Source organism: Macrococcus lamae (genome assembly GCF_004359545.1).
GTDB lineage: Bacteria > Bacillota > Bacilli > Staphylococcales > Staphylococcaceae > Macrococcus > Macrococcus lamae.
In genome coordinates this window covers 57,672-115,342 of the sequence record NZ_SCWB01000005.1, presented here as the reverse complement: position 1 = coordinate 115,342, position 57,671 = coordinate 57,672, and the positions used below count along the sequence as shown (strand labels likewise).

Annotated in this window: 58 protein-coding genes, 1 riboswitch and 1 other annotated feature (2 of these 60 cut by a window edge); of the genes, 42 read left to right on the top strand and 16 right to left on the bottom strand. The window is 39.5% G+C overall.

Going from position 1 to position 57,671, the window contains the following annotated elements:
* Positions 1-186: the 3' end of a nucleoside hydrolase gene (locus ERX29_RS04335; RefSeq protein WP_133443467.1), read on the top strand. 750 nt of this gene lie to the left of the window's left edge; the window shows 186 of its 936 coding nt (coding positions 751-936); its start codon lies off the left edge, out of view; its stop codon occupies positions 184-186.
* 45 nt (positions 187-231) lie between these two features.
* Positions 232-1,041, top strand: a complete 810-nt coding sequence (locus ERX29_RS04330) for a Cof-type HAD-IIB family hydrolase (RefSeq protein ID WP_165981066.1) — start codon at positions 232-234, stop codon at positions 1,039-1,041.
* A gap of 31 nt (positions 1,042-1,072) precedes the next feature.
* On the opposite strand, the gene ERX29_RS04325 is transcribed toward ERX29_RS04330, so the two are convergent.
* The 3 genes from ERX29_RS04325 to ERX29_RS04315 all read right to left on the bottom strand — a co-directional run bounded on the left by ERX29_RS04325 (position 1,073) and on the right by ERX29_RS04315 (position 4,371).
* Positions 1,073-1,492 carry a hypothetical protein gene (locus ERX29_RS04325; RefSeq protein ID WP_133443465.1) on the bottom strand — a complete coding sequence of 140 codons (420 nt, stop codon included), beginning with the start codon at positions 1,490-1,492 and terminating at the stop codon, positions 1,073-1,075.
* 51 nt (positions 1,493-1,543) lie between these two features.
* Positions 1,544-3,190, bottom strand: a complete 1,647-nt coding sequence (locus ERX29_RS04320) for a peptide ABC transporter substrate-binding protein (RefSeq protein WP_133443464.1) — start codon at positions 3,188-3,190, stop codon at positions 1,544-1,546.
* Positions 3,191-3,354: 164 nt separating this feature from the next.
* Positions 3,355-4,371, bottom strand: a complete 1,017-nt coding sequence (locus tag ERX29_RS04315; RefSeq protein WP_133443463.1) for a GTPase — start codon at positions 4,369-4,371, stop codon at positions 3,355-3,357.
* A gap of 205 nt (positions 4,372-4,576) precedes the next feature.
* On the opposite strand from ERX29_RS04315, the gene ERX29_RS04310 reads away from it, so the two are divergent.
* From ERX29_RS04310 to ERX29_RS04295, 4 genes are all read left to right on the top strand, one after another.
* A complete protein-coding gene (locus ERX29_RS04310) occupies positions 4,577-4,891 on the top strand; it encodes a hypothetical protein (protein ID WP_165981065.1) in 315 nt (104 codons plus the stop codon).
* A 127-nt stretch (positions 4,892-5,018) separates the two neighbouring features.
* Positions 5,019-6,062 (top strand): hypothetical protein, encoded by a 1,044-nt coding sequence (locus tag ERX29_RS04305; RefSeq protein ID WP_133443461.1) that lies wholly within the window; start codon positions 5,019-5,021, stop codon positions 6,060-6,062.
* Between the two features lie 31 nt (positions 6,063-6,093).
* Entirely contained in the window at positions 6,094-6,582 is a 489-nt protein-coding gene (locus ERX29_RS04300) for a DUF805 domain-containing protein (RefSeq protein WP_133443460.1), read from the top strand.
* 183 nt (positions 6,583-6,765) lie between these two features.
* Positions 6,766-7,269 (top strand): DUF805 domain-containing protein, encoded by a 504-nt coding sequence (locus ERX29_RS04295; protein ID WP_133443459.1) that lies wholly within the window; start codon positions 6,766-6,768, stop codon positions 7,267-7,269.
* 51 nt (positions 7,270-7,320) lie between these two features.
* Here ERX29_RS04295 and ERX29_RS04290 read toward each other — a convergent pair whose 3' ends face one another.
* Entirely contained in the window at positions 7,321-8,472 is a 1,152-nt protein-coding gene (locus ERX29_RS04290) for a glycosyltransferase family A protein (protein ID WP_133443458.1), read from the bottom strand.
* A gap of 36 nt (positions 8,473-8,508) precedes the next feature.
* Complete coding sequence (locus tag ERX29_RS04285) at positions 8,509-9,147, bottom strand: hypothetical protein (RefSeq protein WP_133443457.1); 639 nt, start codon at positions 9,145-9,147, stop codon at positions 8,509-8,511.
* A gap of 521 nt (positions 9,148-9,668) precedes the next feature.
* Between ERX29_RS04285 and ERX29_RS04280 the strand changes: the two genes are divergently transcribed.
* From ERX29_RS04280 to ERX29_RS04260, 5 genes are all read left to right on the top strand, one after another.
* Entirely contained in the window at positions 9,669-13,772 is a 4,104-nt protein-coding gene (locus tag ERX29_RS04280) for a SpaA isopeptide-forming pilin-related protein (protein ID WP_165981064.1), read from the top strand.
* Between the two features lie 62 nt (positions 13,773-13,834).
* A complete protein-coding gene (locus ERX29_RS04275) occupies positions 13,835-15,328 on the top strand; it encodes a SpaH/EbpB family LPXTG-anchored major pilin (protein WP_133443455.1) in 1,494 nt (497 codons plus the stop codon).
* A gap of 64 nt (positions 15,329-15,392) precedes the next feature.
* Entirely contained in the window at positions 15,393-16,265 is an 873-nt protein-coding gene (locus ERX29_RS04270; protein ID WP_243719969.1) for a class C sortase, read from the top strand.
* Positions 16,262-17,089 carry a class C sortase gene (locus ERX29_RS04265; RefSeq protein WP_133443454.1) on the top strand — a complete coding sequence of 276 codons (828 nt, stop codon included), beginning with the start codon at positions 16,262-16,264 and terminating at the stop codon, positions 17,087-17,089. The genes ERX29_RS04270 and ERX29_RS04265 overlap by 4 nt, the downstream gene beginning before the upstream one ends.
* 135 nt (positions 17,090-17,224) lie before the next feature.
* A complete protein-coding gene (locus tag ERX29_RS04260) occupies positions 17,225-18,742 on the top strand; it encodes a malate:quinone oxidoreductase (protein ID WP_133443453.1) in 1,518 nt (505 codons plus the stop codon).
* Positions 18,743-18,791: 49 nt separating this feature from the next.
* On the opposite strand, the gene ERX29_RS04255 is transcribed toward ERX29_RS04260, so the two are convergent.
* Positions 18,792-19,073, bottom strand: a complete 282-nt coding sequence (locus ERX29_RS04255) for a hypothetical protein (protein WP_133443452.1) — start codon at positions 19,071-19,073, stop codon at positions 18,792-18,794.
* Positions 19,074-19,319: 246 nt separating this feature from the next.
* Here ERX29_RS04255 and ERX29_RS04250 point away from each other — a divergent pair, with 246 nt between their 5' ends.
* A complete protein-coding gene (locus ERX29_RS04250; protein ID WP_133443451.1) occupies positions 19,320-20,372 on the top strand; it encodes a family 20 glycosylhydrolase in 1,053 nt (350 codons plus the stop codon).
* 16 nt (positions 20,373-20,388) lie between these two features.
* Here the strand turns inward: ERX29_RS04250 and ERX29_RS04245 are convergent, their stop codons facing one another.
* Positions 20,389-20,868, bottom strand: coding sequence for a DUF805 domain-containing protein (locus ERX29_RS04245; protein WP_133443450.1), 480 nt, complete (start codon positions 20,866-20,868; stop codon positions 20,389-20,391).
* 177 nt (positions 20,869-21,045) lie between these two features.
* On the opposite strand from ERX29_RS04245, the gene ERX29_RS04240 reads away from it, so the two are divergent.
* A complete protein-coding gene (locus ERX29_RS04240; RefSeq protein WP_133443449.1) occupies positions 21,046-22,485 on the top strand; it encodes an NAD(P)H-binding protein in 1,440 nt (479 codons plus the stop codon).
* A gap of 82 nt (positions 22,486-22,567) precedes the next feature.
* Here ERX29_RS04240 and ERX29_RS04235 read toward each other — a convergent pair whose 3' ends face one another.
* Positions 22,568-23,017, bottom strand: a complete 450-nt coding sequence (locus ERX29_RS04235; protein WP_133443448.1) for a DUF4385 domain-containing protein — start codon at positions 23,015-23,017, stop codon at positions 22,568-22,570.
* 316 nt (positions 23,018-23,333) lie between these two features.
* Between ERX29_RS04235 and ERX29_RS04230 the strand changes: the two genes are divergently transcribed.
* Both ERX29_RS04230 and ERX29_RS04225 read left to right on the top strand, forming a co-directional pair.
* Positions 23,334-23,789, top strand: a complete 456-nt coding sequence (locus tag ERX29_RS04230; protein WP_279433907.1) for a C40 family peptidase — start codon at positions 23,334-23,336, stop codon at positions 23,787-23,789.
* A 345-nt stretch (positions 23,790-24,134) separates the two neighbouring features.
* Positions 24,135-24,764 carry a C40 family peptidase gene (locus ERX29_RS04225; protein ID WP_243719968.1) on the top strand — a complete coding sequence of 210 codons (630 nt, stop codon included), beginning with the start codon at positions 24,135-24,137 and terminating at the stop codon, positions 24,762-24,764.
* A gap of 51 nt (positions 24,765-24,815) precedes the next feature.
* Here ERX29_RS04225 and ERX29_RS04220 read toward each other — a convergent pair whose 3' ends face one another.
* Positions 24,816-25,499 (bottom strand): type 1 glutamine amidotransferase domain-containing protein, encoded by a 684-nt coding sequence (locus ERX29_RS04220; protein ID WP_207999156.1) that lies wholly within the window; start codon positions 25,497-25,499, stop codon positions 24,816-24,818.
* 121 nt (positions 25,500-25,620) lie between these two features.
* Here ERX29_RS04220 and ERX29_RS04215 point away from each other — a divergent pair, with 121 nt between their 5' ends.
* The 4 genes from ERX29_RS04215 to ERX29_RS04200 are packed head-to-tail and all read left to right on the top strand — an operon-like array spanning position 25,621 to position 28,089.
* Entirely contained in the window at positions 25,621-26,073 is a 453-nt protein-coding gene (locus tag ERX29_RS04215) for a GNAT family N-acetyltransferase (protein WP_133443446.1), read from the top strand.
* Between the two features lie 10 nt (positions 26,074-26,083).
* The gene (locus ERX29_RS04210) at positions 26,084-26,590 is read left to right on the top strand and encodes a methylated-DNA--[protein]-cysteine S-methyltransferase (RefSeq protein WP_207999154.1); all 507 of its coding nucleotides are present in this window, start codon (positions 26,084-26,086) and stop codon (positions 26,588-26,590) included.
* Positions 26,583-26,915: a CHY zinc finger protein gene (locus ERX29_RS04205; RefSeq protein WP_133443445.1), complete on the top strand. Its 333-nt coding sequence runs from the start codon at positions 26,583-26,585 to the stop codon at positions 26,913-26,915. The genes ERX29_RS04210 and ERX29_RS04205 overlap by 8 nt, the downstream gene beginning before the upstream one ends.
* Positions 26,916-26,946: 31 nt before the next feature.
* Complete coding sequence (locus tag ERX29_RS04200; protein ID WP_133443444.1) at positions 26,947-28,089, top strand: DUF418 domain-containing protein; 1,143 nt, start codon at positions 26,947-26,949, stop codon at positions 28,087-28,089.
* 54 nt (positions 28,090-28,143) lie between these two features.
* Here ERX29_RS04200 and ERX29_RS04195 read toward each other — a convergent pair whose 3' ends face one another.
* Positions 28,144-29,091, bottom strand: coding sequence for a metallophosphoesterase (locus ERX29_RS04195; RefSeq protein ID WP_133443443.1), 948 nt, complete (start codon positions 29,089-29,091; stop codon positions 28,144-28,146).
* 197 nt (positions 29,092-29,288) lie between these two features.
* Here ERX29_RS04195 and ERX29_RS04190 point away from each other — a divergent pair, with 197 nt between their 5' ends.
* Positions 29,289-29,786 (top strand): hypothetical protein, encoded by a 498-nt coding sequence (locus ERX29_RS04190; protein WP_133443442.1) that lies wholly within the window; start codon positions 29,289-29,291, stop codon positions 29,784-29,786.
* 26 nt (positions 29,787-29,812) lie between these two features.
* Here ERX29_RS04190 and ERX29_RS04185 read toward each other — a convergent pair whose 3' ends face one another.
* Positions 29,813-30,187 (bottom strand): hypothetical protein, encoded by a 375-nt coding sequence (locus ERX29_RS04185; protein WP_133443441.1) that lies wholly within the window; start codon positions 30,185-30,187, stop codon positions 29,813-29,815.
* A 192-nt stretch (positions 30,188-30,379) separates the two neighbouring features.
* Between ERX29_RS04185 and ERX29_RS04180 the strand changes: the two genes are divergently transcribed.
* The 15 genes from ERX29_RS04180 (at position 30,380) to ERX29_RS04110 (ending at position 44,006) form a co-directional block, all read left to right on the top strand.
* Positions 30,380-31,453 carry a YkvI family membrane protein gene (locus ERX29_RS04180; RefSeq protein ID WP_133443440.1) on the top strand — a complete coding sequence of 358 codons (1,074 nt, stop codon included), beginning with the start codon at positions 30,380-30,382 and terminating at the stop codon, positions 31,451-31,453.
* Between the two features lie 26 nt (positions 31,454-31,479).
* The gene (locus tag ERX29_RS04175) at positions 31,480-32,469 is read left to right on the top strand and encodes an alpha/beta hydrolase (RefSeq protein ID WP_133443439.1); all 990 of its coding nucleotides are present in this window, start codon (positions 31,480-31,482) and stop codon (positions 32,467-32,469) included.
* Positions 32,470-32,581: 112 nt separating this feature from the next.
* Entirely contained in the window at positions 32,582-33,499 is a 918-nt protein-coding gene (locus ERX29_RS04170) for an NAD-dependent epimerase/dehydratase family protein (RefSeq protein ID WP_133443438.1), read from the top strand.
* A 248-nt stretch (positions 33,500-33,747) separates the two neighbouring features.
* Positions 33,748-34,365 (top strand): DUF47 domain-containing protein, encoded by a 618-nt coding sequence (locus tag ERX29_RS04165; protein ID WP_133443437.1) that lies wholly within the window; start codon positions 33,748-33,750, stop codon positions 34,363-34,365.
* 12 nt (positions 34,366-34,377) lie between these two features.
* Positions 34,378-35,376: an inorganic phosphate transporter gene (locus ERX29_RS04160; RefSeq protein ID WP_133443436.1), complete on the top strand. Its 999-nt coding sequence runs from the start codon at positions 34,378-34,380 to the stop codon at positions 35,374-35,376.
* Between the two features lie 77 nt (positions 35,377-35,453).
* On the top strand, positions 35,454-37,016 hold the full coding sequence (gene gntK / locus ERX29_RS04155) for a gluconokinase (protein ID WP_133443435.1): 1,563 nt from the start codon (positions 35,454-35,456) through the stop codon (positions 37,014-37,016).
* Between the two features lie 97 nt (positions 37,017-37,113).
* The gene (locus ERX29_RS04150) at positions 37,114-37,746 is read left to right on the top strand and encodes a Bax inhibitor-1/YccA family protein (protein WP_133443434.1); all 633 of its coding nucleotides are present in this window, start codon (positions 37,114-37,116) and stop codon (positions 37,744-37,746) included.
* A gap of 103 nt (positions 37,747-37,849) precedes the next feature.
* On the top strand, positions 37,850-38,569 hold the full coding sequence (locus tag ERX29_RS04145) for a YebC/PmpR family DNA-binding transcriptional regulator (protein ID WP_133443433.1): 720 nt from the start codon (positions 37,850-37,852) through the stop codon (positions 38,567-38,569).
* A gap of 48 nt (positions 38,570-38,617) precedes the next feature.
* Positions 38,618-39,088, top strand: a complete 471-nt coding sequence (locus tag ERX29_RS04140; protein ID WP_133443432.1) for a cupin domain-containing protein — start codon at positions 38,618-38,620, stop codon at positions 39,086-39,088.
* 62 nt (positions 39,089-39,150) lie between these two features.
* Entirely contained in the window at positions 39,151-39,564 is a 414-nt protein-coding gene (locus tag ERX29_RS04135) for a VOC family protein (protein ID WP_133443431.1), read from the top strand.
* 1 nt (position 39,565) lies between these two features.
* Positions 39,566-39,943 carry a GNAT family N-acetyltransferase gene (locus ERX29_RS04130; protein WP_133443430.1) on the top strand — a complete coding sequence of 126 codons (378 nt, stop codon included), beginning with the start codon at positions 39,566-39,568 and terminating at the stop codon, positions 39,941-39,943.
* 47 nt (positions 39,944-39,990) lie between these two features.
* The gene (locus ERX29_RS04125) at positions 39,991-40,770 is read left to right on the top strand and encodes an SDR family NAD(P)-dependent oxidoreductase (protein WP_133443429.1); all 780 of its coding nucleotides are present in this window, start codon (positions 39,991-39,993) and stop codon (positions 40,768-40,770) included.
* Between the two features lie 111 nt (positions 40,771-40,881).
* Positions 40,882-41,277: a GntR family transcriptional regulator gene (locus ERX29_RS04120; RefSeq protein ID WP_133443428.1), complete on the top strand. Its 396-nt coding sequence runs from the start codon at positions 40,882-40,884 to the stop codon at positions 41,275-41,277.
* Positions 41,252-42,154, top strand: a complete 903-nt coding sequence (locus ERX29_RS04115; RefSeq protein WP_165981062.1) for an ABC transporter ATP-binding protein — start codon at positions 41,252-41,254, stop codon at positions 42,152-42,154. The genes ERX29_RS04120 and ERX29_RS04115 overlap by 26 nt, the downstream gene beginning before the upstream one ends.
* Entirely contained in the window at positions 42,126-44,006 is a 1,881-nt protein-coding gene (locus tag ERX29_RS04110) for a hypothetical protein (RefSeq protein ID WP_133443427.1), read from the top strand. Before ERX29_RS04115 ends, ERX29_RS04110 begins: the two co-directional genes overlap by 29 nt.
* A gap of 87 nt (positions 44,007-44,093) precedes the next feature.
* On the opposite strand, the gene ERX29_RS04105 is transcribed toward ERX29_RS04110, so the two are convergent.
* Positions 44,094-45,188, bottom strand: a complete 1,095-nt coding sequence (locus ERX29_RS04105) for a 5-methyltetrahydropteroyltriglutamate--homocysteine S-methyltransferase (RefSeq protein WP_133443426.1) — start codon at positions 45,186-45,188, stop codon at positions 44,094-44,096.
* Positions 45,189-45,233: 45 nt separating this feature from the next.
* Positions 45,234-45,441, bottom strand: a binding site (T-box leader).
* Positions 45,442-45,529: 88 nt separating this feature from the next.
* Here ERX29_RS04105 and ERX29_RS04100 point away from each other — a divergent pair.
* The 5 genes from ERX29_RS04100 (at position 45,530) to ERX29_RS04080 (ending at position 51,192) form a co-directional block, all read left to right on the top strand.
* Positions 45,530-47,089: a phospholipase D family protein gene (locus tag ERX29_RS04100; RefSeq protein WP_133443425.1), complete on the top strand. Its 1,560-nt coding sequence runs from the start codon at positions 45,530-45,532 to the stop codon at positions 47,087-47,089.
* A 55-nt stretch (positions 47,090-47,144) separates the two neighbouring features.
* Positions 47,145-47,250, top strand: a riboswitch (SAM riboswitch).
* 67 nt (positions 47,251-47,317) lie between these two features.
* Entirely contained in the window at positions 47,318-48,334 is a 1,017-nt protein-coding gene (locus tag ERX29_RS04095; protein WP_133443470.1) for a methionine ABC transporter ATP-binding protein, read from the top strand.
* The gene (locus ERX29_RS04090) at positions 48,324-48,989 is read left to right on the top strand and encodes a methionine ABC transporter permease (RefSeq protein ID WP_133443424.1); all 666 of its coding nucleotides are present in this window, start codon (positions 48,324-48,326) and stop codon (positions 48,987-48,989) included. Before ERX29_RS04095 ends, ERX29_RS04090 begins: the two co-directional genes overlap by 11 nt.
* Positions 48,990-49,002: 13 nt before the next feature.
* Positions 49,003-49,845, top strand: coding sequence for a MetQ/NlpA family ABC transporter substrate-binding protein (locus ERX29_RS04085; protein WP_133443423.1), 843 nt, complete (start codon positions 49,003-49,005; stop codon positions 49,843-49,845).
* Between the two features lie 117 nt (positions 49,846-49,962).
* Positions 49,963-51,192, top strand: a complete 1,230-nt coding sequence (locus ERX29_RS04080) for an aminopeptidase (protein WP_133443422.1) — start codon at positions 49,963-49,965, stop codon at positions 51,190-51,192.
* 163 nt (positions 51,193-51,355) lie between these two features.
* On the opposite strand, the gene ERX29_RS04075 is transcribed toward ERX29_RS04080, so the two are convergent.
* From ERX29_RS04075 to ERX29_RS04060, 4 genes are all read right to left on the bottom strand, one after another.
* The gene (locus tag ERX29_RS04075; RefSeq protein WP_133443421.1) at positions 51,356-52,261 is read right to left on the bottom strand and encodes a nuclease-related domain-containing protein; all 906 of its coding nucleotides are present in this window, start codon (positions 52,259-52,261) and stop codon (positions 51,356-51,358) included.
* A gap of 34 nt (positions 52,262-52,295) precedes the next feature.
* Complete coding sequence (locus ERX29_RS04070; RefSeq protein WP_133443420.1) at positions 52,296-53,108, bottom strand: alpha/beta fold hydrolase; 813 nt, start codon at positions 53,106-53,108, stop codon at positions 52,296-52,298.
* 165 nt (positions 53,109-53,273) lie between these two features.
* A complete protein-coding gene (locus ERX29_RS04065; protein WP_133443419.1) occupies positions 53,274-54,641 on the bottom strand; it encodes a glucosaminidase domain-containing protein in 1,368 nt (455 codons plus the stop codon).
* A gap of 78 nt (positions 54,642-54,719) precedes the next feature.
* On the bottom strand, positions 54,720-55,268 hold the full coding sequence (locus tag ERX29_RS04060) for a TetR/AcrR family transcriptional regulator (RefSeq protein ID WP_133443418.1): 549 nt from the start codon (positions 55,266-55,268) through the stop codon (positions 54,720-54,722).
* A gap of 147 nt (positions 55,269-55,415) precedes the next feature.
* On the opposite strand from ERX29_RS04060, the gene ERX29_RS04055 reads away from it, so the two are divergent.
* The gene (locus tag ERX29_RS04055) at positions 55,416-56,066 is read left to right on the top strand and encodes an HlyD family efflux transporter periplasmic adaptor subunit (RefSeq protein ID WP_133443417.1); all 651 of its coding nucleotides are present in this window, start codon (positions 55,416-55,418) and stop codon (positions 56,064-56,066) included.
* Positions 56,067-56,078: 12 nt separating this feature from the next.
* Positions 56,079-57,671, top strand: partial view of a DHA2 family efflux MFS transporter permease subunit gene (locus ERX29_RS04050; RefSeq protein ID WP_133443416.1) — the 5' portion only. It continues 267 nt past the right edge of the window; 1,593 of the gene's 1,860 nt are visible here — the first part of the coding sequence; it begins with the start codon at positions 56,079-56,081; its stop codon lies beyond the right edge, outside the window.

Below are 57,671 nucleotides of genomic sequence, written 5' to 3'. Positions count from 1 at the left end.
ACGACGGCATCAGTAGGTCAGCCGGAGTTGGTGAAATCAAAGCTTGTAACATCAAGCGTCTATACAGAAGGTCCATCTCAGGGACGGACTTATGAGACAGCAGAAGGTAGACCAGTCAATGTCGTCTATGATGTTGACCATGATGCATTTTTTAGTTATATTACTAACCTCGCTAAGCAGGTGTAATAACTGTGTTATCATAAGAAGACAATTATTTTGATGGAGGCTATTATGACACAGACGATTAAGCTGATTGCTCTCGACTGCGACGGCACGTTGATCAATGATGAACGAAAGATTACCCCGAGAACAAAAGAAGCTTTAATGAAGGCACAGCAGCAAGGCATCAGGCTGGCACTTGTATCTGGACGACCGCGGACAGGATTCTGGTATGAATCCGCTGAGCTTGAACTAGCTAAGCATCATGGAATACTCGCCGCTTATAACGGTGGATTGATTATTGATGCAGAGACTCAGGAAGTAATGCATGAACAGCCGATTGACAAAGAAGCGGTCAAGCAGTTCTTCCGCGACATTGAACCCTTCAATCTTGTCCATGTGATTGATAACGGCAGCCAGCTATTTAGTAATAACATTGACAATGAATACGTCGTCCGTGAAAGTACTGCGCACCAGATGGAACTCATTCATCATGACAGACTGATGGACGCGCTTGATTTCTCGCCGGCGAAGATTATTTTGATCGATCAGCCGGAACGATTGGACGCAGTAGAAGAAGACATTTTCAGACTGTGCGAAGGAAGACTTGCTCCTGCACGGACTGCACCGTTCTTCATAGAAATTACGTTGAACGGCGTCAATAAATCAACCGCGCTTGACCATATTTGCGAGGCAGCAGGTATTCATAAGTCAGAATGTATGTCGTTCGGTGACAATATGAATGACATTGAGATGGTGAAAGATGCAGGAATAGGTGTGGCAATGGGTAATGCACGCGTCGAAGTAAAAGCAGTCGCTGACATAGTGACTGCAAGCAATAATGTGGACGGCATTGCAGACGTAGTGGAACAATATATATAAAGAAGGCACTGAGCAATCAGTGCCTTCTTGTCTAAGGATTCGCTGTCACATAACGCTGACGTTTAATTTCCCGGTAAATGTTGAACAGACATAACACTATCCAGGCAATGCATAATAGAATCTGTGGAAATGCTGCTGGAAATTTAACGATGACGTAAATCAACCACGACAGGAAAAAGAGAATGACTATAATTTGCGCTCCAATATTGATTCTCGACCATTTTTTAACGACTTCCGGTGGATAAATCTTTTTTTGATCTTCGCGGTCCATCGTATTAGTGAAATGATTCGTGAGGGTAGAAGATATCATTGATAACATTGCACCTACCATTACTAATGGAAAGATGTTATCTACAGTGACACCTTCACTCAACAAGGGTGGAAGCGTTAGAAGGTTCATGATCAGGACAAGGATATACATGATGATAATCGTTAAATCGCTCTTAGTCATCTAGAAACCTCCTTATAAAAAACCCGATCCATTATGACCGGGCTGTTCAACTTATTCTTCGATATATGCTTCTTTAAGAGATGTGTCTCCTGCGAACTTATGCAGTACCATGCCTTTAACTTTTGGTTTGACGAGTCTTGCCATACCGCTCTGATACATTGGTGAGATGACTGCATCGTCAAGCAGCAATCCTTCTGCATCCTGCAATGTTGTCCAGCGTTTTTCTGGATCATCAAGCAGAGTGCCTTTTGAATCTTTAACTTTCTGGTCGAATTCCTTGCTGGACCATCCAGTTTCGTTGTTCGGATTTTCTGTCAGGAATAAGTCGACATATGTCATTGGATCCGGATAATCTGCGCCCCAGCGGCCGAATGACATTTCAAAATCCTGTTTGGATTCAAGAGCGAGTTTCTGTTTGAACGGTTGCTGCTTGATTTTGAGCGTTACGCCTGACAACGTGCTTTCAATCTGTTCTTTAACGTATTCAGATTCTTTCTTCGCTGTATCCTGGTCATAGGTTAAATATTCAAACTCAAACTTATCTTTGACGAGTTCTTTTTTAGCCTTCTCGAAATAGGCTTGAGCTTCTGCTTTGTCATAGTTCAGCGGTGATTTCACACCGTCTACATAATCTTTACCGTCTGGTCCCATTACAAACTCTGATGGTGTCAGTACGTTAGTTGCAGCTGAGCCGTTGTTTAAAAGGTTGCTGACATATTTATCTTTGTCCACAGCCTTAGCGAGAGCGAGACGCATGTTTTTGTTCTTGAATTCAGGTACTTTGTCCTGGTTGAAGCGGATGAAATACGTCCGTGCTTCAAGCTGAGTATCAAAATCTTTGCTGTCTTTATATTTATCCACTTGTTCTGCTGTCAGCTGTACGACATCAAGTTTATCTGTATCGTATAGGTTTGCACCTGTCTGCTGGTCCTTGATGACCTGATAGTTCACTTCATCAAGCTTTACCTTGTCTTTATCCCAGTATTCCTTGTTTGGCTCAAGCTTATAGTTCTTCTCAGTATTCCATTCTGAGATGACAAATGGTCCATTATATAATGTTGTCTCTGCAGTTGTACCGTATTTGTCGCCTTGCTTCTCAACGAATTTCTGATTCTGTGGATTGAACGTACCAAATGCAAGCAGTTCCTGGAAGTATGGAACATTCGAATTCAGCTGGATTTCAAGCGTATGTTCATCAATCGCTTTGACACCGAGTTCCTCTGGTTTTTTCTTGCCAGTTGCTACTTCTTCAGCGTTCTTGATGTCATACATGATGTAGCCGTATTCTGCTGCGGTATCAGGATTCAGAGTTCTGCGCCATGAATAGACGAAGTCATCAGCTGTGACAGGGTCACCATTAGACCACTTTGCATCGTCGCGAAGTTTAATCGTCCACGTTTTACCGTCTTTTGACTTCTCAGGATCACCTTCAGCGACGCCTGGTACTGCTTTGTCTTTATCATCTAATGTATAAAGACCTTCCATAACCTGGTTAAAGACATTGAATGCGACCATATCTGTAGCAAGCGATGTATCCATCGTCGGAATGTCGGAAAGCGATGCTAAGTTTAAGACTTGCTTGCTGTCTCCATTTTTACCTGATGTCTTATCATTATTGTCAGAGCTGTTGGAGCAGGCTGCTGTAAAACCTGTCACAGTGATGAGTGATGCTAGAAATAAGCGGCTTTTCTTCTTCATGTCATTTCCTCCTGTAGTAAGGGACTATTTATTGTCTTTATATTCTGAATATTTTTATTATAAGCAATTAAGTATATTAATACAATGACAATTTTTACGAACCGAACAATAGAGAAGGAAAGAACTAAAAAAGCCCTGAGCATAATGTGCTCAAGGCTACTATCTTACGGACGATCTTTCTTCTGTTCTTTTAAAAATTTATCGTAGATGATCTTCAGCTGCTGGTCAGTGATTTCTATATTATGCTCATACATATATTTCATCGCATAGCCGAGCGACACGGTAGCGGCACCTGCAATACTTGCACCGATTGCTGAACCTGCACCTGGCACAAGTTTCACAAGCTGTCTGAAAGCGGCTTTCCCTGCATTGCCGACAATTGTTGCAATGATCAGTTCACGTGCATTTTCTTTTGACAGCGGTTTGTTATAAAGATTCGCAAGCTTCAGCATCATACCAATCTGAATAGATGTCAAAGGAATGAAGTCAGAGCCCGGCACCGGAAGTGCGCCCACCGCTGCTGCTGAAACACCAGCACCTAATATCCATTTGTCAGCGATCTTGCTTTTGTTTTTCATATGCTTTCCCATCAAGAGGTCCTTCGATTTCTTCTTTAGAATATCGAGCAGATGGTTTTGCAGCATCGTTATATTTTCACCGGTACGTGATGAAATCGGTGCGATGAGGTACTTATTAGATGTTTTATCTTCAATATATTTGACCTGCTCTGGCACATCATCAGCCGCATCGATTTTATTCAGCACAATGATAATATCTTTATTCGTTTTACCAATTTCCATCAAATTCTTCAATTCGTTCTCTGACAGCACAGTGCCTGCAGCATTTAAGAAGAACAGAATTACATCCGCTTTCTTATAATAATCAAGCGTCACCTTGGAGTTTGTCGCATTGACATCATCAAGACCCGGCGTATCGACGAATAAAATATGCTCCATATAAGGAATCTCTTTAATAGCAATCGTCTCTCCTGGTTTCGCACCGACTGCAGCGATATCCTCCTGCATCAATTTGTTGATCGTCGAAGATTTACCGCTGTTCACATCACCGACTAAAGCAATCATAATCTGTTTGGATAACTGCTCATTAATTTTTGACGATTCATTTTTAAAGATATCTTCAAACGCACTGTCGAAGTCTTTGTTGTTCATTGTTTCTTCCATATCCTCACCCCTATAGTTGATATTCTTATCATAGCAGTTTCCCATGAATAATATGAAATCTTAAACTTTCTTAAAATAGTATAAAGATACATCTTTTTGTAAGATGCCATGATACAATTTAATAGAGCGACTTTACATTTTATTACAACAGTAAAGTGAGGAAATTTTAATGAGCTATTTCTATATTTCCCTGTTCATAAACCTTATGCTACTGATATTGATTAATAATGTTATACCTTATCCGGATTATACTGAGTTTCCATTGTTTTTATTACTTTTCTTAAATGTCATGGTAATATCTATCTTCAAAAATCGTTATGACCGCTGGTTGCATAACAACAAGTGTTTCTTATACTTACCAGTCCATATGCTTTTGTCATTGATTGTTATTGTTATTTTACCGATGTTGAATGGAACATTCACCATGGATATTATCTTCACCATTATCATTTTTCTTGCATTCGGTTATGCGGCGGAGCAGTTCAACAGACTATTGAACTACCAAGCAAAAAGAAAATAAAAAATCTAATCATATCAATTTCTCTCCTTATATATGAGATCTTAAACTTATCTTAAAATTGTATAAAGATACATCTTTTTGTAAGACACCGTGATACAATCAAAGAAAAAACAAAGGTGGGAATTTTATGAAAAAATTATTAGCAACGACCGTCATTGTATCGGCTTTGTTTGGCAGTGTTTCAACTGAAGTCCACGCAGCAGCTCACGGCAATCCATGTGCAGCTCAAGCAGTTCAACCCGTTAAGATTCCTGATATCAAAAGCGCTGCTGTCATTAAACAGATGAAAGCTGGAAATTATCAGTATAAAGGAATTAAAGTCGGTTCCAATATCAGCCAAGTCACAAAATCATTAGGCACTGCAACAAAAGAATCTGAAATGCGATTTGTACTTGGTAAACTCAATGTCCGTTATTATGGTCCGATGACAGTCATCAGCTATTCTAAGGATAGATACTCATCAGATACAAATACTAAAGTGGGAGAACTGAATTTCAGACTTCCAATGACATCAGCTATTTATAAGCAGGATTTAGTGAAGCTGCTTGGCAAGTCGGTTAAAGTAGATGCAACTGGTATGCAAGAACGTGCTGAAACATACGGTCATCTTGGTCTATTCTATAAGAAAGACGCCAAAGGGTGGAGACTGACAGATTTCAGTATCGGTAATCCAGATGAAGACATGAACGGCAGCAAGAAGAATGAACGTCCGGGTAAGTTGAAGAGTGGACAGTTAAAAACTCTAACAGCGAGTGAATTGAAGGCAATGCGCCAAGGAAAGCTGAAATATTATGGTACGGAGCTTGGAATGATACCTGCAGCGGTTGATAAAAAAATTGGTCAATCTCCAATGGAAGAATATAAGCGTTCAAATACGAGAGAAACATTAGTTCAAAGCTATAAAGATTTTTATGATCTGACTTTCAATTACAGGGCGCCACAATGTGACGGAAAACTGAATCTTCAGTCAATGACATTTAACTATGGCAGCAAGAACAAAACATTGGCATCTATTGAAAAAGCAGTTGGAAAGCCTGACAGCTCTCAAAAAGGAACAGATTCATTTGACGGTAAAAAATTTGCAACCGTCAAGAACACATACGGTCACTTAACTGTTAAAGCAGAACAAGAAAAGAAGACGTGGATAGTGACAGAGATTCAGTATAAATAATGGGGGTTGATCTTATTTAAGAGGTGAGTCCATGAAAGTGAAAGACAGTTTAAGTGATTTCTGGTTTCATGCATTTTCAAGTGATGGAAAAGATACGAGATTTGAGTTCTGGGTACCGGGTATTTTCTCTATCGTCGGCTATATTTTACTAATATATGGTGTGTTAGCGTTAGATGAATGGCTTTTTAACCCGGGGGATGGCATGTCAATAGGGGTGTTACTGATTCTCATTCCGCCGCTTTTTTTCATTTTTTTATCAATGAGAAACAGCGCAGTACGCAGATTCCGTGACATCGGGCTGAGTGATAAGACAATAGGATTGATCCAATTACTTTTTAATTCTATGTTCATTCCGTTTACAATCTATTATCTATTCAGTGGATTCAAAGATAATCAGATCACAAATGGGTTGATGGGAGTAGGAAGTACAGGGATAATGGCCATTATTGTTGTCTCTCTAATTATTCTCACACTGCCGACTGATTGGATGCTGAAGAGAGAAACTCATCGAACAAAATAAATTTAAAATGGTCTGAGACTTAAATGTCCAGACCGTTTTATAAATTAATTGCATCAAATCAGAGCTTCATTTGATGCAATTCGACTTTTTGCTACTAGTAAAATTACTTTTTAAGGAAACTTTAAGATTTATATCCTAAACACTATGGTACGCTTAATTTAATATAAAAAAGGAGTGATTATATTGTATAGAGAGATGTCTTTTAAAGAAGCATACTTGAACTTCTGGCGTAAGGCTTTCGTAATGAAGGGAAGAGCGAGACGGAAAGAATACTGGATTCCTGTGTTGGTCCATATATTACTATCATTTGTTCTGAATATTATTATGGGTCTGGTTGACTCTAATATGGGCAATAACCCTCAGCAGCTTGGCTCTGCTACTCAAATAATGCAGGGTATTACGGGTCTTATTCTATTGATTCCTAACTTTACTGTCGGTGCTCGTCGTTTGCAGGATATCAATATCAACGGCTGGGTGAATCTAGTGCCGGTAGGCGTTTCATTAGTGTGTCTTGCTGCGATATTATTCAGCGTTGTTAAATCTGCAATGGATCCCGGAGCTATTATCACTACGTCTCTCATTGCTTTAGCTGTCTTATTAGTGATGGCTATAGTATTTAAAGTTCTATACCTTCTTGACGGCACTCGCGGTACGAACAAGTACGGCGAAAATCCGAAAGGTAGATAGTATGAATCCCTTATGACAATTGTCGTAAGGGATTTTCTTATAAAGATTTATTTATTTAATGGAAGAAGTGGATTTAATTTCGTCTGCTGCCCCTTCTATAAACGCATATAGCTTATCAGCAGTTTCATCATGGTGACCGAGTGATTGATAGAGTATGTCAGGCAATGTGACGGAGAATGCCACATAATCTTGAATATCGCATGTCCAGTGACAATCCGGATTTAACAACTTATATAAATAGCTGCTGATAATAGAAGGTACGTCTGCCCGGCTGGTAAAACGTACTGGATATTCCTTCACAAGTTCAAGAAACTGCTGGTTAATCAGTTCGTAAGTAATGTTATTTGTATTGACATGTTGAAAATGATATTTCGTAAATTGTGCCATCACTTTATTGTAATCCTCAGGATATTCTTTCAAGTAGTTAAGTATAAATATGTTCTGAGCATTGATTTTTGTTTTGATCAGCCTTGTATTTGTTCGTGGATAGGGGTCAGTAAGCAGCTTATTCAGTTCCTGATAACTTTTCAGCCGCTGCTTAATATTAAAGTCATAACTCAGTTTCTGGCGAGATACGGATTCAGCCGTTTTGACGCGGTAGTAATAAGCATCATGGTTAATATGAAGAGTTACTTTGTGCCGCGTAAAAAAGTCGACGAAGAATACAACATCTTCACCACTTTTCATTTCCGAGACAAACCGATGCTGTTTGATAAGATCAGTCGGTATAGCTTTACACACTGTGATTGTGAGCGGTTGATGGATGCTGTATAAGTCGGTATATGATTGAAGCTTTTCCGCTAATAGACTAGATGTTTTCTTGCCTTCAATTACATCCATTATTGAATTGATGACGACAGTACGATTCTCGAGATGAGTGTACATCGACTCAAGATAGTTCGTTGAGATGTAATCATCTATATCGATGAATGTTGTATGAGAGAACGCTGCGTGGCCAATAGCAATGTTACGTGCATGACCGGCACTCGCAACAGGTGTTGTATAAATAAGATAATTAAAATGATACTTCCTTTTAGTTGAATTGAAATATGCCAGATCCTCTCTAAAATCCCCATTAAAGACAAGAAGCACTTCAAATTTCGACGGATCTAAAGACTGTCGGTTTAACGATAGAAAACATTGTTCCATATATTGACGACCGTGATGGATAGGAATGATGACTGTTAATCCTTCATTATACATAGCACACCTCTATCTCTTATTCTGCCAGTATTTCAACTAGAGCTGTCCAAGTTTAGAACCAGCCAGGTTATCATAAGACTGTTGAAGTCGTTCTAACTTCAATGACAATTCATTGATCTGATTGTTTAGTTCATGCTGCTGTTTATTATGTTTCTGCTCCAATGAAGTGATAGTAGCTGCTGCATCTTCATATAACTTCTTATGTTTTAAAAAAGAAGCGCGGTTTGCTTTTAAGTTCTTTTCAAGTTCACTGATCCTTCTCATTTCCAATGCTTCGTCTTCCTGCTTCTGCTTTGTAGAAATGATACTCCGTTCAATTAGCTTCCTATTATTATCCGCCATCTGGGGAACAGCATCAAACAAGACAAAACATGCAACGTCAGCCATAACAACATTTCCAATCAAGAACTGTTCGGCTAAATAATTATAAAGAGAATCTAATAACTGTTGGTCTCTCAGCTGAATATCATGCAGATACAACAACAGTTCAGACGTTCTAATGTGCGCGAGCAGCTGAATCAATTCATTTATCTCAAAAGTCTCATGCAAATGAATGCTGACAGAATGATAGAAATGCTCCGGGAAATCTACTGAATTCAAGTTTTCATCATAGAGATGAATTTCCACTAGGTAATCATCGGTCAGCAAGTTCTGTTGCAGAAATATTTGATTCATAGTACCACAACCTTTTTCTGTATTTTGCATTTGTACAGTTAGTCTCAAAGTTTATATTAACTTTATCTTAACATGGAAGGGGCTTCTACTAATGTTTTATAAGAAGTATGGGTATGAATTTAGATGTTAAATTTGGAAGTTAACAAATTCTTCGGAAAGTTAACAGATATTTCGTAAAACGAATGAAAGTAGCAAAGAAGTTATATCAGATAAGTAATTGATTTATTTGTAATCGTTATCATTGATGAATTTAATGATTAAATTCAAAAATAATAATATTAATAACTATTATCATTATATTTAAATAATAAATAATTTTTAACAAAATGCATTATGCACTTATTTTATAATAAAAAGTATACAATAAATATAATTAAGTATTGCCATATGTATTTTTTAAGTGTAATATTTTATAAGTTAAGTAGTGGAAGGGAGGAATAATTATTAAAAAAGTTACAATATACATCTTGCTGCTTTTGATTTTCAATATGCTCTTTACTGACAGTTTGAATCATATCTCATTGGCAGATTCTAACTCCTCCACATCGGATAATACAGATATTATATCGATAGAAGAAAAAGGAACAATTGACCAGAAAGTACAATGGCATGTAGAAATAAATAAACCAGGCACTAAATTAAGTGATAAAACAATCCGTCTAAAATTAGAAGGCGGTCATGAACTTAATGTAGCTGAGCTGAATAGCCTTCTGGTTGAGAAGAAAATAATAGTGACGCAACCAGATCCAGCGGTTAAAGACTATATTCTGTCACTGGAAGAGGTAAGCAAGCCGATCAGCTTTGATTTTTCAACAATAATCACTGATGATAATAACTCTAACTATAAGATGACATTAGCAACGACAGCAGCAGAACAGACAATTAAAGCAAGTGATACATTCTATCAGAAAACAGAAATAAGCGGAGAACTTACATATAAAGATGTTCCTTCTAAAACGACACCTCAAGATACGACTATCTATCTGATTGATAAAAATACAGACACTATTGTGAAGCAGCAAACACTGACACCTACTGACGAAACCTACTTCTTTAAAGACATTAGAAAACTGAATGATAATAACGAACTGATACAGTATGAAGTGAAGACTGAACCGTTAGGAACTTATAAGACTACGGTTACGGATTACAACATTGAACAGACCTATTTGTCCACTAAGATTGAAGGCACTGTGAAAAATGAGTCGAATAAACCACTGACCGTACAAGCAGTCAACCAAGCAACTGACGAAGTAATGGATGCGATTGAAGTGGCAGCAGATGCAGAGAGCTATACAATTGCAGATTTACCACTTAATAACGAAGAAGGCCAGAATATTGACTATGCAATCAAAGTAGAGAATATCGAAGGTTATAAAACAGACGTTACAGATAACAACATTGAGGTAACCAAGTCCGAAGACCCAACAACAGAAGAACCGACAACAGAACAACCGACGAGTGAAGGCGCAACAACAGAAGATCCAACGACAGAAAACCCATCGAGCGAAGACATCAACACAGAAGAACCAACAACAGAAAACCCGACAACTGAGGCTCCATCAACAGCAGAACCAGATCCGGTAGAACAATCTATCGTCTACACTGCACCAAAAACCAGATCATTCAGCACAATGAGCATGACCTCTGCACCATCACTTGCAGCGGCATCAACGAATTATTCAGCAAATGATTATACGTATACGAGCAATGTTTATACTGCTGGTAGCTCTTTCAAAGGTACATTATCAGGTGTAATGGCAGCTGATCAATCTAAAATTGATTGGACATTTGTATTTTCAAATTATACCGGATACAACTATGATTCATCTCTTAAAAATATAACAGCAAGTAGTAACTTGCAGTATCCGACAACTATGTCTGCTACAAATGGATCTTACTCAGCAACAGTTAATGTAACTAAAGGTACTTCAAGTGCTTACACAAGTATTTTTTACACAGATTCTACAAATACAACTGTAAAGTTCAGCACGCCTATCACTACTTTAAATCAGAGTAGTTACAGTTTTACATTAGGCACGATTTCCTCAAGCGGTACTGATTATGTAATGAACTTAACTGGAACCTTCACCTTGAAAGAAAAGTCAGCAACTCCAACTGTTAATTCAGTTTCCATTGCTGATACGACTGTAACAGGTAAAGCCGTACCTGGCGCAACAGTCAAAGTTATGAGTGGAACGACTCAAATAGGAACAGGAGTAGCTGATAGTTCAGGTAACTATTCTGTTACTATACCTAAACAATCTGCAGGAACTGTTTTAACTGTTACAGCCACTGAAAGCGGTAAACGTCAAAGTGACTCGACAACAGTTACTGTTAGTGATAAAATTCCGATTTCCATTGCTAAAGTTTACAGCGATCAGACAGCTGTTGTAGGAACAGCTGAACCATTTTCAAGAGTCACTATAACAAATAGTATGGGGACAGTACTTGGTTCTACTCAGACTTCGGCAGATGGAACTTATTATGTAGAAATGTTTAGGCCACTTGCTGCAGGAACAGTAATTACTGGTACAGCAATAAGTGTTTCTGGAACTCAGACGACAGCTACTACGACAGTTCTTGCTGCTGATACATCAGGTACACCAGGAACAGGTAAAACAATTGTTGAACCAAGTCCTACTTATAAAGGCGCTATAACAGATATGAGCTGGGATGAACGTGGTCTTTATAGAAACCGAGTTCCACAACCAGTTGAGTATAATGAATCATTTCAGTGGAAAGCGGCACAACCTACAGAAACTGCAAATGAATATGCTATTGACTTGAAAACGCAGGGACGAGCAAGTGTTTCACAAGATCCTCTTGATATTGTTTTGGTTCTTGATAACTCTGGTAGTATGAGTGATCTGGGATCAAACGGTCAATCGCGTTGGACTAATATGAAAACGAGTGTCAATTCATTTATTGATGAAGTGACAAAAGGCAATTCAACTAAAGCAGCAGCAGACAGAACAAGAATAGGTATTGTCAATTATGCTAGTGAGATTATTAGTAAACAAACATTTGCAGATAATGCTACGACTATTAAAGCAGGAATTCCTGTTAATAATCAAACAGGCTCACTAGCTGGAACATTTACTCAACTCGGCATTAGAGAAGGGGCAACAATGCTCGCCACTTCTCCAAAAAAAAATAAAATTATGATTGTTTTGACAGATGGGGCACCGACTTATAGTTACTTAGGAACATCTGCAACAGGACCAGAGGATATAAAAACCTTCGATTATTCATTGAATAATAGAAAAGGTAATGGTGCAGAATACAGATTATATGCTGGCTATACAGAACCATATATTTCTAGATCCTATACTCTGAATAGTTATTTAATTGATGATCACGGTCAACCTACTATATCTGAAGCAAAGCTAATAAAAGCTAGTAATCCGTCCTTTGAAATATTTTCAATAGGTATTGATACAAATACAGCTACTTCAACATCTGGAGTATATCCTGGTGATGTTGATAATGTTATTACGAAAATAGCTTCTAAACCTGCTAATGCTTATGTAACTAATGATAGCGCTAAGGAACTGCCGCAAGTTTTAGCAAATATATCACAAAATATTTCCAATAGTGTTGCTAGCGGCATAGTCACTGACCCTATCGGTACAATGTACGATTTGAATCTTGGTTCGAACAATACATTTGATGCATCTGACTATACACTGACTGCATCGAATCCAGAATTGTTGAACGGGGTAACTGCAACGTATGATGCAGCGACACGGACGATTAAGCTGAATGGGCTGACGCTTGGCAAGGGTGAATGGGTGAATATCAACTACAAGGTGAAGTTAAGAACGACGGATCCGAGTTTCGTGGATAATCAGTGGTATGCAATGAATGGCAAGACGACGTTGAATACGACGGCAACTGGTTCTGTTATTCATGAATATCCAGTACCGGAAGCTCGTGCGACAAGTCCTGTATATGATTTCATATTCAATAAACTTGATAACAGCAACAACCCGCTTGCCGGTGCGGTCTTTGAACTGAAGGATTCAGCAGGTAGTGTGATAAGTCAAACGTCTACTTCTTCTGGGCTTGTTAGCTTTGACAAGCTGAAGAAAGGCACTTATACATTGACTGAGACCTCTGCTCCGGCTGGTTACAGTAAAGATGCTGCAGTTTATACAGTAGTGATTGCTTCTGACGGTAAGATTACGGTTAATGGGACGGTTTATACCGGAACAAACATGTTTAAGGTCATTAATACGAAGATACTCGGTAGAATTGATGTTCTGAAACACCAGAGTGGTGATGAAAGCAAGGGGCTTGCTGGAGCTGCTTTCGTGCTGAAGGATTCGACGGGTAAGGTGATTGCAACTCAGACTACGCCTGCCAGTGGTATCATCTCATTCACGAACTTGAATCTCGGTAACTACACACTGACAGAAACAAAAGCACCATCCGGTTATCGTTTGAACCAGACACCGATTAATGTGACGGTCAAAGATGGGACAACAGTAACGATTAAAGTCCCGAACGCCAGCAATACAGCGATACTGCCTAACACTGGCGGTATGGGTACAATTCTTTTCACAGTCATCGGTATTGTACTAATTGCACTTGCATTATGGTTTAAACGCAGAAGGAATTAACGTCTTAATGACGATTAATATAGTTTTAAAAAATAGAACACCAAATAAAAGGAGGACATTCAATGTCTAATTTAGTCAAACGCTTTTCGTTCATCTTCATCCTAGCTTTACTTGTTAACTTGCTTGCACCGTTAACAAACGCATTCGCAGCAGGTCCTGCTACAAACCTAACAATCCATAAAGTAACTGGTTCAACAGAAACAACTGCAACATACGATCAATTAGTTAATGGTACAGCACCAGAAGGTTCTCAACCGATCTCTAATATTTCATTCACTTACTGGAATGTTACTAAAGATCAATTAGAAACAATGAAAGCTGCACCTGGCAGCTACGATACATTAGCTGAAGTAGAAGCATTAGTCGGTTCAAAAACAGGGACTACAGCTAAAACAGCAGCAGATGGTACGACAACAGTTCCAAGTTTAGCAGAAGGTTTCTACTGGTTCATTGAAGATGAAACAACTGCTGTTAAAACAGCAAATGCTGTTCCTTTCGGTCTTGAATTACCTCTTACAAATGAAGCGGGTACTGGTTTTATCACGGATTTACATGTTTTCCCTAAAAACACATTGCAAGATCTTCCAACTATTGATAAAGATGTAAAAACAGATGGTACAAAATCGGCTTCATTCAATGTCGGCGATGAGTTCAACTGGATCATCCAGCCTTCAGTACCAAAAGGTATTGATGAGTACGCTAAATTCACTGTTTCAGATACAATTGCTTCACAATTAACATTTGCAGGAACTGATAAAGTTACTGTAGAAGTAAATGGCACAGCGCTTACTGCTGGTACAGACTATACCGTTACTTATGTAGATGGTAAAGTAGTTGTAGATTTTACTGATGCAGGTCGTAAAGCATTAGCTGCAGCTGGAGATGCTGCAAAACTTAACATCTTCATTCCAACAGTTATCAATGATACAGCAGTAATGGGATTACCAATCACAAATAATGCAACAATCAACTTTGACAATGGTCACGGCGTAACAACTGAGCCAGGTGGAACAAATCCTCCTGTAGATGTTCCTGAAGTTCCTACAACGGATGTTCCTAAAGTATACACAGGCGGAAAAAAATTCGTTAAAACTGATGGTTCTGGTGAAAACTTACAAGGTGCAGTATTTGTTATTAAAAATGCTGAAGGTAAATATTTAGTCCAAGGGTCAGATTTAAAAGTAACATGGGTTGATTCTAAAGATGATGCAACTAAATTTACTTCAGCAGCAGATGGTTCATTTGAAGTAAAAGGTTTATCATATGGTGCAGATGGTTCTGACAACGCTGGTTCAACAGATTACCAGATTGAAGAGGTCACAGCTCCTGCTGGTTATTCATTACCAACAAACCCTGTAACATCTTTCACTGTAAACTCTACTTCTTACTATGCTGATCCAACAGCAGCTACATTGACTGATGCAGCTCCACAAGAAGTTATCAACAAAAAAACTACACTTCCTATGACAGGTGGTATGGGTACAATCATCTTCACTGTCATCGGTCTTGCATTAATGGTTGCAGCATTAGTGTTCTTTAGAAGAAGACAAGCTTAATTGTTATATAATGAATGAGGTGGACTTTGGTCTGCCTTATTTTTTATAGGAAGGGAGAGCGATTTTGAGCTCTGACAACAAACAGAAACAATCCAAGAAAAATCGTTGGCTATCTAATTTAATATTTGCTGTTATTTTCATTGTTGGTCTCGGTATTCTTCTCTACCCAATGATCAGCGCTGTTTACTATGATTATGAATCCAGTTCTGAAGTGAACGATTTCAATAAGGAAGTCGAACTGCTTTCTGATAAAGAGATTGACGCTCGAATTAATAAGGCTCGCGCTTACAATGAATCATTGAACGGCAATGAAGTGCTGCACGATGCTTACAGTAGTGATGAGGAGGCGGCAGGCAAGAAAGAGTACGCGAAGATGCTTGAAGTTCATGAGAAGATGGGTCACGTTGAGATTCCGAGAATTCATCAGGATCTTCCACTGTTTGCAGGAACGACTGAGCGTGTGCTGCAGCAGGGGCTTGGTCATCTTGAAAATACGTCACTGCCTGTTGGCGGGGAATCGACACATTCAATTATTACAGGGCATCGTGGTCTACCGGATAAGAAGCTTTTTACCGACCTTGACAAGATGAAAAAGGGCGATATGATCTACGTTCATAACATTAAAGGGGTTCTTGCTTACAAAGTCCACCGGATTAAAGTAATTAAACCAAATAATTTCAGTCCGCTCCGAATTGTTAAAGGGAAGGATCAATTGACACTGTTAACATGTACACCGTATATGGTTAACTCTCACCGTTTAATTGTGACGGCTCACCGTGTACCTTATACGCCTGAAGTGGCGAAACAGCACGCGGCGGTGAAGGAGCCGTGGTGGTATAAGTTCCTGAATGTGTATAAGAATTACTTGATCGGTATCGCTGTCGCAATCATTTTATATTTGCTGTATCGCGCATGGCGTAAGCGGAAGAAGCGATGAGAAGAGGACTAGCTGTCATCTTGTTTCTAGTAGGTCTGGTGATTTTTAGTTACCCATTGATTGCTAAAGTATATTACAACTACAATATGTCGAACCAGTCTGATGCTATGGACGAACAGTTCCAGGTGGAATCGAAAGACCAGAAGATCAAATACAGTCAGTTTCGTGATTATAACCGTCAGATTGCAGAAGGTCAGTCAATCGAGTCTCCGGCAGTTAAAGTAAAGAAAAATGATACGAGCGATGAGCAGATGATGGCAGATGATGTCATAGCGACGGTGAAGATACCCGCTTTAAAGCTGCATTATCCTGTCTATGATCAGGCGACTCCAGAAAACCTGGACCGCGGTGTGTCAAGGGTGGCAGGAACAAGTTTTCCAGTCGGTGGTCGCTCGACTAACAGCGTGCTTGCTGCACATAGTTATTCGCCTTATCACGAGTGGTTCACACATATTGATCGGTTGAAAAATGGTGACAAAATCATCGTCAACAACTTCAAGGAAACACTTTACTACAAAGTATTTGACCGAATCATTGTAATGCCCGACCAGGTAGAGGCGATGGCCGTTAGAAAAGGGAAGGATATTTTGACACTGCTCACGTGTACACCGTCCGGCAAAGAGCGACTGCTCATTTACGCTGAACGAACTACAAAAGATGGGGCGACGATGAAACCTGAAGTCACTAAGGCTGAGCCGGTGAAAGAACTATCTTTAGTCGACCGATTGAAAGTATTGTCTGAATCATGGTTCGTGATTCTGTTCGCTGTCACACTTACTGCCATGTTTATCAATATGCTGATTCATTCTAAATATAAAAATTAATCTGTAACCGTATTCAATTTTAATCATAAAGTTGAGTGTTCCCCTATTGTATTTCCTGTAAAAGGTCTATAATGATAGATATGAGTTAAAGCGCTATCACAGCGTGTGATATTTATTTCGGGAGGCAACAAGGTTATGAGCAATTACGTTAACAGCAGTTCTACTAAAACAGATGTCATCTTAATAGGTGGCGGAATCATGAGTGCAACGCTCGGCGTATTATTAAAAGAGTTAAAGCCTGAACTTAATATAAAGATGTTTGAACAGTTGGATGCACCAGCTCTTGAAAGCTCCAATGCATGGAACAATGCAGGAACAGGGCACTCAGCATTATGTGAACTTAACTATACGACTGAAGGCGCTGACGGCAATATCGATATCAGTAAAGCTTTGAACATTAATGAACAGTTCCAGTTATCCAAACAGTTCTGGGCACATTTAGTGAAAGAAGGGAAACTGAGAAACCCTGAAAACTTTATTAAAACAGTGCCGCATATGAGTTTTGTGCAAGGCGAGGAGAATATCGACTTCTTAAAACGCCGTCTTGCTGCGTTGCAGGACAATCCCCTGTTCCGCGGTATGGAGATTTCTGAAGACCATGAAACATTGAAGGAATGGGTGCCAGTCATGATGGAGGGTCGTGATCTTGAAGATCAGATTGCTATCACTAAGATGGATTCTGGTACAGACATCAATTTCGGTCAGTTGACACATGATCTCTTCAATCTGCTCGCTGAACAAAACGTTGAACTGAACTACAAGCATACAGTAAAAGACTTGAAACGGGACGGCCGCGGCTGGAAAGTGAAAGTTCATAATGACAGAACGAATAAGACTGAAGAACACTCTGCGCGTTTCGTCTTCATCGGCGCAGGTGGCTACAGTCTGCCGTTACTGCAGAAGACAAATATCCCTGAATCCAAGCATGTCGGCGGATTCCCTGTCAGCGGCTTATTCTTAGTATGTAACAATGAAGAAATTATTAATCAACATGAAGCCAAAGTATACGGCAAAGCGAAAGTAGGAGCGCCACCGATGTCTGTACCGCATCTGGATACACGTTATATTGACGGTAAACGGTCATTACTATTCGGCCCGTATGCCGGTTTCTCTCCTAAATTCCTGAAAGAAGGGTCTTACTTCGATCTGATCGGTTCTGTCAAACCGAACAACGTATTGACGATGCTGTCTGCCGGTGCTAAAGAGATGAGGCTGACACAGTATTTGATCAGCCAGGTCATCCAGTCACATGATGATCGTATGGAAGAATTACGTGAATTCGTTCCAAATGCTAAAGCAGAAGACTGGGAAATCGTTGTAGCCGGTCAGCGTGTTCAGGTCATTAAAGATACAGAGGAAGGCAAAGGAACGCTTCAGTTCGGTACAGAAGTCATCAGTTCTGAAGACGGAAGTGTTGCAGCACTACTTGGTGCGTCGCCAGGTGCTTCTACTGCTGTTCATGTCATGTTGAATGTACTTAATAACTGTTTCAAAGATTATATGCCTGAATGGGAAGAAAAAATTAAAGAGATGGTTCCTTCATATGGTCAGAAATTAGGCGACAATGAAGAACTGTTTAAAAAAGTAAATGATGATGTCTCAAAGACACTGCATTTAGTGAAGAAAAGCGAAGAAGTAAGTCACGAAGTATAGCAAAAAAAGACTGAGGTGTTTCTCAGTCTTTTTTTGTTGAACTTTTAAGTTAGTGGTATGCACCATCTGCTTCTGCCTGATCATCTATTTCAGAGCCATACTCTTTTACATGTATTAAAACATTTTTATTCTCAGTATCAACTGTAACTTCTGTCATATGACCGATAGAATGAAACACTAGTTTCTCATCTTTCACTGAAATATACGCAGTGACTTGGCTGAATGAATCCATCAACACGAAAGATGCTTCATTATACACCAGCTGTCCTTCAGATTCTCCTGTTACTTTTGCCTCAAAACGCCATGCACCAATTTTAAATGTCTGATTCATTGTATCCCTCCTTTAATGATAATTAAACTATAATATATGCTATTACACTTAACAAACAATAACTTTTTTGACTATTAGTAAAGATTTGCTATGTTTTTTCAACGAAAGATGTACAGGGTAGTTTTTAAAAATTTAAAATTACACAAAAAAATATAGTGAAAAACCATGTAAAATGTAGTAAATTTATCTAGTGATTGGCGACGGTCAATCATAAATTTAGCACATATAAAAATAGAGGAGCTGCTAATGTTAAGTAAAGTTTTATTATCGTTTCTGCTTATGTCCACAGGCACCTATCCAATAATGGATAAATCTGGTGTAGCACCCGGCGCTGACAAAGGCGTCAATATTGACATTGCCCGTAAGTATCACTCGCTCACCACGTTAAAAGCCGTAGTTGATGAATTGAAGAGAGGAAACGGCACGTATTTACAGCTGCACTTTTCCGATAACAAGAACTATGGCATTGCATCCCCGTATTTAAAACAAACCAGCACTAAAACCAATTCCAAGTATTTAACCTCCAAAGAATTAAAAGAACTCATTAAGTACAGCAATGACCGCTCAATTTTAGTCATTCCTGATATCGACATGCCCGCTCATTCAAAAGCATGGCTATCCAAAGTAAAACCAAGGCTTAAAAAAAATGAACGTATCGCTGCAGATTTTGATTCATCAGTTGTCAATTATTTTGATAATCAAGCGGCAGTCACACATTCCAAAGCGCTGCTCTCTGAAGTGATGAAGCAGTTTGAACAGCCTAAGTATAGAGGCAGTCAGAGAATTGTCATCGGAGGAGATGAAGTTCCAGGTGCCTTTTCTTATCAGTCTTATTTAATCAGATATATCAACACTTTGGCAGACTATACAATGTACAAAGGTTACAAACCGCAGATCTGGAATGACAGTATTACGAGCACCGGACTCAGCAAGCTTCATCGTTCGTTATCCATTCTATACTGGGCACAGAACGGTGGACGTTCAAATGGATCGAATGTGTCTGTTGAGGAATTTACGAATAAAGGTTTTAATGTCTATAACTACAATTCCATGTCTTTATATTTCATACCGTCTTCGACCTATAGTTCCCGAACGATTAAAGGGCAGTCCATTTACATCAAGTCTTTCTATAAACCCAATCGGTTTCATCAGAAAGGGAATTATTACTATTCTGTCACTGCACCGCGCATTTCAGGCTCTGCTCTATCATTCTGGGGAGAACATTCTGCCGGCTTAACACAAAAACAGCTGCTGGCTCAGGAATTACCGTTGATCAAAAGTTACTTGCAAGTAAGATAAAATTGAAATGAATCAACTATTTTTTCGGGTTGAATTCATCGATGATTTCTCTTGGGTCATGACCATAACGGTTAGGCCCTTCTGTCCCGTCAAACGTCAGCGCAGCGAAAAACAGCAGTGCACCGACAAAATAACAGAATGATACTGCATCTTCTGCTGAAGTATCTAGTTCCATGTATTCGGTCACATTGTAAATTGTAGTGATGATATACGTGGGTAATGCGAGCCACCCTGTAAGATTCAAATCCTGTAATCGACGGAATGTCACAGAGAAAAAAGGAATGGCAAGTACAATGTCAGTCATTATTTGAACTCTTGTCAGCCATTTATCTGAGTTGTCAGTAATCAGCATTATTACGATAAACAAAAGTATCGTCAGAACAAAGTGTATGATAAAAGGAACCCAGAACTCTTTTCGTCGGGCGCGTTCGTCTAGCACGAAGGCCTGTGTCCAAAATCTTTTGTAAGCTTCTAGTGCTGTCATCTTGATGTCCATAAATGACCTTCTTTCTGTTTCATTAAATCGATCTTATCACAGACTTTCCGTTCGGCGAGAAATTATAGGAAGGTTTAAGAAAATTTAAGAAAAAGGCTGCTATAGTCAGTAAATTGAATACTGTCTTTTAACGTGGGTATATATAATATATTCATTGATTTATAGGAGACGATTATTATGGCTAAAGTATTATTGACAGGAGCTTCAGGTTATATCGGAGGTCACTTACTGAAAGAACTGAAAAAAGATCACGACATCGTTGCAGCCTCACGCAGCACTAAAAATAAAGAGAACGAAGACAATGTCGAATGGAAAAAAGTGGACTTGTTCTCACTAAAAGATGTGGAAGAAGCGATGGAAGGGATAGATACCGCTATTTATCTTGTGCACTCGATGATGCCATCAGCCAAACTGACACAAGCTTCCTTCGTTGACATGGATGCTATACTGGCGGACAACTTCGGTCGTGCTGCTAAAACAAAAGGGGTAAAACATATTATCTTCATGAGCGGGATTATGCCGCCGGATGAGGACGAAGAGAATCTGTCAGATCATTTATGGAGCCGCAGGGAATGTGAGAAGATTCTCGGCTCATATGGTGTACCTGTTTCGATATTAAGAGCGGGACTGATCATCGGTCCGAAAGGTTCGTCATTCCCGATTCTTAAAAAGCTGACTGAGCGACTGCCTGCACTTGTACTGCCTAAATGGGCTTACAGTAAAACAGCACCAGTCGCACTAGAAGACGTAGTAGCAGGGTTATCTCAACTTGTTGACCGCGATAGCCAGAAGAATGAAGTCATCGACATCAGTCATGAAGTGACCACTTATAAGGACATGTTCAGACAGACGGCGGAAGTCATGGACAAGAAACTGCCGATGGTTGATCTACCATTTATTCCGGTTGCATTATCAAAATTCTGGGTCAGATTAGTAGCAGGAGAACCGAAAGAGCTTGTCTATCCGTTACTTGACAGTCTTGTTCACGATATGGTGCCAAGCAAAGCGCATTATGTCGAAGGTATTTCTAATGCACCGACTCCGATAAAAGAAAGCATTAGAAAATCACTGGAAGAAGAGAAAGACAGCAAGGAAGATAAGAAGAAATCGAAATCAATTGGTGAGGAACTGAAGAAGAGTGATGTGAAATCTGTACAGCGTATAATGATTCCATCAAGCTGGACAATCGATCAGACAGCTAATTACTATGCGAACTGGTTATCCCGTATCGGTTACTCCTTCATTAATACTTCAATTGAAAATGAAAAATTAATGATTAGCCTGCCGATTTTTAAGGACCCTATTCTTATTCTTGAAAAATCTAAAGAACGTTCCGATGAAAACCGGGTGCTATTCTATATTAGAGGAGGCAAGTTTGCCAAATCTGTTGAAGGTGGACGTGCTAGACTAGAATTCAGACGCGTTCTTGATAAGAATGAATGTCTTATCGCCATTCATGAATATGAACCGACATTACCATGGTTTATCTACAAATTAACACAGGCGAGAATCCATATTATAGTGATGACATTGTTCGGTTTCGAGACGAAACTGCTTGCTAAAACATTGGATTCAAAGTACTTAGTTGACCGCACAGAAAAGCTCGCTGACCGGTAATCATTAATGCGAGTCTTCAATAACAAACGCCCTGACTACTTGTAAAAAGTGTCCAGGGCGTTTTTATGTGTCGTTTTAAGTGTTATTTCTTATATTTTGCATTGTGGTCTTTTTTCATCTGCTGGTATATTTCATCTGCGCGAATGCGATCCCAGTATTTTTTAAAGATCAGCGCAGACTGACGTTTAATATCATCATCTTCATTAGGTAGAACCTTTTTATCGTCATCATACTTTCTGCCGGATTTATGGTGAGCATAGCGCATAGAACGTGTATATCCCATCTGAATGAATTTTCGTGCCATATCCATACCGACAAAGTCTTCTTCTTTTTTATAGTTTTCATATAACTCATAAATTTGAGCGCTCGATTCTTTAGCGATTTCCGGCGTCTTAAACCGCCAGTGCGGCAATATTTCACCTTTATAAGGTTCTACCAGCAGCACGCCCTGCTCACCACGACCGACTTCGTAAAGCTCTGGATGTTTCCGGAAATCTATGGTTTTAAAATCCTGGTCATAATTAAAACCCATACTATCCCTCCGACTTATTTAATGTGAAATAATATGATGACATACTGTAATACTCATTTTGTAATATTTCTAATCACTGTACGCTGTTATTCTATATTAACTGGTAGTCCGTCCTTACAGTACAAACGATTTCACTTAATAGTGACATTAGTCAATAGGTGAATTCATTTTGTAATATAAACACGAATTGTATATCACTTATGTAACAAATAAATGACAATGGATTATTTTGTATTTTGTCGTGCTATGCTTATCTCAACTTAAAAAAGAGACAAGCTAAGAAAGCCAATCAACCAAAATTCGGAGGAATATAAAATTGAAAAAGACAGTATTAGCTTTAACTACAGCAGCTTTATTAACGACAGGAATTGCTGTTCCCACACATGACGCAGACGCAGCTACTAAAAAGAAATCAGTTAAATATAAAAAATCATCAAGAAATGTCGCATCCGTTGCGAGAAGCATCGCAGCAAATCGTGTCTATCGATATGGTGCAAACAACAGCTACGCGGTAGACTGTTCATCATTTGCACAACAAGTAATGCGTGCTGTTGGTAAAAATGTCCCTAGAACGACTTATGCTCAAATGAGAGCAGGTAAACCTGTTTACAGCCCTAAAGCTGGAGACTTAGTATTCTTCAATGGTGGATCACACGTTGGTGTATACATTGGTAATGGTCAGATGGTAGATGCCTTAAACCCGTATGAAGGTGTTAGACAGCGTTCAATCTATTATATTCACGGTTCAATTACTGGTTTTTACAGATACTAAATTATTCAATCCTTTCGCGATGGAGCGAAGGGATTTTTTTATATTAATATACTAATTTTTTTGATTACAGTATGAAGACAAGTGCTGTAATATTTTTGTCTATTATTGGTAAGATTCTGGAAAAATGTAGAATGTCGATGCTGCTAGTACGGCTTAGACAGGCGAATAGTGAAATTTTTTCTTTATTACATGAGCAGAAATAATATTTGCAATGAGATAACAATACTATAACATCGTCCTTTTCACCGATATGCTGTGTTATGATTCATCTTGTCTTAGAAAAACAGCTGACACCTTATCAATTAATTACAAATGATTCATATAAATATTGGAGGAATTTTATCAATGAAAAAAACGATGATTACATTAACGACACTCGCAAGCTTATCAGCACTTGGAACAAATCATGCAGATGCGGCAGCTCACGGGAACGGCAATGCTGTTTCAACTTCAGCGGTAACAACTTCTTATGCTTATACTACTACTGCGCCAACAGCGTCATATACTGCGACTGCACCAGCATTATCTAATACTGTAACTAATAATACTGCTTCTAACCAGTTCGCTTCATCTCCTGCAGTGAGAACGATGGATCAAACAGTTGTAGCGAAGAAAGCAGTAGCAACAGCAAGCGTCTACAACAATATTGCGGCACTTGCAAATAGCATGGCTGCATCACGTACTTACGTTTATGGTGGGAACACAGCGACTCAAGTTGATTGTTCATCATTTGCTCAGCAAGTATTAGCAGCACTTGGAAAATCAGTGCCACGTACAACATACGCTCAAATGGCAGCAGGTACACCCGTCTCTGCACCACAACCTGGAGACTTAGTATTCTTTAACGGCGGATCACACGTTGGTGTATACATCGGTGGCGGTCAGATGGTCGATGCTTTAAATCCTGCTGAAGGTGTTGGACAACGTCCAGTATCCTATGTCAGCGGATCAATTACAGGTTACTATAGATACTAAATATGTAGCAATCCGGTTAAACACTAATAACTAGTGTTTAATCGGATTTTTTTATTGCTGAAGAGCAGCTGCTAATTTTTCGCCGACTTTCTTTGCAGAAGGAGGGTTTTGACCAGTAATCACCCGTCCTGCTATACGTACATGTGATTTCATCGGCAGTTTAGCTTTGTATTTACCTCCTGAAGCAGTCATTGCATCTTCAGTTAAATAAGGCATATACTTTTTAGTGCCGTTTAAACGCTCTTCCATTGTACTGAAACCGGTCACTTTTTTACCTTCGATGATGCGTTTACCTGTATGACGGTCAATTAAGTTGACTAGACCTACAACGCCATGGCAGACGCCAGTAACATATCCTCCGTCAGCATAAATAGTTTCAGCGATTTGTTTTAACTGCTGATTATTCTTAAAGTCCCACATTGCGCCGTGACCACCTGCGAAATAAACAGCTGCATAATCATGCGGATTAACTTCTTCAGGCGATAACGTAGCGGCTAATGCGCGGTGCTTGAATAAATCATTGCTGTACCATTTCCAGTCTGTTGCATTAGCTGCTTTTAAGCTGGCTGGATCAATCGGCACATACCCACCTTTTGGACTGACATAGTCAATTTCATAACCTGCCTTTGCTATTTCTTCAACGAAGTGAGTGACTTCACCAAGCCAGACGCCTGTAGCGCGGTCTGTTGTATCATATTTTTCTACGTTAGTTGAGACTACTAATACTTTCCCCATAATCACTTCTCCTCAAAAACCAGTTAATATCTATTTACCCGAAATTGAATGAATTATGCTTAAAATTCAAGTAAGTCGAACATGAATATAGTAGAATAAAGAAAAGCGAGAGGTGTATGTGATGTGGAAATTTAAAGAATTCAATAGATTGACAACGTTCGAGCTGTTTAAAATTTATAAATTACGTGTGGATACGTTTGTCGTTGAACAGCAGTGTGCCTATCCAGAAATCGATGACAAAGACCTTCAGGCCATTCACATCTTTGACTGGGAAGACGATAACGTGCTTAGTTATGCGAGATTGATTATTGATGACCAGCAGCTGCATATCGGCAGAGTGATTGTTGCACAAAGTGCACGCGGCAACGGAGCAGGCAGAATACTGATGGAGAAAGTACTGAGCTATATTAAGACACATCACGCCCATACACCGATGCATCTGCAAGGTCAGGCACATCTTCATGATTTCTATGCTTCGTATGGATTTAAAGCAGTATCTGATGTTTATCTTGAAGATATAATCCCGCATATAGATATGGAACGTCCGGCATTTAAAGTATCAAATCAATTTTAAGGGTGAGTATATGATTTATTTAAGTGAATGGAACGATGATGCCAATCGTTATTATATGGCTTCAACAGACAAAGGCGTCTGTTATTTCGGTAACGCAGAAAAACAGTTAGTAGAAGAATGGCTGATCAAACAAGTAGATGAGAACATCGTTTCAGGACAAGAAGCTGATGCTCATAACAGCCGCTATTTAGCTGACATAAAAAAATATTTCAAAGGTGAGATTACATCATTTGACTGGACTTATGATTTACGAGGGACATCGTTTCAACGTCAAGTATGGGAACAGCTGCTTGCTGTTCCTTATGGTGAAACTATGACTTACGGTGAGATTGCTGAAAGAATTAATCGTAAATCAGCAGTTCGGGCAGTAGGAGGAGCTATCGGTCGCAATCCTGTGATGATCGCGATTCCGTGTCATCGCATTATGGGTAAGAACGGCAGATTAACCGGTTTCTCTGGAGGACTGCCTATTAAACGTCAGCTGCTTGAGATAGAAGGAATTGCCTATTATGATTAAAGTCTATGGTCGTACAGTTGATGATGAAACAAGATGTATCCATTATCATAAAGACGAAGATATTATTGCGATTAAATTTAAATGCTGCAATAAATATTATCCATGCTACCAGTGTCATTCCGAAGCTGAATCACATGTGACTGTAACCTGGCCAGAAAGTGAATGGGACACTAAAGCAATCTTATGTGGTCACTGTAAAGAAGAACTGACAATCAACGAATATTTAGTGTCAACGCATTGTCCGCATTGTCATGCATTGTTTAATCCGCGGTGCAGTAAACATTACCATCTTTATTTCAATAGGGAAGAAGGACATGAGCAATGATTAATAGAGGTCATATAGTTCTGGTGTCACTATGACAAAAGATCGTATATATAGTTTAGACGTCCTTCGAGGGTTCAGTTTATTCGGAATTATTCTGATGAATATTATAGGTTTCTCTCACGATACGTTTCATATGAATCCATATGTCATGTTCCAGCATGGATGGAACCGAATACTGCATAATTTCGAAATTCTATTCGTGCAAAATTCATTTTATCCGATCTTTGCTTTTTTATTTGGCTATGGTCTCGCGATGATGCATGACAGTGCAAGAAGAAGAGCGAGAAGATTTCTACCCATTGTCTATAGAAGATTGATTGCTATGGTGATATTCGGTGTGATTCATGGCATGCTGATTTTTTCTGGAGACATCCTTCAGTCATATGCCATCGTGACACTTATCGGCGCAATATTTCTGTATTTGGACCGTTCGTTCAGTCTGATTGCTGCTATCGTTCTCTGGCTGCTCTATGCAGCGCTTTACTGGGTGCCGACGCTGTCATTTGCGCTGCAGCGGCCGGACCTTGACTATATGAAGAGCAATCCAAATGCTGCTGAATATATGATGAATGTATTGAACAGTCATGATTTAAGTCAGATCATCGGTTTGACTACTGATAACTTCCTCACTTATTTCTTTATTTCGGACATTAATTCATTTTTATTTCGTGCGACTTCGCTGCTGCCGCTCATATTAATCGGCATGTTTGCGAAAAGGGTGAATTTATTTGAGCGTATCGTCCGTTACAAGAAGTTATCCATACTGATTGCTGCCGTAGCTTTTATAATAGGTCTTGCTATTAAAAGCCTGCCTATTATTTATTACGGACGCTACAGTCTTGATACGGTGGCAATTTACAGTGGCGGAATCATTCTTTCAGCGGCCTATATCATCGCAATCGTTCTGTTGAGTGAAAACGAGTTTTTCAGAAAATGGACGGCACCGATCAGTAAAGTAGGCAAAATAAGCTTCACTACTTATATCTCACAAAGTATACTGATGTTCATCATTATATACGGTTTCCAGTTATTCGGCAGAATGAACCTCATTGAAACATATTCAATTGCTCTGTTGATTTATATATTGAATATCCTGTTTGCTGTACTGTATTTGAAGAAGTTTAAACAGGGACCTTTGGAATACATCTGGCGGAAAATCACATATCTGGAATAAAAACGGTCCATCCTTTAACTGGAGAAGTTATAGGATGGACTTTTTTTAACAGTCTTAGTATATTTTTCTGAAATTGAGCGTTCTCGTTTCTTCCCGACCGTAGCCGACAATTCGCATTTTGTTTTTATAGATTTTCACAACACTGTATGCATTTTGTTCAGGTGTCTCTACCATTCCTTTTAAGTTTACGTAATGTACGCCGCGTCTGACGTTATATTTTCCGCTATGGGTATGGCCGTTAAAATAAACCTGGACATTATTATACTTATCCATGATTTTCAATATTTCCTTGTAGTTCAGCACGTTATCTGTGAATAATGGATAGACCGGGTGATGGCTTATCATGATGACCTGCTGCTTTTCATGCTTTGCCTTGTTCAATGTACCATCCAGCCATTTTAATTGTTTCTTAGTGACAGAACCATTGTAATCATAGGCATAAGGTGCACCGGCGGCTTTCGCTTTTTTCAACCGGGACTTTGCGATATTATACAGCTTAGAGCCTTTTGGATTGGCGTAAGTGCTGATTTCATTCGTATCGAGAACAACAAATCTGATGTTCTTTTTCACAAATGAGTAATAGTTGTGTTTCATACCGAGAGCTGTCATCGCACTGTAATCATGATTAGGAAAATCGTGGTTTCCCAGCACATCATAGCGCGGTGCTTTCAACTGGTTATAGAGTGGTATCATTGTTTTGAATGAGTGATAATCACGGTCTATAGTGTCTCCCAGCTGCAAGTTGAAGTCGAGCTTCTTGCGGTTTAATGTCGATGTTGCCTGCTGCATCTTTGCAGGAGTTGACATAAAAAATCGCTCAGAGTCATATTTTGGGATGAATTTTGGCTCACATTGACAGTACTGTGCATCTGCAAACATCCCAATCTGTAGTTCTGGTGATATCGTTTTTGCCTCTGCATGCTGAATAGATGAAAAAGAATGAACAGTCAGTAAACCAATAAGTGCGGATGTAACGATAAGCGGCTTTTTTCTGTATGGCATTTGTTATCCCTCCGTTATAAGTGTACTGCAGTATCAGTATAGAACAGTGCTGACGTCATATGTCTTAGTTTACTGAATCTTAAATTTTCTTTATTACTCCCTATAAATAATTTACATAAAAGAAGTGCAGTTGATGATGGGAAATATAATGGAAATATGGTAGAATAAAAAAGCTATGAACATAAAGGAGGGACATCATGAAAGATGAAATTGAATATTTAATTCTGAGCGGAAATTTCGCTGCAGCTAAAAAAATGATGGATGAAACCGACTTTATGGCATTTGAAGAAGCATTTATCAGTGCAGCTCATGACAGTGAATCTATGATGTTCTATACCTTCATCGTTGATATGATGCAGGAAGATGAAACAGTAGAACTGCATGACCTGGCGTTTCTGCTCCTGGTCTATCCGCTAAGTGATGTAAGCGGAGCATTTAATGCAGCATACTATCACGCGAAACGTTCTGTCATTCTCACTGATCATAAAGAAATAAAAAGCCTGCTGCAGCTGCTGTTTCTATATGCAATTCCTGATCCGGTCATTTCAGATAAGGAAGCATTCAGTGTAGCAAAAGAGATATTAAAAAAAGATCCGGAAAACAAAGTAGCGCGTAATATATTAAAGCAGACTGCTAAGAAGCTTGATTCTGTTGTAGTAGATATCAATCATTTCAATCATATTAAAAAAGCCTGAAGACAGTATAAGTCTTCAGGCTTTTATTAATCCTCCAGCCAGACTTCCACTGGAAGAATAACCGGGAACATTCCACGGTCTTCTGTTGCTTTGACAATCAAAGCAGAAGCTTTTGAAAATAATGGGACTGCATACATTTTCTCATCACTCTGTAGTTCTGTCAGCACATCGACAGTGTCATCATCGCTGCTAACAAGAATAGTGGCTTCGATAATTCCATCGATCTGCGTACCGAAGTGAGCAAACATAAAGTTCAATGTAAATTCAAAGACGTGAGGATCATCTGGATGTTGTTCAATATCAATACGATGCATTTTAGTGATATCAGGTGATGTCTGGTCAAAATCTCTGACGTGCAGTTCTCTTACAAACATGTGAACGACTTGCTTATTTAATTCCATTGCCTATTCCCTCCATCAATCGTTATACAATTATTATACAGAACTTTATGTTATTGGACTGATAAATATATAAGACAACAATAAAACTTACTGAAAGATGAGAACTCTGTAGATAGTTATGATTTGATATTGAAGCTGTCTTTTGCTTTAATTGTAGACGTATGTTTTTGAAATAATAAGGAGGAGGAGAATATGTCAAAGAATACAGAAGCAATCAAAATTGGCTCTGCATATGTAGGAGTCGTGGTAGGGGCTGGTTTTTCGACAGGACAGGAAGTTTTGAAATTTTTCACGAATTACGGTACATACAGCTATTTGGCCATCTTGATCTCCGGACTAATGCTCGCATTTTTCGGTCGAGAGATTACAAAAATTGGTCAAGGATTAGATGCAGATAGTCACGAGAGTGCTATCAATTACCTATTTGGTGAAAAATTTGGAAAAGTCATTGACTATGTACTTGTGTTTTTTCTGTATGCCATATCAGTCATTATGCTTGCTGGTGCAGGCAGTGCATTCAACGAAAGTTTTGGTGTTCCTATCTGGCTGGGCTCATTAATAATGATGATTTTAGTCATTATTACGCTTATGATGGATTTTAACAAGATCGTTAATGCTCTAGGGTTGGTTACACCTTTTCTTATCACGGTCGTTACTATTATTGCAATTTACTTCTTCTTTAATGGTGATCTGTCTTTCAGTGAAGTGAATTCACATATTGATACTGAAAAGCAGCCATCAAAGCTTTGGTGGTGGGATGGTATTCTTTACGGGGGACTTGCATTTTCTACAGCGTTTAGTATGTTGACGGCAATTGGCGGAGATTCCAGCCGTAAAGTGATTGCTGGTCGAGGCGGTACAATTGGAGGAATCATACTTCTCATATTACTGTTGATGGTTAATTCCGGACTGCTTGCTGAACTTGATAAAGTAAAGGATTCGCCTATTCCCTCACTTGTTTTAGGACGTATGATTCATCCATTGCTTAGTATCGTGCTTAGTATTATTATGTTAACAGTGATTTATAATACAATAGTCGGACTGATGTATTCATTTGTCGCACGATTTACAGAACCTTATTCAAAAAAATATATCATGTTGCTTGTCGGTACCATGCTTGTCGGATACTTCCTAAGCTTTATCGGCTTCATCGACTTAGTCGGTAAACTTTATCCAGCCATGGGCTATATCGGAATATTGCTGTGCCTTGGTATTTTCGTGAAATACGTGGTTAGAAAGAGCAAAGGCAAGAAACACATCGCATAAAGCAGTGATTGAATGGAGCAGCAGTAATGAAAAAAATGCTATGGATTATAATGAGTGTACTCTGGCTGTTTGTTGTTGGGTTCATCGGTGAATATGTCATCGAAAAACCCGTTCAGATTACAGATGCCGCACTTCAGAAAAAGAACGTGAAAATATATCATAATATAGTTTACAGTAAATTGTCTGGCAGTCAGCTGGATATTCTAATGCCAGCCAAAATAAAAAAAGGTGATAAACTACCGCTCATTATTTGGACTCATGGAGGAGGGTATATCGCTGGCGACAAAAAATATAAAAATCCATATTTAGCACAGCTTGCTGAAAAAGGGTTTATTATTGCAAATATTAATTATGCGCTCGCACCTGAATATCAATATCCGACACCGATCAAGCAGCAGGCTGCGGCAAGTCAATATATGCTGAAAAACAAGCTGAACCTGCCGATAGATAAAAATCAGATTATAATCGGTGGTGATTCAGCAGGCGCTCAGCTGGCTAGTCAATTTGCTGCGATACAGACGAATGATAAACTAAGCGAGACGATGAATATGAAGCCGAGCTTTAAGAAAGAACAGTTGAAGGCAGTGATTCTGTTCGGTGGATTTTATAATATGAAAACCGTTAGAGCAACTAATTTTCCTCGGATTAAATTATTTATGCAAAGCTATACAGGTGAAGCGAACTGGGAAAAAGATTTTGTGCCAATTAATCAGATGTCTACAACAAGACATGTTACAAAAGATTACCCTCCGACTTTTTTGACAGTAGGAGATGCAGATCCATTTGACTCACAGGCGAGAGAGCTGGTGACAGTGCTGCAGAAGTACAATATCCCTTATAAAACATCTTTTTTTGACAGCTCGCATCAATTGCGTCATCAGTATCAGTTCCATATGGCATTGCCGGAATCACAACTGACCTATAAAAAATTACTGATGTTCCTTAGACGGTATACAAATCAGACGCCGTATGATGGTCGTGTCCAGCCTGTAGAAGCGGGTGTCAGTCGTAAGTAGACATCTCTAAAAATGAAGAGTGGCCAGTCAATTTAATGGTCTTTCGCTTATGGCTTACAAAAACATATGGTAAAATATAATCATTCTTATAGATTGAGCGGAGGCAGATACTATGCGGTCACGGGTATTGTTAACTGGTACTTCAGGATATATCGGAAGTTATTTATATGAAGCACTGAAAGAAGATGTGGATGTCGTAGCTATGTCAAAATATCCGGAAGCACTAAAGAAAGCTCTGTCATGGATTCAAGGTGATATTTTTAATCTGGAAGACGTGAAAAGAGCAATGGAAGGTATTGATTTCGCGGTATATTACCTCGATCCTACAAAACGATCCAGCAAGACGACAGAAGCTAACTTCAATGATTTAAATGCACTGGCTGCCGACAATTATGCAAGAGCAGCTGAACATAACAACATTAAAGAAATCATCTATATCGGCGGCGCTACAGAAGATGCGGAAACGCTTAAAATATTAAGACATTATAAGACACCGGTAAGAGTAACTGGCAGCAAAATCAGACGTAAAGGAATAATGGCGCAAGATCAGTCTTCCAGAAAAGATGATGTCAGAGTGCTTGTTCGATATAAGCTGCCTAAATCCTGGTCGCTTGAAAAATTCATCACACATTACTTTAATTATTATAATGACATAGTACCTAAAGTTTCAAATGTGGAATATAAAAACAATAGCTATTATCTGCAGGCTCGTACTATAGATCTTGTCATTCTAAAACAAATTTCAGATAGCAGCAATAACGACCGTCAGCAGTTTGAAATTTCAGGTGGAACGCTTGTACAGAAGAGTCGTGACAACAAAGGACGTTTGGAATTCAGACGACTCATCGATTCCAATGAAGTCATCGTTGGTATTCATGATTATGTACCCGCAATGCCAAAATGGTTCTATCAGTTCTGCCAGTCTCCGTTCCATCATGTGACCATGCGAGTGCTGGATGTTGAAATGCGCATACAGATGTTTAATGATGAGAATTCGCAAGGTATGACGCGAACATATACGAAAGATTAATTAAGAAAAAGACGTTTCCATTGGGGAACGTCTTTTTTAATGAGACAAACGATGAAATCTTTACAAATTTGTAACACAAATTATACATATAATTTACAAAAGACAAAGTTTCTTCATTAATTATATAGGAATAATAATAAATTTACTTTTTCTTTACAAATAGGCTACCGTTATCGCATAATATCAGATAGAATATTAACATTGACCTTGAAAAACAATTTATAGATGACTATAGGAGGCACCACTTAATGTTTAATAGAAAAAAAGATAAATTTGCAATCCAACTTGAAGCAATGGCTGAAAATCTTCAGCGTGCATCTTTAGCTTTTGGCGAAATGAATTTTCACACTGCATTTGACTTGAAGAAATACGCTGATGGTATTAAGGCGTTCGAAAAAAACGGTGATAACTTGATGCATCAGATTATCTCTGACTTGAATCAGACATTCATCACACCTATCGAGCGTGAAGATATTCTGGCACTTGCTAATGCGATGGATGATGTACTGGACGGTATGGAAGAAACTGCTGCTATGTTTGAAATGTACTCTATCGAGTATTCAGATGAATTTACAGCAGAGTTCGTTAAAAATATTCAGGCATGTGCTGAAGAAATCAAAGTGGCAGTTGAACTGGTAGCGCAGAAGAAATTTTCACATATCCGTGTGCATTCTATTAATATTAAAGAGCATGAAACAAATTGTGACGGCATCCTTCGTCAATCGATTAAACATATCCTTTCTGTTGAAACAGATCCTGTCATGATTATGAAAATCAAAGATATTTATCAGTCTCTTGAAAATATTGCAAACAAATGTCAGACGGTTGCACATAATCTTGAATCTATTATTATGAAGAACAGCTAAGGAGTTTAAAGAATGGAACCTATTTTAATTATTACGATAGCGATTGTTATCTTTGCGCTTGTTTTTGACTTTATCAACGGTTTCCATGATACAGCTAATGCGATTGCGACCGCAGTTTCAACGAAAGCATTGAAGCCGCGTCATGCGATTTTGATGGCTGCAGTAATGAACTTCCTTGGAGCCTTGATGTTTACAGGGGTTGCTAAGACTATTACAAAAGACATCGTCGACCCCTTTACATTGAACAATGGTTCCGTCGTCATTCTTGCAGCGCTGCTTGCAGCAATTATCTGGAACTTAGTGACATGGTATTACGGCATACCGAGTTCTTCTTCTCATGCACTGATTGGCGCAGTAGCAGGCGCAGCCATTGCCTCTGCAGGATTCAATGCGCTTCATTACTCAGGGTTCATTAAAATTATCATCGCTTTGATCGTGTCGCCGATTCTTGCCTTTGTTATAGGGTACATTATGTATTCTATATTTAAAGTTATTTTTAAAAACAACAACTTAAGTAGAACGAACCGTAATTTTCGTTTCGTGCAGATCTTCACTGCGGCACTTCAAGCGTTCTCTCATGGGACAAACGATGCGCAAAAAGCTATGGGGATCATTACAATGGCATTGATTACTGCTGGCCTTCAGACAGGCGACGATGTTCAGCACTGGGTACAGATTTCATGTGCGACAGCGATGGGTCTGGGAACAGCGATCGGTGGCTGGAAGATTATTAAGACTGTTGGCGGTAATATCATGAAAATCCGTCCGGCAAATGGTGTAGCTGCTGACTTAACTTCAGCTCTGATTATATTTGGTGCAACGCACATCCACCTGCCAGTATCAACGACACACGTTGTATCTTCATCGATTCTCGGTGTCGGTTCATCACATCGTGTTAAAGGTGTGAAATGGACGACTGCTCAGCGGATGATTACAACTTGGGTCATTACACTGCCGATTTCAGCAGGAATAGCAGCACTAATATTCTGGGTGCTTAATATATTTATTTAACGATCATAAATGGGTAAACTATCAATATAGTTTACTCATTTTTTTATGGCATGATGTCAATTAAGAGGAGAATTTATATGACGTTTATGATAGGTGTCGACATCGGAACAACGAGTACAAAAGCTGTCATCTATGATGATGAAGGCAGCATTAAAGCGGTTCATCATGTAGAATATCCACTTCATACCCCGACTGCTGATACAGCTGAACAAGACCCAGATGAGATATTTGACGCGGTAATTATGGCAATTAAGCAAGTTGTACGTGAGGCAGGAGCAGCTAAAAATGAAGTGGCTTTCGTCAGTTTCTCAAGTGCGATGCACAGCCTGATTGTTATGGATGATAATAATACACCTATTACAAGAAGCATTACGTGGGCTGATAACAGAAGTCATCACTATGCTAAGAAGATTAACGAAGAATACGACGGACTAAGTATTTATCACCGCACCGGTACACCGATCCATCCGATGAGTCCGCTGTCCAAAATCTTGTGGCTGAAAGAAGAACAGCCTGAAGTGTTCAAGCAGGCAAAGAAATTCATCGGTATTAAGGAGTTTGTCTTCTACAAACTGTTCAACCGCTATGTCATTGACTATTCGCTTGCTTCTGCGACGGGGCTCTTCAATATTCACGAGCTGAAGTTTGACAAGGATGTATTGAAGCTGCTCGACATTGATGAATCTGAGCTCTCTGAAGCGGTGGATACTACAACTTACTATGAAGATATGGACAGAAAATATGCCGAGATGATGGGAATCGATGTTTCAACGCCGTTTGTCATCGGTGCTTCTGATGGTGTATTGAGCAATCTTGGTGTGGATGCCTTTAAACCTGGTGAAGTGGCTGTCACAATCGGCACAAGCGGTGCCATACGCACTGTGATTGATCATCCTAAGACCGACAAGCAAGGAAGATTGTTCTGTTATGCACTGACAAAAGACCAGTGGGTAATCGGCGGTCCAGTGAATAATGGCGGCATCGTCCTTAGATGGATTCGTGATGAGTTTGCAGCCAGTGAAACAGAAACCGCTAAACGACTAGGTGTCGAGAGTTATGAGGTGCTGATGAAGATTGCAGAACGCGTGCCTGCTGGCAGTAATGGTCTGCTGTTCCATCCGTATCTCGCCGGCGAACGGGCGCCGCACTGGAATGCGGATGTCAGAGGCTCATTCTTCGGGCTTACTTTATCTCATAAGAAGGAGCATATGATTCGTGCTGCCCTGGAAGGTGTTATCTTTAATCTGTATTCTGTGTTTATAGCACTCAATGTATTGATGGACGAACCCGTTAATAGTCTGAAGGCAACAGGAGGTTTTGCAAAAAGCGGGCTGTGGCGGCAGATGATGGCTGATATATTTGAGCATCAGCTGATTGTCCCGGAAAGCCATGAAAGTTCGTGTCTTGGGGCGATCGCTCTTGGACAGGTAGCCTTGGGATTAAAAGGTGATTTTTCGCATATTAGTCACATGGTCGGTGCTTCTTTTGAACACGAACCGACCTTTGATCACGTCAAGATTTACCGGGAAATACTTCCACTTTATATTAATCTGACGCAGAGTCTTGAGGAAAATTATGCAGCGATCGCCGCATTCCAGAGACGTCATGACCATTTACAGCTTGAACAGCAGGAACTATGACCCGTTATGCATGGATTGGAAGTTTGTAATTATTTGACTGACCATGTAAAATATAAATAATCCTATAAGGATGAATTTATATTAAAGAGGTTATGTTATGGACTATCAATCATCTTACTCAGGCTCACGCTCAAGCAGTGTTAAGCAAGCTTGGTTATATTTTGTTTACTACTGGGTGGTCTTTGCTGTCGGTACTTTTGCCGGGCAGTTCGTTCCAGATGCACTCAGATTCCCGATTACGATTCTGATCTTTGCAATTGTTATGATTTCGTTGTTTGTCAAAGCATCACGTAAGTTTGATTCAATACTGTCAAATGTCCTTGCATTTCTGCTCGGAGTAGTCAGTTACACAGCATTTATGTACTATATTGCGGATCTCGGAACGGTAGCATTCTATCAGAATATCGGTCTTGCAGTCGGATCATTCTTTGCCTTCGGTTTCCTCGGCTACTTTGTAGTCGGTGATGCATCGAGTTTAGGAAGAATGCTGTTTCCTGCATTAGTCGTGCTAGTGCTTGCAAGCTTTGCGGGACTGTTCATTCAGATTCCGATGTTCCATCTGGTCATCACTATCGCAGGACTTGCCATTTTCCTGCTCTATACAATTTATGATTTCAACAGAATGAAACGCGGTAATTTCTCAGCACGTGAGATGGGCTTCAATTTGTTCATCAACTTGCTTAACATCATTATGGATGTACTGAGACTCGCAAGTATTTTAAAAGATTAATCGATAAAGACCTGGACAAATCGTCCAGGTTTTTTTGCTGGATGACAGATGATTTAATGGTTGTGTATAATAAAGTTATATTATTTGAAAGAAGGCTATTACTATGGGTCGTAAATGGAACAATATTAAAGAGAAGAAAGCGGCAAAAGATAAAAATATGAGTCGGATCTATGCGAAATTCGGCCGGGAAATATATGTAGCTGCTAAATCCGGCGAACCGGATCCGGAATCCAATCAGAATTTAAAGTTCACTTTAGAACGGGCAAAGACCTATTCAGTGCCTAAGCACATCATTGACCGGGCGATTGAAAAAGCAAAAGGCGGCGCAGAAGAGAACTTCGACGAATTACGTTACGAAGGTTTCGGTCCAGGCGGCTCGATGCTGATTGTTGACGCTCTGACTAATAACGTCAACCGTACAGCAAGTGACGTGCGGGCAGCGTTCGGTAAGAACGGTGGTAATATGGGTGTATCTGGCTCTGTTGCTTATATGTTCGATAACACAGCGATATTCGGATTTGCTGGTAAATCAGCTGATGAGACGTTAGAGCTATTGATGGAAGAAGATATAGATGTCCGGGATGTCCTTGAAGAAGAAGATCATGCAATTGTCTATGCGGAACCTGATCAGTTCGCAGCTGTACAGAACGCTCTTAAAAATGCCGGGATTGAAGAGTTCACAGTTGCAGAACTCTCAATGGTCGCGCAAAATGAACTTGAATTAAGCGAAGCAGATTTTGAAGTGTTTGAGAAGCTTGTCGATGCAATAGAAGACCTTGAAGACGTACAGACTGTTCATCACAATGTAGCATTACCGGAATAACAATTAAAGGCTGAGCGAAGGCTCAGCTTTTTTATTAAGGAGAATTTGATGATTACTAAAGAAGACATTATTGCACACTTATGCCTGGAACCGCATCCGGAAGGCGGTTATTTTTATCAGTCCTACGTGTCAGAAGCGGTAGTTAATGATAAACAGCTGTTTACGAGCATTTACTTTTTAATAGAGTCAGGTAACATCTCGCATTTTCATCGTATCTCATCTGATGAACTCTGGTATTACCACGCGGGTAATGCGATTACAATACATCTGATTCATTCTGATGGTCATTATGAACAGGTCAAGCTCGGTATGAATCTTGCAGAAGGGGAAGTACCGCAGTTTCTTGTTCCGGCTCAAACTATCTTCGCTTCAACAGTAGAAGATGATTCATCATGGAGTTTTGTCGGCTGTATGGTTGCACCGGGGTTCACATTTGAAGACTTTGAGCTATTCAAAGCAGCAGACTTACTGCCGTTATATCCAGAGCATGAATCAGTGATCAATAAATATGCGCTATAGTCGTTTCTTTCGCATTTTAGAAGTTATTTCATTACATTAAAGAAAATAAAGGAGGACTCAAAATGAGAATGCAAAAAGTAGTACCGTTTCTAATGTTTAATGGACAGGCTGAAGAAGCGGTTGATTTCTATACGACAATCTTCAGAAACAGTAGTATCATCACAATGAACAAATATGGAGAGGAAGGACCAGGCGCGCCAGGAACAGTGAACCATAGTATCTTTACATTGAATAATCAGCAGTTTATGGCGATAGATAATGCAGACGCGACAGCTATCCCTTTTACGCCTGCCATGTCGTTTGCCATCAACTGTGACAGCGAGGAAGAGATTGATTATCTCTATGCACGGTTATCGACAAACGGCAGAGTGATGATGGAACTTGCGCCGCTTGAACCTATCGCACGTAAATTCGCTTGGGTGGAAGACCGATTCGGCATTAGCTGGCAATTGAACCTACCGTCATTTGGTGAGTGATATGATCAGAAAATTTACTCCGGCTGATATTGATGCCATTCAACACATGAATAAAGCTGAAGGCTGGGATAACTTAGTGGCACGGCATGACCAGACACTAAACAGCTGGATTCATAGTGAGTCATTTGTGATGGAGCAGGACGGAGAAGTTATCGCCTGCATCAGAGCATTGACTGATGGCTATGTTTCATTATATGTCTGCGAATTAATCGTACGGCAAGATATGCGCGGTCAGGGCTGTGGACGGAAGCTGCTATCATTTGTTCATGACTTATATCCATCGACACGAATGGAACTACTCGCGACCAGCAGTTCTAAAAGTTATTATGAAGACTGGTTCAGACCTTTTTACGGATATAGAAAGACATATCATGAATAATATACTTAAATAGCAGTTATTGATAATAATATAAAAGGAGCGATGAAATGGATTTAAAGTTAATGGGTAAAGTAGCTGTGGTTACAGGATCGAGTAAAGGAATTGGCAAGGAAACGGCAGCAGTATTGACCGAAGAAGGAGCAAGGGTAATTCTTGTTGCCCGCCATAAAGAAGGTTTGGAGCAGGCGGTTCAGGACATCGAGGAAACAACAGGTCAGACTTTGGATTTTGTTGTGGCTGATGTGACAAGTGAAACTGATGCGAAGCGAGTGATCACAAGCGTTATAGAAAAATACGGGAAGCTTGATATACTGATCAACAATGCAGGGTCTGCTTTCGCCGAGAACTTTGAGAATGTATCACTTGACGACTGGCAGAACGACTTGAATCTGAAATTATTCGGCTGGATACATATGATTCAAGCTGCATTGCCTGAACTGAAGAAAAATGGGGGAGCAATCTTGAACTTGACGGCTGTTGCCGGTAAGACACCGCCTGCAAATACCTCTCCGACATCTGTATCGCGTGCAGCAGGACTTGCATTGACGAATACATTGAGTAAGGACTTGGCACCTTTTAATATTCGTGTCAATGCAGTATGCATCGGACTGATCCGCAGCGGTCAGATAGAGAAACGCTGGCAGGCAGAAGCTCCTGAACAATCATGGGACGATTATGCACGTGATCCGAAGTTCAACATTCCCCTCGGTCGCATCGGCGATACAAGAGAAGCGGCAAACGTGATAACGTTTTTAGTATCCGACGCCGCAAGCTATGTGACAGGCACGGCAGTCAATATTGACGGAGGCAGTGCACCCGCATTATAACCATTTTAAACCTGACTATTGAGTCAGGTTTTTTTTTTGTTGCATTTTAATTGTACTAACTGTATTATGCTAGTTAATACAGTTAGTACAGAGAGGGAAGGAGGACTATAATTGTTCAATATCGATCATCGAAGTCGTATCCCTATTTATGAACAGTTGATTGAAGGATTTAAATTACAGATAATGAATGGTGTGATGGAACAGGATGCACAACTCCCTTCAGTCAGACAGCTGGCAGCAGAATTGACAGTAAATCCTAATACAATTCAAAAAGCTTACCGTGAACTGGAACGTTCTGGATTTATCTATTCAATACCAGGCAGAGGAAGCTTCGTTAACCGCATTGAAGAGACTATCAATAGGGAGCGAATTCAAATGTTGTCAGAGGAACTGGATAAAATCATTAAAGAGTTGTTGTTCCTTGGAGTATCGAAAGAAGAAATAAAAAATCAGATTGATATTTCAGACGAGGAGGAAGATTATGATAGAAATCAGACAAGCGAGTAAATCATTCGGAACATACAAAGCTGTCAATAAGGTCACTTTAGACATAAAGCCAGGCTCTATTCACGGGTTACTAGGTTCGAATGGAGCAGGAAAAACGACATTGTTGAAATTATTAGCAGCAATCTATAACACTGACAGTGGAGTTATTCACTATAACGGCAAATCTATATTTGAAAATTTAAATTATAAGTCGGAAATGATTTTCATTGCAGATATTCCCTATTTCTTTAAAAACGTAAATTTAAAAGAAATGGCAACTTTCTATAAAGAAACGTTTCCGAGTTTTAGCATGAAAAGGTTTAATCAGTTGACAGAACTATTGAATATTAATCCGCTAGTAAGAATTACAAAATTATCTAAAGGTATGAAACGGCAATGTGCATTCATTCTTGCTATCAGTGCACGTCCTAAGATAATGCTGCTGGATGAACCATTCGATGGTCTTGATCCAATTGTCAGACACACTATAAAGAATATATTGATTCAGGATGTTTCCAATTATCAAACGGCGCTCTTCGTCTCTAGTCATAATTTGCGTGAAATGGAAGACTTCTGCGACTCAATTTCTATAATGCATAAGGGGGAAGTACTGCTCGCACGGGAACTAGATGATTTAAAGAGCGATGTATGCAAACTACAGATGGCATTTAAAGAATTACCGCTAGAAACATTCTACAAAAATTTTAATATTCTAGAAAAGAATGAAAAAGGACGAGTTGTAACATGCATAGTCAGAGGTAATTTCGACAATATTGAACAGACAATCACTGCAGCGCACCCGTTGATGTATGATATTCTGCCGCTATCACTTGAAGAAATATTTACTTATGAATTGGGGGGGTACGGTTATGCCATTGAAAACATCATTGTTGAGTAAACCGCTATTTAAAAATTTATCTCATCATATCTTATTTATTACAATAGTGAATATCATCTGTACGTTTTTACTGATTCCTTTTTCTTATGTGCTATCTTCCATCAATGGGAGTCCAAGTTATGATGTGGGAAGTAAGTATATCATCGGACATGACCTTGTACTGATTCAGTTCTATTTTTTCGGTACGACCGGATTTGCGGTGATTGCAGGCATCATGCTAACCTATTATTTGAAATCTGAAAGTGCATCAGATTTTTTGCATAGTCTACCGATCAAACGTAGTAGTATCTTTATGACGACGATTTGTGTATTTCTTTCGAGTGTTATAGTAAATTTACTACTCAACAGCTTGCTATTATTATTGTTGAAAATTTACTATAAAGATATTTTTATGGGACATATATTGAACTGGATTATTCTTACTTTCTTGTTCGCAATGTTTACTTTTGCCTTTACGCTTTTCATTGGTTTGCTGGTGAATAATATTGTAAGTCATCTAGTGTTTACAGTTATGATCATTGTTACACCGCTTCTGTTGAATATATTTATCACTGGTTTGGTTGATATGATGTTTGCGGGACTGAAACCTCAAACAGATGACCTTGCAATGAAACTAACAGTCCCTGCCGAAGTAATTAACCAACTCGCAAATAATAATTTTTCTATCATGTACTGGTTTATCGTGGCTATTGTGACTATTTTGTTATTGATAGGTTCATACTTTATATATGAAAATCGAAAGAATGAGAATATCAATGAAGGATATTCCAATAAACCATCTGAGTATATTCTTTTCAGTTGGATTGCAGTACTTGGAACATTACTAGCTGGTACAGCTGCTATTGCTATTTTTCCTAAGAACTTATTTTTTATGATTGCGATCTTTTTCGTCACTTTCTTTCTGCTCTATTATTTGATGGAAATGATCTCACAAAAATCTGTACGTATTACAATACACAAAAGACAAATGATAATATCATTAGTTGTGACAATATTTGTTATTTCAATGATACTAATAGTGGGTAAAATCCGTGAAAATTATATACCCGAGTTGAAGGATATTAAAGCTGTTTCAATCGTTGATTTTTCGGACCAAAATACTAATAATGAATTTTTATATGCAAATGAAGTTGAAGATATGGCGTATATTAATGACACTGTTCAACTTCATAAAGAACTTGTAGGAAAGGAAAGCGATAACTACGACGGTGCAATTACGATAAAATATATAATGAAAAATGGATCGAAAATTAGTAGACACTATCTATTGACCGGGACACAGAAAAGCTATGTAAATGAAATCATTAATCGACAAGAAATTGTTGATAAGCGATTTGAAAGTATTGACTGGGAAGAAGTAAAAAATAGCTCGTTAGCTGTTGAAAAACAATATCATAATGATGATGAGAACGGCGGTGCTTACTTGACACTGTCTATGAACGAAAAAGCAAGGTTAATCAATGCATTCAAAGCTGATTTTATGAAGTTGAAGAGCAATTATGACCAAGTCAGTCTTGCAATTACTGACGTCACGTTAATGCTTGATAATAATCCGTATATTGGTATTACACCTTATCATACAGAAACAATAAAAGTTCTTAAATCACTAGGATTTATCGACACTGTAAGTGATTTGTATCAAACTTCAGAATTTAAAATAATTAAAGATAAATCACAGTTTGATAATTTCACTAACGTTAACTATGAAGATTTGTGGAATATTAAAGGAAAACAGGTTAATGATAAGGAAGTTAAGAAATTTCTGGATAATAACAAAGCAGAGGTTAAAGGAGACGTCTGGTATATATCAAATCCTAATTTAAATCCTGGAATTGTTAGAATATCTGAATAAGTAAGAATGATATAGAAAACCGCTAACGTAAATAAAAGTGTCTCGATTGTATCATTTGTGAAGCAATCGAGACACTTTTTGTTTGAGTTATAATATTTCCTCGGCAATATCGACAATATATTTGAGCTTACGCCATTGGTCATCTTCTGTCAGAATGTTCCCTTCTTCTGTCGAGCTGAATCCGCATTGCGGACTAATTGACAGCTGTTCTTTCGGCACATACTGGCTCGCTTCTTCGACTCGTTCGATGATCGTATCTTTATTTTCAAGCTTGCCATGTTTTGAAGTGAATAGTCCAAGTACGACTTTGGAATCTTTACGATTGAAATGTTTCAAGGGAAGGAAATCACCGGACCGTTCGTCGTCATATTCCAGGAAGAAGCCGTCCAGGTTTTCTTTGAACAAGTCTTCAGCAATTGGTCCATAGCCACCTTTCATTGCCCAGCTTGAACGGAAGTTGCCGCGGCAAATATGGGTTGTAATATGAAGGTCATCCGGTAGACCGGCAATGGCGTCATTAACTGTTTTTGTCGCCAGTTTGATGGCTGTCTGCTTCTCTTCTTCAGAGCGTAGTCTACGTTTGATACGATGTTCAGTTGCTGCAAGTCCTGCCCAGTACACATCATCCAGCTGCACGTAGCGGATGCCGATGTCATAAAGGGCTTTCAAACTGTCGTTATATGCTTGCGACACGTCTCTTTGATATAAATTAATGTCAGGATAAATGTCATGATTTAATATATTGGGATGAAACAACTGATTCGGACTTGGGATTGAAACTTTTGCTGTTCCTTGATTGCCGACAGCCTGCAGTAGAAAGTCTGCATGCTCAAAGTGCGGATGATTCAAGTTCGCACTCACGTGTTCTGTTACTTTGACGTCGTAAGCTTTCGTCTGCACACCGCTGAACTGCAGCCCTTCGTCTGGTATGTAGCCCGTTACACCATGCAGTCCTTCCAAAAAGTCGAAGTGCCACCACGCACGACGGAATTCTCCGTCAGTAATACTTTGTAGACCGACATCCAGCTGCTTATTGATGACATCTTTAATTAATAGGTTTTCAAGTTGAGTCAGTTCTTTCTGCGAGATCAACTGTTTCTTGAAATCTTCTCTGGCCTGCAGTAGTTCTTTCGGACGGAGTAGGCTGCCTACGTGATCTGCTTTGAATGGAATAGTTGTCATTTTAGTTCCCCTTTTCTATATAAAATAAAAAAACTTCCATCATCATACAAGGACGAAAGTTTCGTGGTACCACCTATATTCGTGACAAAATAGTCACCTCAAACTTGTAACGTAAGTAGACGTCCAATGCTTATCTGGGACTCACATTGAAATCACAAAAAGACCATCTTCATAAGAGTTCAATGCTTGTTTTCACCAGTCACAAGCTCGCTGAAAGTGAACGACTTATTACTTTTCTTTTTATTGTGAATAAGATGTATGTTGAATTGCATTTAAATTTATCATCATCTTGAGAAGTCGTCAAATCAATTTGTTATACTTAAAGAAATGGAGGGATGCCTATGGCTCAGAAAAAAAAGCCAGCTGCAAAAAAAGTGACATCTAACAAAAAGACACTTAAAAAAGCATCTGAAAAAAAACAGCACACTTATAAAAAGAACAACGCAGGAAAGAAGACATCGAAGAAAAAACGAGTGCTGAATTTTAAAATTATCGGCGGCTTATTATTTTTTATCATTCTTCTGGTCACTGTCTGGAATGTCTTCAAACCGTTGCCGGCCGGGATTTCTAAACGTTATGAACCGAGCAGGACCAATGACGTCAAGTTGTTGTTGGACAATAGTTATGACAAGAATGGTGTCATGCAGTACGATCATGAAATTTTTCGGGAAATCTATCAGCTGATTGATGACGCGGATGATTTTATCATCATGGATATGTTTTTATTCAACAATGCCTATGATGGCGACGAGCAGTTTCCTAAGTTATCGTCTGAGCTGACGAATCAATTAATCGCTAAGAAAAAGCAGCACCCGGATATGCCGATCTATGTCCTGACGGACCCGATTAACTCATTTTACGGCAGTTATACCCCTGTCCATTATAAGCGTCTTCGGGATAATGGCATACTGGTCTATGAGACGGATCTGACAAAGTTACGTGACTCAAATCCGCTGTATTCAGGGTTGTGGCGTTCAACATTCCGTTGGTTGGGAAACAGTGAGAACGGTTCTATTCAGAACATTTTCTCGAAGAAAGAGCCGGATGTCACGGTCAGAGGTTATGCGCGTATGCTGAACTTCAAAGCGAACCACCGCAAGACGATTGTATCTGAGAAGTCAGCTATCGTGGCGAGTAGTAACCCCCATGATCCGAGCGGACATCATCAGAACATCGCTGTAAAAGTGAGCGGTCAGCTACAGGAAGATTTGATTCACAGCGAGATAGCCGCTATCAACATGAGCGGCGGCAAGCTTGAGCGCGGTGATTTCACTATTGAACAACGCGCCTATAACAACATGATGGATTATGAGACGACTCTAGTATCAGAAGGTAACATTAAAGAATCACTGCTTGAATATATCAGTCAGGCAAATGATAACGATGAACTCAAAATGGGTATGTTCTATCTGTCAGACCGCGATGTGATACAAGCGTTGATTCATGCTGCAGAACGTGGCGTCAAAGTAAAATTGATATTAGATGTGAACAAAGAAGCATTCGGCAAGGAGAAGCCTGGTATACCGAATAAACCTGTAGCCCATGAGCTCGTTGCCAAAAGCGATGATAGAATTCAAGTGAAATGGGCAGTGTCTCACGGGGAACAGTTCCACGCAAAATATGTGCTGCTGACTGACGATCAGAAGCAGGAATCATCGCTGTTTGTCGGAAGTGCCAACTTAACACGCCGGAATATTGGAGACTACAATATGGAGACGGATGTCATTATTTCAGGACAGTCAAATCTTCCTGTATTCAAGAGATTGAATGATGATTTCGATGCCAAATGGACGAATAGTTACGGTCATGTCACTGATAACTATGAAGTGAAAAAAGATGCATCGTTTCTGAAAACGGTGCTGTACCGTATTCAGGAATTCACCGGTTTATCCAGTTTTTAAAAAAAGCGGTTGACAGGAGATATTGTTGTCTGTAATAATGCAATTAACTTAATAAAAATTATCAAGAGAGATTGAGGGATATGGCCCGACGACATCTCAGCAGCGGACTCATTCACTGAGCACTGTGCTAAATCCATCAAGCTCGGCTTGGCAGATAAAGAGACGTAAAACGACTTTTTGGCGCTTGCCGGAAAGTCGTTTTTTTATATTTAGGAGGGAACTATGGCCATCATTGAAATTGAGCACGTGACTAAACAGTTTCAAACGAAAAAAGGGGTTGTTGAAGCACTTTCAGACGTGTCATTGACGATAGAGAAAGGACAGATATTCGGCATTGTCGGTTATTCCGGCGCGGGTAAGTCAACGCTTGTCAGACTCATCAACAAACTGGAGAAACCGACATCCGGGCGAGTGGTCATCGAAGGCGAAGATATAACGCGTCTTGGTCAGCAGCTGCTTAGGAAACGACGTCAGAACATCGGCATGATCTTCCAGCAGTTCAACTTGTTCCGAGCGAAAACCGTCGAAGACAATATTAAATATCCGCTGAAACTGACGAAGAAATACAAGAAGGCAGATATCGATAAACGAGTGGATGAGCTGCTCCAGTTTGTTGGCTTGCTGGATAAGAAACATGATTACCCGAGTCAGCTGTCCGGTGGTCAGAAACAGCGTATCGGCATCGCGAGAGCACTGGCGACTAATCCTGATATTCTGCTCTGTGACGAAGCAACGTCAGCACTTGACCCTGAAACGACGGATGAAATATTGAAGCTTTTGAAACGCATCAACCAAGAGCTGAACATTACGATTGTCATGATCACTCATGAGATGGAAGTGGTAAAAAGTATTTGTGATGAAGTAGCAGTGATGGAAAAAGGAAAAATTGTTGAGCAGAATAAAGTGTTTGAACTGTTCACTAATCCTGTTCATCCGACCACTAAACGCTTTGTCCATTCTGTATTGAACGATGATATTCCACTTGAAGTCGATGTAAGATCTCGACGATTATACCGCTTTATTTTTAATCATCAGCAAATTCTTAAGCCTGTACTGAGTCAGATTGGCAGACAGTTTGATGTCGATTTCAATATTTTGTACGGCGGTATTACCGAGTTAACAGATAAACTTTTTGGTAATTTATTAATTGAAGCGGTCGGAAGTGACAACCGCATACAGAATGCACTGGAAGAGTTGACACGTCACGGCATTCAGATTAAGGAGGTGCATGGCTTTGAAAACTGATTTAACGGAATTTTATCCGGTCATTATTCAGGAAACCATCAATACGCTGATTATGGTAGGCATTACACTCGTACTTGCAGTACTCATCGGACTGCCGCTCGGAATTATTCTTTACGCAACAGGAAGAGGGCATGTCCTTGAAAATAAGACGGTCAATGTTATTCTGAACTTCTTCATCAATACAATACGCCCAATCCCGTTCATTATCTTCCTCGTAGCATTGATTCCTATTACCAGGTTTCTAGTCGGAACGACCATCGGCATCTGGGCAGCGATTTTCCCGATGACTCTTGCAGCATCGTTATCAATCGCCCGTGTTGTTGAGAATAACATCATCTCAGTGGATAAAGGAGTCATCGAAGCTGCTGAAGCGATGGGGTCATCGAAGTTTGACATTCTGTTTAAAGTATTAGTACCAGAAGCAGCGGGTTCATTGATTCTCGGTCTGACATTTACAACCGTGTCACTTATCGAGTTCTCAGCAGTAGCGGGTCTTGTAGGTGCAGGCGGCATCGGCTATCTCGCTTTTACATATGGTTATCAGCGATTTGACGTGGCTGTGATGTTTGTCACAGTGTTGATACTCATCATCCTCGTACAGATCACACAATTCATCGGCAATAAGGTTGCGAATATATATACAAGCAGATTATAAGGAGAGAGATAAAATGAAGAGAATTTTACTATTGGTTTTAAGTGCATTATTAGTACTGGCAGCGTGCGGCAATAAGGAAAAAGAACAAAAAACAATTAAAATCGGTGTAACTGGTGTAGACGGTAAAGTATGGAATGTTGTTAAGAAAAAAGCAGAACAAGACGGTATTAAAGTAGAACTAGTTGAATTCCAGGATTACACAGCTCCTAATAATGCATTGAATGAAGGGGACATCGATTTGAACGCATTTCAACATTTCGCATTCCTGGATCAGTTTAAAAAGGATCATAATTTGGACTTATCAGTGATAGGAACAACTGTATTTGCACCACTCGGAGCATATTCAGATAAAATTAAAGATATTAAAGACTTGAAAAAAGGTGATACAGTTGCCATTCCGAATGATGTAACTAATCAGGCACGTTCGTTGAAATTACTTGAAACAGCGGGTGTCATCAAACTGTCTGATGACTTTGGGCTTTTCGGTGATCCATCTAAAATCACTGAAAATAAACTAGGTATTAAAATCAAAGCAATCGACGCGCAACAGACACCAAGAGTATTGCCTGATGTTGCTTTAGCGATTATCAATAACGGTGTAGCCGGTAAAGCAGGCTTGAATCCGAAAGATGACCCGATCTACCTTGAAGATCCAAATTCTGCAGCAGCTAAACCATATATCAATGTTATCGCATCAAAAACAAGTGAAAAAAATAATAAAGATTACAAAAAAATTGTTGAATATTACCATTCTGATGAAGCGGTCAAAGCAATTGAAAAAGATTCTAATGACGGTGAAATTGTGAAGAAGTTATCACAAAAAGAAATCGATGATATAGAGAAAAGTTTAAAGTAATAGTCAATCATCTCCCAGGAATCATCCGGGAGATTTTTTTAATTTAATAAATATTGGAAAAAGTTCAATACTTCGGTATGATTAAATAGTCAGAAAATTAAGTCAGGAGATGAAAAGATGAATCATATGGAGTTATTGGAGAAGTATGCAAGGGTGGTTGTTGACATAGGCCTCAATATCCAGCAGGATGAAATACTGGTTATTGAAGCAGATATTAATGCGGCACCCTTAGCAAGATTGGTTGTTAAAGAGGCTTACGAACGTGGTGCGAAGAAGGTCATTGTGAATTATTCCGATATTGAAGTAGCTAGACATACATATGATTATCAATCGATAAAGACACTGCAGGAAGTTCCGGATTATATAAAGCAAGAACTAAAATATATTGAAGACGAAAAAGCAGCATTCTTAAGTATTACAAGCGTTTCTCCGGAAGGATTAAAAGAACATTCTGAAGAGAAAATCAATGCGAAAGCGAAAGTCATGATGAAAGCCAGTGAAAGCATGTCTGACAGTTTCGGTGACTTCAGACAAACTTGGTGCATTATCGCCTATCCTTCTATTGAATGGGCAGAGATGGTATTCCCGAATCTTAAAGGCGAGGATGCACAAAATGCACTGTTTGAAGCGATATTCAAAGCAGTTCGTATCGACCAGGAAAATCCTGTTGAGGCATGGACATCTCATATCGCGCATTTGAAGAAACGTGCTGAGTGGCTGACTGAGAAAGGTTTCGACAAATTGCACTACACTGCTCCAGGAACAGATCTTACCGTTGGACTTCATCCGGGGGGTCACTGGCTGAAAGCGGGGAAGGTGAATAAGAAAGGAACAGAAATTATTGTCAACATGCCGACAGAAGAAGTCTATACGACGCCTGACTTTAGACGCGTGGATGGCTATGTGTCTAATACACTGCCGCTCAGCTTATCTGGAAAGATTATTGATAACTTCAAATTGACATTTAAGGAAGGGAAAGTGGTCGATTTTGAAGCGGCAGAGGGTTATGAATCTTTGAAGTATCTGCTTGATATTGACGAAGGTGCTAAGCAGATTGGAGAAATTGCCCTAGTTCCGGTTAATTCTCCAATCTATGAAAGCGGACTGCTGTTTTATAATACATTGTTCGATGAGAATGCATCGTGTCATATCGCACTCGGTAGCGGGTTTGCTGAAGTGATAGACGGTGCAGAGGATAAGACGATTAAAGAGCAGGTCGAGCTTGGTATCAACGATAGTTTGACCCACGTCGATTTTATGATCGGTAGTGATTCTCTTAATATTGACGGTATCTATAAAGACGGCAGCAGTGAACCTATCTTCAGACAAGGAAGATGGGTGGAATAATGAGAACTCCCTCGATTGAGGGAGTTCTGTTTTTAAAAATATTGTTTGCCTTTCAAGATATCAGGAACATGAGAGGGAAAGCCGTTTGCCTCTCAAGAAACCAGAAACATGAGAGGGAAAGCCGTTTGCCTCTCAAGAAATTAAAAACGTGAGAGGCAAACGGCTATAAATGATATTTAGTAGCTCTGCTCGAACCGATTTTTTTAAAATTGGTAGCCAATACCCTTGAAATAGAAGCACGACTCACTCCTTCACACCATTCAATAGCTTCGGTGATGGTAAAAGGCTCTCCTTTTAAATAATATAAATCACTCAGACTTTTAAAGGTAATGAGCCTGATCACTTCATTCTTGCCGCAGCTTTCACACTTATAATACTTTACTTTAGTTGTCACTTCGCGAATCAAGGTATCGCAGTAAAGGCACTTTAACCCTATCATCTCCATGGAAAAAGAAGTGCGTTCGAGAGGATTAATATTGAGTTCTGGATGACTCACTTTGATTAAGTGATGTCCAAGCGACTGATTATCATCCAGCATGAAATTGCTATGGCTGTACTTTTTCAGGTGGTTGTTCAATATACTGCGGAATAGCCAACGTGGATTATCGGTATTGCCACGCAAATGAAATTGGTTATTGATAAATACGATATAGCTTTCTATTACATACTGATTGTCATAGTGGTGCACAACATCTTCTAAAATATGATGTGCTCGAATAAGCTGATGGTCAGGATTTTTAAAATCACGACCGAAGTCATTTACTAAAGAGCCGTCTCTCATAGTGAACTGACCTTTATAGTTCTTTATGTCATAATGGATTACTGTATTCTGATGAATGATGATCACATCAAACTGGGCCGAACCTTTAAACTTCGAACGGATATTCAAATCCCATAATATGATGGCATCAGAAAAACTTTTGACAAGCTGAACGAATTCCTGCTCACCTTTATAACCGTTAAAATGCGTATGAAAATCTTCAAGCTGATTTGCTGTAAACCTGGTGCGACCGGACAATGCATGATAATAGTGAAGTTTCTCAGAAAGAAGACGACTTTTTAACAGCATGTTACACCTCTTTGAGCACACTTAGAAGTAATCGTTACTGATGAATCTTAAAGAAATGCAGTAAATGAGCATTGAATAGTTTGGCCTGATCAATCTGCAGATTGTGTCCTGCTTCATTGAGCAGTATAAAGTTGCCGAATTCGTTATCTTTCACTAAATTATAGGCATCATCGTAACCGACAGTTGAATCCTGTCTGCCGACGATAACTGTCATCGGACAATTATGTCGGGTTTCAAGCAACTCACGTTCAAAACTGAATGAATAACCGTCATTAAAGTAACGTTCTTTAAAGTCTGTATCAGCAACAGCCTTACCGGTTACTAATTCATCCAGGTAACGCTGCCAGTTTTTCTTGGTGATGATGACATTGGTATTTAAAAATTCTTGAAATTCTTTCTTGTGGTCTCCCGGATTTATAGTTTCCAGCAGAATGTGCTGATGGACAGGCAGCTTTCGCTTTTCACTATCTGCGATAATGACAGGGCAGAAGAAGAACATGCCGTCTACACAGCCTGCCATCTTAAAGTTAATACCGTTTGATAAATAACCGCCGTACGAGTTTCCGATAATCAGGAAATGCTGTTTCTTGATAACTTTTCGGATGAACTTCATAAGGACAGACAGCATATCATCAGCATTGATGATATTCGGATTAACCGCTGACTGGCCCATACCCGGCAGATCAATGTATATTCTTGAATAGGCATAGTCTGTCTCTTTAATAACTGATTCCACTGTATTTTTCATGATTCGATGGTCAACACCATAACCATGAATGCACAATACAGGCACGCCTTTGCCGATGGTTTCATAGTATACTGGATAACCGTCAATTTCTATAAACATTGCTGCCTCCTTATAATTATTGTATATTCAGAATAAATTTCTATGAAGCAGGAAACACGTCGCACCTTAGGAAAACGAAACGATGAAGGCAATAAGCTTCAGTTTCATCCTAAGGTGCGCATTTGTATATCTAAAAATCAGAGCACAGAATGAATATCCCTGATTCTATTTACTATAGTGTATGAAGTGGTACTTGCCGCCTTCAATGCCAAGCTGCTGATAAAAACCTGCAATGTAGTTTGCATTTGAAGCTGCCCACTGTGCATCGGTCGCGTATTGAGAACTGCCTGGTGCAGCAGGGTTCCAGCGCATTGTATAAAGCGTGTTCTGTGATTCTGTCAGAAAGCCTCTTGAAATAAATGCTGCACCGCCGATAATTGCTTTTTCAGGGGTGTCCCATCCGACATTAGCTGCATATTTTGCACCATATTTTAAAGCGTTACGATCATATGCGCCGACACCGAACATATTATAGAAGCGTTTATTCCCAGGTTCCTCTTTAACTTCCAGTCCGTTAGCAAGTGTACTCTGTCCTTCAGCTGTTTCAAGAAAAGCATGAGAGATTAAATAGATTTCATTGATGCGATATTGTTCACTCGCTGTTTTAAACGCCTGCCCTTTACCTTCAAGAATTCCTTTGCCTCTCAGCAGTATATTCAGCTGGTCGGCTGATAATCCCTGAGGTTCATTAAGGACAAGGAACTGATACTTATCGACGGCATCAGTGATGAGCGGCTCAGTATCGACATAGTTTTTTACGAAGTCCATACGTGCGTCCTTCCATTTGACACCATCTGATACTTGAGGTGACGGCGTCAGACCCATCTGGCGGTTTACTGCTTCTTTCAAAGTTGTAGGAACGGTTGTGTGAGTGACTGCAGCACCTGGAATGACTGATTGCTGAGGCACGGGCTTCGGTTCTGCCGTCACAGCAGGTTTCGGCTCTGATAAGTCTTGAGTTTTTGGTTCTGGCTTCGGTTCAGGTTTTACTTCCGGCTTAGCAGGTTCCGTCTGTTTTGCCGGTGCATTTTTTTCTGCTTTAACCCAGCCTTCAGCACCACTTACTAATGTTCCGTGAAGGTAAGTGCTGTTTCCCACTTTTAAAGCTTCATCAATTGCCATCTCTTCGCCTTTACCAGCACGGTCAACAACTTGTCGTTCTGTGCCATAAGGTATGCTGTATACTTTTGTGCTTGTACTGAATGTAACAGTCTGCTGTACTGGAGCGATAGGTTTAACAGATTGAATTTTAAGGTCACTTATTTTAACGTAACCAATCGCGTTATTAATATCTTCAGACGTCTGAACTCTATAATAAGGTTGACCTTCAATAGTCACTTTATCGTTGATATATAATGTATAGTTAGCAAAATCTCCGGCTACTTTCTTAGCCATCATTGTCTTATTAGTTACTATCACTGCATTAGAATTTTTTATTGTGCCGACTTTCAAGCTTTCAGCAGCTTGAACATGATGAGTCAGCAGCATCAACGACACCGCTGTAAAGCCTAATGTCCGTTTTAAGTACTTCATACATTACCTCCGTCATTGAATAATCCTATTATACATGAATTGTTTCAGCGGTTGTGTATTTTTACAAGATTTTAATAATTATCGGTTTAGTTTAAGCATATTACGATAAACGACGTCTGCAATCAATTCCGGGGGCTCATTACAGTTATTCTGCAGCCAGAAAAAAAGGATGCCGAACTGACCACCGAGCGTATAGTTGACAAAGTATTTAGGGTCTTTTAAAGAACCGCCGTTCGCAGCAATGGATGTCAAATAGTTTTTATGAAGTGTACTGATGAGCTTCTGCGTAAAGTTCTGTGCTGGATGAACAGTAATCAGTACTCTGAAAAACTGCTGATGAAGATAGATATAACTGAATAAATCAAGAAAGTACTTTTTGATGATCGGTTTTTTGTCTTCAGCGTTCATCATATTCATCGAAGTCTCTTCCACAAACTGGCCGATGACAGATAGATGTGTATCGATCATTTGGTCCAGCATATCGTATTTATCCAAATAGTACGCATAAAATGTGGAGCGATTAATTTCAGCTGCTTCGCAGATCATCTTAATCGTAATATTTCTGAATCGATGTTCTTCCAGTAACTTCAAAAATGCGTGTTCTATAGTAAGTTGTTTTTCTTTCATAAAATAATCACTTTTCTTTTTTATTTTTTAAACGAACAGACTTATTTTAAAGTAAAACCGACATTTAAACAAATATTGTTGGTTGAAAGTCTTTTTTACGGGACTATAATATAGCTTATGTGAAAAATATCAAATGGAGGAATCACAATGAGAAAAATAGTATTAATCAATATCCTTACACTAGTTGTTCTGGCAATCGCCGGTATCGCTGCGTTTCATTTCTATGATGAAGCGACGAACTACGTAAAGACAGACAACGCAAAAATCGACGGCACACAGATTTCAATCGCAAGTCCCGTTGCCGGTAAATTAACATCATTCAATAAAGAAGCAGGAGATAAAGTGGCAAAAGACGCTTCGATCGGTTCAGTAACTGGTATGGGTCAAGACGGTAAACCATCGAAAACAGATATCACAATGCCTCAGGATGGAACTATCGTTAAAACACAAGCGACTGAAAATGGTTTCGTTGGTGCAGGAACTCCTATCGCTTACGCTTACAACATGAATGACTTATATGTCACAGCTAACATTAAAGAAACAGATTTAGACGGCGTCAAAGAAGGTCAAGACGTAGACGTCTATGTCGATGGCTACAAAGATACAACACTAGACGGTGAAATCGAAAAAATCGGTTTAGCAACTGCTTCAAGTTTCTCTGTACTACCTTCTTCAAATGGTAATGCTAACTTTACAAAAGTCACTCAAGTTGTCCCAGTAAAAATCAAATTATCAAAAGATAAATCTTTAGACGTTATTCCAGGAATGAATGTAACTGTACGCATTCATAAAAACTAAGGAGGTTTTTGTATGACCTCAATGATTATAGGCTATGTCCTTCTGTCACTGGTCATCTTCTTCCTATTGAATCGTTTTCTGCTGAATCGCAGAAGAAATCAGACGGTCCAACCTGAAGTAGAGACATCACAGACACACGACACACATGAACGTCAGCATGCACAAACTGTTCGACCAGAACCTGCACCAAGACCCGAACGCGAGACAGACAACGAAGTCATCTACAACAGTGAAGCACGCCGCGAAGAAACAGCGGGTCTTTACAATAATGAAGATGATGAAGAACTTGTTGTCGAACAGCCATATGAAGAAGAAGCAGCTGAAGAAGAACCTATTCAACAAAGAGTAGCTAAACCTTCACATACATTAGGTAAAGGTATTACAACAGGCAAAATCGTTACTGCTTTGATGATTGGGATGTTCGTCGCTATACTGAATCAGACATTGATCAATGTAGCACTGCCTGTTATGATCAGTGACTTTAATGTTTCAACAGCAACTGCGCAGTGGTTGACAACAGGATTCATGTTAGTGAACGGGATACTTGTCCCAATTAGCGCATTTATGATTCAAAGATTTACATATCGACAGTTATTTTTAACTGCGATGACGTTTTTTACAATTGGTTCGATTATTTGTGCGCTTTCTACTAACTTCCCAATGATGATGACTGGACGTGTCGTTCAGGCAGTCGGAGCGGGTATATTGATGCCGCTTGGGACTAATGTATTCATGACGATATTCCCTCCTGATAAACGTGGGGCAGCGATGGGTACAATGGGTATCGCTTTTATCCTTGCACCAGCAATCGGACCGACATTGACAGGATGGGTTATCCAGAATTATCACTGGAACGTGATGTTCTACGGTATGTTTATCGTCGGATTGATTTCATTGATAATCGGTACATTCTGGTTCAAGATTGCACAACCGACTTTCAAAGCGAAATTGGATGTACTAGGAGTTATCTTCAGTACAATCGGCTTCGGTAGCTTATTGTACGGTTTCAGTGAAGCGGGTAACAAAGGATGGGATTCAGCCATTGTTATCTCAACGATTCTCATCGGTCTGATTTTTATAGTAGCATTTGCCGTAAGAGAATTAACAATGAAATTACCGATGATGGACTTGCAAGTTCTGAAATATTCAGGATTTTCATTTACGCTGTTAATTAATATCATCGTGACGATGGCTTTATTCGGCGGTATGATTCTGTTGCCGATCTACTTGCAATCCATTCGAGGTTTCTCACCGCTCGATTCAGGTCTGTTATTATTGCCAGGTTCATTATTGATGGGTATTATGGGACCAATAGCAGGTCGTCTGTTTGATAAGTTTGGTATTAAACCGCTTGCTATTTTCGGCCTCGCGATAATGACATATGCGACATGGGAACTGACACGTATTAACTTAGACACTTCATATAGAACAATATTAGGAATTTATGTTCTTCGCTCATTCGGTATGTCGTTTATCATGATGCCGATTATGACAGCTGGTATGAACGCATTGCCGGGTCGTTTGATTCCTCATGGTAATGCAGTCAGCAATACAGTTCGTCAGCTTGCCGGTTCAATCGGCACAGCAATTCTTGTAACCGTCATG

Excerpts from the sequence above, each read along its gene's own strand:
- ERX29_RS04330 (WP_165981066.1), top strand. The coding sequence starts at position 232 with ATGACACAGACGATTAAGCTGATTGCTCTCGACTGCGACGGCACGTTG.
- ERX29_RS04115 (WP_165981062.1), top strand. The coding sequence starts at position 41,252 with ATGATAGAAATCAGACAAGCGAGTAAATCATTCGGAACATACAAAGCT.
- ERX29_RS04235 (WP_133443448.1), bottom strand. The coding sequence starts at position 23,017 with ATGGGTTTTAATTATGACCAGGATTTTAAAACCATAGATTTCCGGAAA.
- ERX29_RS04325 (WP_133443465.1), bottom strand. The coding sequence starts at position 1,492 with ATGACTAAGAGCGATTTAACGATTATCATCATGTATATCCTTGTCCTG.
- ERX29_RS04285 (WP_133443457.1), bottom strand. The coding sequence starts at position 9,147 with ATGAATCAAATATTTCTGCAACAGAACTTGCTGACCGATGATTACCTA.
- ERX29_RS04170 (WP_133443438.1), top strand. The coding sequence starts at position 32,582 with ATGCGGTCACGGGTATTGTTAACTGGTACTTCAGGATATATCGGAAGT.
- ERX29_RS04240 (WP_133443449.1), top strand. The coding sequence starts at position 21,046 with ATGGCTAAAGTATTATTGACAGGAGCTTCAGGTTATATCGGAGGTCAC.
- ERX29_RS04075 (WP_133443421.1), bottom strand. The coding sequence starts at position 52,261 with ATGCTGTTAAAAAGTCGTCTTCTTTCTGAGAAACTTCACTATTATCAT.
- ERX29_RS04125 (WP_133443429.1), top strand. The coding sequence starts at position 39,991 with ATGGATTTAAAGTTAATGGGTAAAGTAGCTGTGGTTACAGGATCGAGT.
- ERX29_RS04260 (WP_133443453.1), top strand. The coding sequence starts at position 17,225 with ATGAGCAATTACGTTAACAGCAGTTCTACTAAAACAGATGTCATCTTA.
- ERX29_RS04290 (WP_133443458.1), bottom strand. The coding sequence starts at position 8,472 with ATGTATAATGAAGGATTAACAGTCATCATTCCTATCCATCACGGTCGT.
- ERX29_RS04265 (WP_133443454.1), top strand. The coding sequence starts at position 16,262 with ATGAGAAGAGGACTAGCTGTCATCTTGTTTCTAGTAGGTCTGGTGATT.
- gntK (WP_133443435.1), top strand. The coding sequence starts at position 35,454 with ATGACGTTTATGATAGGTGTCGACATCGGAACAACGAGTACAAAAGCT.
- ERX29_RS04110 (WP_133443427.1), top strand. The coding sequence starts at position 42,126 with ATGCCATTGAAAACATCATTGTTGAGTAAACCGCTATTTAAAAATTTA.
- ERX29_RS04055 (WP_133443417.1), top strand. The coding sequence starts at position 55,416 with ATGAGAAAAATAGTATTAATCAATATCCTTACACTAGTTGTTCTGGCA.
- ERX29_RS04175 (WP_133443439.1), top strand. The coding sequence starts at position 31,480 with ATGAAAAAAATGCTATGGATTATAATGAGTGTACTCTGGCTGTTTGTT.
- ERX29_RS04215 (WP_133443446.1), top strand. The coding sequence starts at position 25,621 with ATGTGGAAATTTAAAGAATTCAATAGATTGACAACGTTCGAGCTGTTT.
- ERX29_RS04105 (WP_133443426.1), bottom strand. The coding sequence starts at position 45,188 with ATGACAACTATTCCATTCAAAGCAGATCACGTAGGCAGCCTACTCCGT.
- ERX29_RS04180 (WP_133443440.1), top strand. The coding sequence starts at position 30,380 with ATGTCAAAGAATACAGAAGCAATCAAAATTGGCTCTGCATATGTAGGA.
- ERX29_RS04245 (WP_133443450.1), bottom strand. The coding sequence starts at position 20,868 with ATGGACATCAAGATGACAGCACTAGAAGCTTACAAAAGATTTTGGACA.
- ERX29_RS04205 (WP_133443445.1), top strand. The coding sequence starts at position 26,583 with ATGATTAAAGTCTATGGTCGTACAGTTGATGATGAAACAAGATGTATC.
- ERX29_RS04255 (WP_133443452.1), bottom strand. The coding sequence starts at position 19,073 with ATGAATCAGACATTTAAAATTGGTGCATGGCGTTTTGAGGCAAAAGTA.
- ERX29_RS04275 (WP_133443455.1), top strand. The coding sequence starts at position 13,835 with ATGTCTAATTTAGTCAAACGCTTTTCGTTCATCTTCATCCTAGCTTTA.
- ERX29_RS04300 (WP_133443460.1), top strand. The coding sequence starts at position 6,094 with ATGAAAGTGAAAGACAGTTTAAGTGATTTCTGGTTTCATGCATTTTCA.
- ERX29_RS04225 (WP_243719968.1), top strand. The coding sequence starts at position 24,135 with ATGAAAAAAACGATGATTACATTAACGACACTCGCAAGCTTATCAGCA.
- ERX29_RS04315 (WP_133443463.1), bottom strand. The coding sequence starts at position 4,371 with ATGGAAGAAACAATGAACAACAAAGACTTCGACAGTGCGTTTGAAGAT.
- ERX29_RS04070 (WP_133443420.1), bottom strand. The coding sequence starts at position 53,108 with ATGTTTATAGAAATTGACGGTTATCCAGTATACTATGAAACCATCGGC.
- ERX29_RS04165 (WP_133443437.1), top strand. The coding sequence starts at position 33,748 with ATGTTTAATAGAAAAAAAGATAAATTTGCAATCCAACTTGAAGCAATG.
- ERX29_RS04080 (WP_133443422.1), top strand. The coding sequence starts at position 49,963 with ATGAATCATATGGAGTTATTGGAGAAGTATGCAAGGGTGGTTGTTGAC.
- ERX29_RS04305 (WP_133443461.1), top strand. The coding sequence starts at position 5,019 with ATGAAAAAATTATTAGCAACGACCGTCATTGTATCGGCTTTGTTTGGC.
- ERX29_RS04140 (WP_133443432.1), top strand. The coding sequence starts at position 38,618 with ATGATTACTAAAGAAGACATTATTGCACACTTATGCCTGGAACCGCAT.
- ERX29_RS04150 (WP_133443434.1), top strand. The coding sequence starts at position 37,114 with ATGGACTATCAATCATCTTACTCAGGCTCACGCTCAAGCAGTGTTAAG.
- ERX29_RS04310 (WP_165981065.1), top strand. The coding sequence starts at position 4,577 with ATGCTACTGATATTGATTAATAATGTTATACCTTATCCGGATTATACT.
- ERX29_RS04185 (WP_133443441.1), bottom strand. The coding sequence starts at position 30,187 with ATGGAATTAAATAAGCAAGTCGTTCACATGTTTGTAAGAGAACTGCAC.
- ERX29_RS04190 (WP_133443442.1), top strand. The coding sequence starts at position 29,289 with ATGAAAGATGAAATTGAATATTTAATTCTGAGCGGAAATTTCGCTGCA.
- ERX29_RS04195 (WP_133443443.1), bottom strand. The coding sequence starts at position 29,091 with ATGCCATACAGAAAAAAGCCGCTTATCGTTACATCCGCACTTATTGGT.
- ERX29_RS04250 (WP_133443451.1), top strand. The coding sequence starts at position 19,320 with ATGTTAAGTAAAGTTTTATTATCGTTTCTGCTTATGTCCACAGGCACC.
- ERX29_RS04160 (WP_133443436.1), top strand. The coding sequence starts at position 34,378 with ATGGAACCTATTTTAATTATTACGATAGCGATTGTTATCTTTGCGCTT.
- ERX29_RS04130 (WP_133443430.1), top strand. The coding sequence starts at position 39,566 with ATGATCAGAAAATTTACTCCGGCTGATATTGATGCCATTCAACACATG.
- ERX29_RS04200 (WP_133443444.1), top strand. The coding sequence starts at position 26,947 with ATGACAAAAGATCGTATATATAGTTTAGACGTCCTTCGAGGGTTCAGT.
- ERX29_RS04085 (WP_133443423.1), top strand. The coding sequence starts at position 49,003 with ATGAAGAGAATTTTACTATTGGTTTTAAGTGCATTATTAGTACTGGCA.
- ERX29_RS04100 (WP_133443425.1), top strand. The coding sequence starts at position 45,530 with ATGGCTCAGAAAAAAAAGCCAGCTGCAAAAAAAGTGACATCTAACAAA.
- ERX29_RS04145 (WP_133443433.1), top strand. The coding sequence starts at position 37,850 with ATGGGTCGTAAATGGAACAATATTAAAGAGAAGAAAGCGGCAAAAGAT.
- ERX29_RS04060 (WP_133443418.1), bottom strand. The coding sequence starts at position 55,268 with ATGAAAGAAAAACAACTTACTATAGAACACGCATTTTTGAAGTTACTG.
- ERX29_RS04065 (WP_133443419.1), bottom strand. The coding sequence starts at position 54,641 with ATGAAGTACTTAAAACGGACATTAGGCTTTACAGCGGTGTCGTTGATG.
- ERX29_RS04220 (WP_207999156.1), bottom strand. The coding sequence starts at position 25,499 with ATGGGGAAAGTATTAGTAGTCTCAACTAACGTAGAAAAATATGATACA.
- ERX29_RS04210 (WP_207999154.1), top strand. The coding sequence starts at position 26,084 with ATGATTTATTTAAGTGAATGGAACGATGATGCCAATCGTTATTATATG.
- ERX29_RS04135 (WP_133443431.1), top strand. The coding sequence starts at position 39,151 with ATGAGAATGCAAAAAGTAGTACCGTTTCTAATGTTTAATGGACAGGCT.
- ERX29_RS04320 (WP_133443464.1), bottom strand. The coding sequence starts at position 3,190 with ATGAAGAAGAAAAGCCGCTTATTTCTAGCATCACTCATCACTGTGACA.